The 55,054-nt window shown below is 46.7% G+C and carries 50 protein-coding genes (1 of these 50 running past the window's edge); 21 read left to right on the forward strand and 29 right to left on the reverse strand.

Annotated elements, in window-relative coordinates:
* Positions 1 to 2,560 carry the 5' portion of a response regulator gene (locus tag QUB63_RS10920; protein WP_332945081.1) on the reverse strand. Its footprint begins 950 nt before the window's first position, so the window shows 2,560 of its 3,510 coding nt (coding positions 1-2,560); the start codon lies at positions 2,558 to 2,560; the stop codon falls past the left edge of the window.
* Positions 2,561 to 3,068: 508 nt separating this feature from the next.
* Positions 3,069 to 3,479, reverse strand: coding sequence for a hypothetical protein (locus QUB63_RS10925; RefSeq protein ID WP_332945082.1), 411 nt, complete (start codon positions 3,477 to 3,479; stop codon positions 3,069 to 3,071).
* A 640-nt stretch (positions 3,480 to 4,119) separates the two neighbouring features.
* On the opposite strand from QUB63_RS10925, the gene QUB63_RS10930 reads away from it, so the two are divergent.
* Positions 4,120 to 4,755, forward strand: a complete 636-nt coding sequence (locus tag QUB63_RS10930) for a GNAT family N-acetyltransferase (RefSeq protein ID WP_332945083.1) — start codon at positions 4,120 to 4,122, stop codon at positions 4,753 to 4,755.
* An 82-nt stretch (positions 4,756 to 4,837) separates the two neighbouring features.
* Here QUB63_RS10930 and QUB63_RS10935 read toward each other — a convergent pair whose 3' ends face one another.
* The 4 genes from QUB63_RS10935 to groES all read right to left on the reverse strand — a co-directional run bounded on the left by QUB63_RS10935 (position 4,838) and on the right by groES (position 10,713).
* Complete coding sequence (locus QUB63_RS10935; protein ID WP_332945084.1) at positions 4,838 to 7,432, reverse strand: S8 family peptidase; 2,595 nt, start codon at positions 7,430 to 7,432, stop codon at positions 4,838 to 4,840.
* A 28-nt stretch (positions 7,433 to 7,460) separates the two neighbouring features.
* On the reverse strand, positions 7,461 to 8,462 hold the full coding sequence (locus QUB63_RS10940) for an ATP-binding protein (RefSeq protein WP_332945085.1): 1,002 nt from the start codon (positions 8,460 to 8,462) through the stop codon (positions 7,461 to 7,463).
* 154 nt (positions 8,463 to 8,616) lie between these two features.
* Positions 8,617 to 10,257: a chaperonin GroEL gene (gene groL, locus QUB63_RS10945; protein ID WP_332945087.1), complete on the reverse strand. Its 1,641-nt coding sequence runs from the start codon at positions 10,255 to 10,257 to the stop codon at positions 8,617 to 8,619.
* Positions 10,258 to 10,401: 144 nt separating this feature from the next.
* A complete protein-coding gene (groES, locus tag QUB63_RS10950) occupies positions 10,402 to 10,713 on the reverse strand; it encodes a co-chaperone GroES (RefSeq protein WP_332945088.1) in 312 nt (103 codons plus the stop codon).
* Between the two features lie 280 nt (positions 10,714 to 10,993).
* Between groES and QUB63_RS10955 the strand changes: the two genes are divergently transcribed.
* On the forward strand, positions 10,994 to 11,422 hold the full coding sequence (locus QUB63_RS10955) for a (2Fe-2S) ferredoxin domain-containing protein (protein WP_332945090.1): 429 nt from the start codon (positions 10,994 to 10,996) through the stop codon (positions 11,420 to 11,422).
* Positions 11,423 to 11,468: 46 nt separating this feature from the next.
* Here the strand turns inward: QUB63_RS10955 and QUB63_RS10960 are convergent, their stop codons facing one another.
* A complete protein-coding gene (locus QUB63_RS10960) occupies positions 11,469 to 11,651 on the reverse strand; it encodes a hypothetical protein (RefSeq protein ID WP_332945092.1) in 183 nt (60 codons plus the stop codon).
* A 411-nt stretch (positions 11,652 to 12,062) separates the two neighbouring features.
* Between QUB63_RS10960 and QUB63_RS10965 the strand changes: the two genes are divergently transcribed.
* From QUB63_RS10965 to QUB63_RS10990, 6 genes are all read left to right on the forward strand, one after another.
* The gene (locus QUB63_RS10965) at positions 12,063 to 12,710 is read left to right on the forward strand and encodes a response regulator transcription factor (RefSeq protein WP_332945093.1); all 648 of its coding nucleotides are present in this window, start codon (positions 12,063 to 12,065) and stop codon (positions 12,708 to 12,710) included.
* Between the two features lie 331 nt (positions 12,711 to 13,041).
* Positions 13,042 to 13,563, forward strand: coding sequence for a LabA-like NYN domain-containing protein (locus tag QUB63_RS10970; RefSeq protein WP_006633075.1), 522 nt, complete (start codon positions 13,042 to 13,044; stop codon positions 13,561 to 13,563).
* 231 nt (positions 13,564 to 13,794) lie between these two features.
* Positions 13,795 to 15,435, forward strand: a complete 1,641-nt coding sequence (locus QUB63_RS10975) for a 2-isopropylmalate synthase (RefSeq protein ID WP_332945096.1) — start codon at positions 13,795 to 13,797, stop codon at positions 15,433 to 15,435.
* A gap of 142 nt (positions 15,436 to 15,577) precedes the next feature.
* Positions 15,578 to 16,378, forward strand: a complete 801-nt coding sequence (locus tag QUB63_RS10980) for a class I SAM-dependent methyltransferase (protein ID WP_332945097.1) — start codon at positions 15,578 to 15,580, stop codon at positions 16,376 to 16,378.
* A 46-nt stretch (positions 16,379 to 16,424) separates the two neighbouring features.
* Positions 16,425 to 16,742 carry an antitoxin family protein gene (locus QUB63_RS10985; RefSeq protein WP_332945098.1) on the forward strand — a complete coding sequence of 106 codons (318 nt, stop codon included), beginning with the start codon at positions 16,425 to 16,427 and terminating at the stop codon, positions 16,740 to 16,742.
* On the forward strand, positions 16,736 to 17,206 hold the full coding sequence (locus tag QUB63_RS10990; protein ID WP_332945099.1) for a type II toxin-antitoxin system VapC family toxin: 471 nt from the start codon (positions 16,736 to 16,738) through the stop codon (positions 17,204 to 17,206). Before QUB63_RS10985 ends, QUB63_RS10990 begins: the two co-directional genes overlap by 7 nt.
* Before the next feature lie 89 nt (positions 17,207 to 17,295).
* On the opposite strand, the gene hisC is transcribed toward QUB63_RS10990, so the two are convergent.
* From hisC to QUB63_RS11010, 4 genes are all read right to left on the reverse strand, one after another.
* On the reverse strand, positions 17,296 to 18,342 hold the full coding sequence (gene hisC, locus QUB63_RS10995) for a histidinol-phosphate transaminase (protein WP_332945101.1): 1,047 nt from the start codon (positions 18,340 to 18,342) through the stop codon (positions 17,296 to 17,298).
* A 160-nt stretch (positions 18,343 to 18,502) separates the two neighbouring features.
* A complete protein-coding gene (locus QUB63_RS11000; RefSeq protein WP_332945102.1) occupies positions 18,503 to 19,216 on the reverse strand; it encodes a glycerophosphodiester phosphodiesterase in 714 nt (237 codons plus the stop codon).
* Positions 19,213 to 20,064, reverse strand: coding sequence for an alpha/beta fold hydrolase (locus QUB63_RS11005; RefSeq protein WP_332945103.1), 852 nt, complete (start codon positions 20,062 to 20,064; stop codon positions 19,213 to 19,215). The genes QUB63_RS11000 and QUB63_RS11005 overlap by 4 nt, the downstream gene beginning before the upstream one ends.
* Positions 20,065 to 20,536: 472 nt before the next feature.
* The gene (locus QUB63_RS11010; RefSeq protein ID WP_332945104.1) at positions 20,537 to 21,841 is read right to left on the reverse strand and encodes an esterase-like activity of phytase family protein; all 1,305 of its coding nucleotides are present in this window, start codon (positions 21,839 to 21,841) and stop codon (positions 20,537 to 20,539) included.
* 21 nt (positions 21,842 to 21,862) lie between these two features.
* Here QUB63_RS11010 and QUB63_RS11015 point away from each other — a divergent pair, with 21 nt between their 5' ends.
* Complete coding sequence (locus QUB63_RS11015) at positions 21,863 to 23,197, forward strand: tetratricopeptide repeat protein (RefSeq protein ID WP_332945105.1); 1,335 nt, start codon at positions 21,863 to 21,865, stop codon at positions 23,195 to 23,197.
* A 276-nt stretch (positions 23,198 to 23,473) separates the two neighbouring features.
* Positions 23,474 to 25,540, forward strand: coding sequence for an ABC transporter ATP-binding protein (locus QUB63_RS11020; RefSeq protein WP_332945219.1), 2,067 nt, complete (start codon positions 23,474 to 23,476; stop codon positions 25,538 to 25,540).
* Between the two features lie 155 nt (positions 25,541 to 25,695).
* Here the strand turns inward: QUB63_RS11020 and QUB63_RS11025 are convergent, their stop codons facing one another.
* The 9 genes from QUB63_RS11025 to QUB63_RS11065 form a co-directional block, all read right to left on the reverse strand.
* Positions 25,696 to 25,914 carry a hypothetical protein gene (locus tag QUB63_RS11025; RefSeq protein ID WP_332945106.1) on the reverse strand — a complete coding sequence of 73 codons (219 nt, stop codon included), beginning with the start codon at positions 25,912 to 25,914 and terminating at the stop codon, positions 25,696 to 25,698.
* Between the two features lie 27 nt (positions 25,915 to 25,941).
* The gene (locus tag QUB63_RS11030) at positions 25,942 to 27,159 is read right to left on the reverse strand and encodes a DNA double-strand break repair nuclease NurA (protein ID WP_332945107.1); all 1,218 of its coding nucleotides are present in this window, start codon (positions 27,157 to 27,159) and stop codon (positions 25,942 to 25,944) included.
* Positions 27,160 to 27,487: 328 nt separating this feature from the next.
* A complete protein-coding gene (locus QUB63_RS11035) occupies positions 27,488 to 28,282 on the reverse strand; it encodes an HAD family hydrolase (RefSeq protein WP_332945108.1) in 795 nt (264 codons plus the stop codon).
* A 40-nt stretch (positions 28,283 to 28,322) separates the two neighbouring features.
* Positions 28,323 to 28,529 (reverse strand): DUF928 domain-containing protein, encoded by a 207-nt coding sequence (locus QUB63_RS11040; protein WP_332945109.1) that lies wholly within the window; start codon positions 28,527 to 28,529, stop codon positions 28,323 to 28,325.
* A gap of 109 nt (positions 28,530 to 28,638) precedes the next feature.
* Entirely contained in the window at positions 28,639 to 29,856 is a 1,218-nt protein-coding gene (locus QUB63_RS11045) for an RNA-guided endonuclease InsQ/TnpB family protein (protein ID WP_332945110.1), read from the reverse strand.
* 203 nt (positions 29,857 to 30,059) lie between these two features.
* Positions 30,060 to 30,605 carry a DUF928 domain-containing protein gene (locus QUB63_RS11050; protein WP_332945112.1) on the reverse strand — a complete coding sequence of 182 codons (546 nt, stop codon included), beginning with the start codon at positions 30,603 to 30,605 and terminating at the stop codon, positions 30,060 to 30,062.
* A gap of 147 nt (positions 30,606 to 30,752) precedes the next feature.
* Complete coding sequence (locus tag QUB63_RS11055; RefSeq protein WP_332945113.1) at positions 30,753 to 31,487, reverse strand: DUF928 domain-containing protein; 735 nt, start codon at positions 31,485 to 31,487, stop codon at positions 30,753 to 30,755.
* A gap of 143 nt (positions 31,488 to 31,630) precedes the next feature.
* Positions 31,631 to 32,368, reverse strand: a complete 738-nt coding sequence (locus QUB63_RS11060; protein WP_332945114.1) for a DUF928 domain-containing protein — start codon at positions 32,366 to 32,368, stop codon at positions 31,631 to 31,633.
* A 140-nt stretch (positions 32,369 to 32,508) separates the two neighbouring features.
* Positions 32,509 to 33,249: a DUF928 domain-containing protein gene (locus QUB63_RS11065; protein WP_332945116.1), complete on the reverse strand. Its 741-nt coding sequence runs from the start codon at positions 33,247 to 33,249 to the stop codon at positions 32,509 to 32,511.
* Between the two features lie 390 nt (positions 33,250 to 33,639).
* On the opposite strand from QUB63_RS11065, the gene QUB63_RS11070 reads away from it, so the two are divergent.
* The 4 genes from QUB63_RS11070 (at position 33,640) to malQ (ending at position 39,053) form a co-directional block, all read left to right on the forward strand.
* On the forward strand, positions 33,640 to 35,379 hold the full coding sequence (locus QUB63_RS11070) for a CHASE2 domain-containing protein (protein ID WP_332945119.1): 1,740 nt from the start codon (positions 33,640 to 33,642) through the stop codon (positions 35,377 to 35,379).
* A 611-nt stretch (positions 35,380 to 35,990) separates the two neighbouring features.
* Positions 35,991 to 36,749: a MinD/ParA family ATP-binding protein gene (locus tag QUB63_RS11075; RefSeq protein ID WP_332945120.1), complete on the forward strand. Its 759-nt coding sequence runs from the start codon at positions 35,991 to 35,993 to the stop codon at positions 36,747 to 36,749.
* A 203-nt stretch (positions 36,750 to 36,952) separates the two neighbouring features.
* The gene (locus tag QUB63_RS11080) at positions 36,953 to 37,078 is read left to right on the forward strand and encodes a photosystem II protein Y (RefSeq protein WP_332945121.1); all 126 of its coding nucleotides are present in this window, start codon (positions 36,953 to 36,955) and stop codon (positions 37,076 to 37,078) included.
* Between the two features lie 466 nt (positions 37,079 to 37,544).
* Entirely contained in the window at positions 37,545 to 39,053 is a 1,509-nt protein-coding gene (gene malQ / locus QUB63_RS11085) for a 4-alpha-glucanotransferase (protein WP_332945122.1), read from the forward strand.
* Between the two features lie 236 nt (positions 39,054 to 39,289).
* Here malQ and QUB63_RS11090 read toward each other — a convergent pair whose 3' ends face one another.
* Both QUB63_RS11090 and QUB63_RS11095 read right to left on the reverse strand, forming a co-directional pair.
* Positions 39,290 to 40,168 (reverse strand): helix-turn-helix domain-containing protein, encoded by an 879-nt coding sequence (locus tag QUB63_RS11090; protein WP_332945123.1) that lies wholly within the window; start codon positions 40,166 to 40,168, stop codon positions 39,290 to 39,292.
* Positions 40,165 to 40,959 carry a pseudouridine synthase gene (locus QUB63_RS11095; RefSeq protein WP_332945220.1) on the reverse strand — a complete coding sequence of 265 codons (795 nt, stop codon included), beginning with the start codon at positions 40,957 to 40,959 and terminating at the stop codon, positions 40,165 to 40,167. Before QUB63_RS11095 ends, QUB63_RS11090 begins: the two co-directional genes overlap by 4 nt.
* Positions 40,960 to 41,554: 595 nt before the next feature.
* Here QUB63_RS11095 and QUB63_RS11100 point away from each other — a divergent pair.
* The gene (locus QUB63_RS11100; RefSeq protein WP_332945124.1) at positions 41,555 to 42,346 is read left to right on the forward strand and encodes an LmeA family phospholipid-binding protein; all 792 of its coding nucleotides are present in this window, start codon (positions 41,555 to 41,557) and stop codon (positions 42,344 to 42,346) included.
* 29 nt (positions 42,347 to 42,375) lie between these two features.
* Here the strand turns inward: QUB63_RS11100 and QUB63_RS11105 are convergent, their stop codons facing one another.
* From QUB63_RS11105 to QUB63_RS11115, 3 genes are all read right to left on the reverse strand, one after another.
* Positions 42,376 to 43,284 (reverse strand): phosphatidate cytidylyltransferase, encoded by a 909-nt coding sequence (locus QUB63_RS11105; RefSeq protein ID WP_332945125.1) that lies wholly within the window; start codon positions 43,282 to 43,284, stop codon positions 42,376 to 42,378.
* Positions 43,285 to 43,776: 492 nt separating this feature from the next.
* On the reverse strand, positions 43,777 to 44,370 hold the full coding sequence (cbiT, locus tag QUB63_RS11110) for a precorrin-6Y C5,15-methyltransferase subunit CbiT (protein WP_332945126.1): 594 nt from the start codon (positions 44,368 to 44,370) through the stop codon (positions 43,777 to 43,779).
* A gap of 99 nt (positions 44,371 to 44,469) precedes the next feature.
* Positions 44,470 to 46,068: an aminotransferase class I/II-fold pyridoxal phosphate-dependent enzyme gene (locus QUB63_RS11115; RefSeq protein WP_332945127.1), complete on the reverse strand. Its 1,599-nt coding sequence runs from the start codon at positions 46,066 to 46,068 to the stop codon at positions 44,470 to 44,472.
* Between the two features lie 368 nt (positions 46,069 to 46,436).
* Between QUB63_RS11115 and QUB63_RS11120 the strand changes: the two genes are divergently transcribed.
* The 3 genes from QUB63_RS11120 (at position 46,437) to QUB63_RS11130 (ending at position 48,432) form a co-directional block, all read left to right on the forward strand.
* Positions 46,437 to 46,685, forward strand: coding sequence for a gamma-aminobutyric acid A receptor, epsilon-like protein (locus tag QUB63_RS11120; protein WP_332945128.1), 249 nt, complete (start codon positions 46,437 to 46,439; stop codon positions 46,683 to 46,685).
* A 267-nt stretch (positions 46,686 to 46,952) separates the two neighbouring features.
* A complete protein-coding gene (gene ychF, locus QUB63_RS11125) occupies positions 46,953 to 48,044 on the forward strand; it encodes a redox-regulated ATPase YchF (RefSeq protein WP_332945129.1) in 1,092 nt (363 codons plus the stop codon).
* Positions 48,045 to 48,066: 22 nt separating this feature from the next.
* On the forward strand, positions 48,067 to 48,432 hold the full coding sequence (locus tag QUB63_RS11130; RefSeq protein WP_332945130.1) for a phage holin family protein: 366 nt from the start codon (positions 48,067 to 48,069) through the stop codon (positions 48,430 to 48,432).
* A gap of 143 nt (positions 48,433 to 48,575) precedes the next feature.
* Here QUB63_RS11130 and QUB63_RS11135 read toward each other — a convergent pair whose 3' ends face one another.
* The 3 genes from QUB63_RS11135 to QUB63_RS11145 all read right to left on the reverse strand — a co-directional run bounded on the left by QUB63_RS11135 (position 48,576) and on the right by QUB63_RS11145 (position 50,824).
* Entirely contained in the window at positions 48,576 to 49,010 is a 435-nt protein-coding gene (locus QUB63_RS11135) for an NUDIX hydrolase (protein WP_332945131.1), read from the reverse strand.
* Positions 49,011 to 49,276: 266 nt separating this feature from the next.
* Entirely contained in the window at positions 49,277 to 49,729 is a 453-nt protein-coding gene (locus QUB63_RS11140; RefSeq protein WP_332945132.1) for a DUF3531 family protein, read from the reverse strand.
* 78 nt (positions 49,730 to 49,807) lie between these two features.
* Positions 49,808 to 50,824: a Sll0314/Alr1548 family TPR repeat-containing protein gene (locus QUB63_RS11145; protein ID WP_332945133.1), complete on the reverse strand. Its 1,017-nt coding sequence runs from the start codon at positions 50,822 to 50,824 to the stop codon at positions 49,808 to 49,810.
* 511 nt (positions 50,825 to 51,335) lie between these two features.
* Here QUB63_RS11145 and QUB63_RS11150 point away from each other — a divergent pair.
* Both QUB63_RS11150 and rsmG read left to right on the forward strand, forming a co-directional pair.
* Positions 51,336 to 52,001 carry an ABC transporter ATP-binding protein gene (locus tag QUB63_RS11150; protein WP_332945134.1) on the forward strand — a complete coding sequence of 222 codons (666 nt, stop codon included), beginning with the start codon at positions 51,336 to 51,338 and terminating at the stop codon, positions 51,999 to 52,001.
* Between the two features lie 171 nt (positions 52,002 to 52,172).
* The gene (gene rsmG, locus QUB63_RS11155) at positions 52,173 to 52,916 is read left to right on the forward strand and encodes a 16S rRNA (guanine(527)-N(7))-methyltransferase RsmG (RefSeq protein WP_332945135.1); all 744 of its coding nucleotides are present in this window, start codon (positions 52,173 to 52,175) and stop codon (positions 52,914 to 52,916) included.
* 115 nt (positions 52,917 to 53,031) lie between these two features.
* Here rsmG and QUB63_RS11160 read toward each other — a convergent pair whose 3' ends face one another.
* The gene (locus QUB63_RS11160) at positions 53,032 to 54,936 is read right to left on the reverse strand and encodes an Ig-like domain-containing protein (RefSeq protein WP_332945221.1); all 1,905 of its coding nucleotides are present in this window, start codon (positions 54,934 to 54,936) and stop codon (positions 53,032 to 53,034) included.
* On the opposite strand from QUB63_RS11160, the gene QUB63_RS11165 reads away from it, so the two are divergent.
* Positions 54,842 to 55,054 (forward strand): hypothetical protein (locus tag QUB63_RS11165; protein WP_332945226.1); only part of this gene is annotated, 213 nt, incomplete at its 3' end. The two genes, QUB63_RS11160 and QUB63_RS11165, sit on opposite strands and share 95 nt — an antisense overlap.

Below are 55,054 nucleotides of genomic sequence, written 5' to 3' on the forward strand. Positions count from 1 at the left end.
CGGCAAATCCTTCTTGTCCGTTGCGGGCGAGCAATACTGCAAAGCCGGAATTCCGCAGAATTTCCGATACATAAAACCGCAAATCTGGATTGTCGTCAACCACCAAAACTGTGCCTACTGCTGTTTCTGAATTTATCGGTTCGAGAGCCTCAAAGTTATGATTTTCTGCCTCATCTTCCGACAAATCCGCCTCCACATCTGCCAGTTCCACCGCTGCTTTGGATGAGTGAAACTCCGCAGGTATTTCTAGTACCCGTTCCGGGGGCAAATGAGTCGAACCGAAGTGCAGCCAAACGGTAAAAGTAGTACCTTCGCCGTAAACTGAATCGACGGAAATTTGACCGCCGTGGAGTTCGACTAATTCTTTGACAAGTGCCAAACCTAAACCGCTGCCTTCGTAGGAACGGCTGGCCGAACCTTCGGCTTGGTGAAAGCGCTCGAACAAATAGGGAATTTGTTCGGTGCGAATGCCGATGCCGGTGTCTTTTACTTGCAACAAGCAGTGAGCGCCTGCCGGTTCAACTGTTAGGGTGATCGTTCCGCCTTCTGGGGTGAATTTGACAGCATTTGATAGCAGGTTGTAAATAACTTTGTCAAATCTTTCAATATCCAAATAAAGTAAAGGACATTCTTGCAGTTGGGTGATTAATTGCAGTCCTTTTTTCTCGCAGTAGGCGCGGAATGACTCTGCGGTAGAGTAACAGAAACCGACTAAATCGCAGGGGCGAAAACTCGGCTGCATCCGTCCAGCATCGAGCCGCTGCAAGTCCAGCAGTTGATTTACCAAGCGCAGGAGGCGGCGGGAATTGCGCAAGGCGATGATGGCTTGTTCGTAGGGTAAGTCTTCTTTGCGGCCGCAAGCTGATTCCAGAGGGCCGATAGTTAGTGTTAGAGGTGTGCGGAATTCGTGGGAGATATTTTGGAAAAATTCGGTTTTGAGCCGATCGGCTTCCAGGAGCCTTTCTGCCTGCTGTCTGGTAGTCTGGTAGAGGCGCGACTGCTGCACGGCCAGAGCCGCTTGAGTTGCCACTATTTGAGCCAGGTCAATGTCTGAGAGGTTCCAGCGCCGGGTGCTGCGATTTTGGCGCAGGGAAATGCTGCCGATGATTTTGCCTTCGGAGATTAAGGGAACGACTAACAGAGCCCGGGCTGGCGATCGAACTTGCAGTTCTGTAACATTTAAATCGGGGCGTTCGTGGAGGTCTTCAATCGCCACCGGCTCTTTTGATACCATAACTTGCAGCAGCACCGGATTGCCGCGGATCGGCACCAAAGACTGCGGCAGGGAAGGATGGGCAAAAACCCAGCCGCGAGCGTTCGCAGCAGCAGTCTCAGGGCCTGGAGGGTTCGCAACTACCTCTGGATTGTTGTTAAAACCCTGTTTTACAGCCACAGTATCCCTATTTGTGTCGTAGAGTCCCACGCACTGGACGTATTCATCATCTTCTGTCCACAGAGATAGGGCGCAGCCGTCAACTTGCAAAGCTTGGCCGAGTTGTTGAGTAATGGCTGCAAAAATATTTTGGGGGTCGAGGCTCGATCGAATTGCCGTAGTAATAGTATTGACTAAGGCCTCGCGCTTTGCCAGGGCCCGCACCTGTTCGTAAGCCCTCGCTTGAGAAAGCGCTAAAGCCGCTTGGTCGGCCACCGTAATTACCAACTGTACCTCGTGGTCTTGCCACTGGCGCGGTCGATCGAACTGGTGCAGCGCCAAGACGGCCATCAGTTCCATTTTGTAAAACAGCGGTACGATTAAGCTCGATCGAATATTTGCAGCTTGGTAAGACTGCTGTCGCTGCTGATTGTCCCAGTTTAAAACTCTCTCGTCTGTTTGAGCATCTTGAATCACCTCTACATCCAGAGTTTCCCAAACCAAATCCGGCAGCAAATCCGGGGAAAGTCCGGCGCTAGAAGCATGGAGTCTGGCTTCTGTATCGCCCCGCAACCCTTTAGTTTCCGCCTTCTGGTAAACGAACCACTCATCGGCCACCCGGCCGTCTTGAAACGGCCGCAGCAGACAGCAACTCACCTCAAACATCTGCCCGACGGTTTCCACAATTCTTTGCAGCATTTGCTGGTAATTGGGAGCCGATCGAATAGTATTGGTAACGGCATAAAGCAGCGATTCTTGCGAGAGAGCCCTGCGCAGTTCATTAGTGCGCGCTTTCAGGAGATTGTGAGTATCAACAGCTTGACTGACAAGAGTTTTGAGGTCTTCAGCATCCCAAGGCTTGGTAACGTATTTGAATACTTTGCCAGCGTTAATAGCTTCAACTAAATCTTCAACATCCGTATAGCCAGTTAAAATAATGCGGATCACGTCCGGGTATTGAGCCGCCGTCAGGCTGAGAAACTCCGTACCGCTCATTTTTGGCATTCGCTGGTCGGAGATAATCACGGCAACTTCTCCCTCTTTTGCCAAAATTTCCAGGGCGGCAGGGCCAGATTCGGCTCTGAGCACTTTATAGTCTCGGTGGAAGGTGCGGTAAAGCAAGTCGAGGTTATCCGGTTCGTCATCGACAACCAGAATTTTGAGCTTAGGATTTGATTGGGAATTCATGCACCGTTCTCCTGTGCCCCGGGGCAGTTCTATTTAATAAGTCTGATGAAAGGAAGAATTCGCGGGTTTCAATTGCACAAGTCATACCGTTTGCGATTTGCGATTTGCGATTTGCGATTTGCCATGGGGATGACTGATGACATAAGGGTTTGGAGTTTGCCTGCTGTGGCATTTTTTGAAACTCGCATCACAATAATTCGTGAATCTGAAGTTGTTGTGAGTGGGCTCCCGGCAACCATCAACCTTGATTTTTTATGTTTGGGTTTTCAATTCCGAATTCTTCGCTCGCCACAGTTGTCTGTCGTGCACCCCAATTTTATTATTTAATGATATTCACATAAACTCGTCTTGCGGGAAGTGTCCTTGACCCCTCACCAGCAGGCCGGAGAGGCAACACGAATCCGCTACTTTTAACTGCTGTCTGGATATCTCATAATACATAAGAATAACGGTCCTGATTGTTGTGATTTGATTGGCCTTTCTTTATGTGCTATTCTCGCTCCTATCCCTATTTTATTTGGGAGACCAAAAATGCCCGCAGCACGATACAATAGACAACCAACATCTTCGCCTGTGTTTTTCCCGCCCAGGGGACAGCAACTTTAACATCTTCGCCTGCAGATGCGGCTTTCCTCTCCGGCGCCGCGAGCCCCTGACTGATATTCGGGGGTGGCTGGCAGACAACACAGGCTAAGATGTGCGAGTGACGCAATTGTTGTACCATTTTAGTTAGACTTGCACTTTTTGGGCCGAGAGCGGCATTTTTTTGTGCCTCCTGCAGACCTTCTTGAAGCCAATTACTGCGGCGAAACACCGCAACCTCGAGCATCCATCTGTTAATCTTAGCTAGGGATGTACTTTGTGGAAACCCGCCAATTAGCTCGATCGAAGTTTTGAAGGTCTCGATCGCGCGCAGCACAGTATCTGGGCACAAGATCGCAGGACAATATCTAGCCCCCGGCGCAACAGGTAAGGCCGGTTCGCGAGGGGACGGGCTTGCTGATTGGCCAGCACTGCTGAAAGCTGGGTTGTCGGGATCAGGGGCAGGTGGTCAACATCCGACGCGCGATCGCGCCCGGTATTAGTCTGGCAGATAGTTGAGTTTTTCAATTACCGCTGGACAGATAAATTATATTCGATCGGGTATTTCCGCAAGCAGAGAGCGGTAGGTTGTCGGGAACCAGACGTTAAAACCTTTTTGATTGTTTTTAATAACTTTCCCGCTACCCACAAATCTAGTATTAGGGGATGGGTTTTCATTCGCAATAAATTTAGTCTAAAATGCTGAAGATTTCCAACTTACATCAGATCGTAATTAAAGTCAAGCACAAAAACAATGAGATTTAATCGAGTTCATAAACTATGCCGATAAGTTATACCATTGGAAATTTTAAATTTGAGATTTTAGATGAGGAATGACTGATGAATATCGTGGTTGGGAGCTTGTCTAAAGCTGCATTCTTTTTTTAAACTGGTATTACGTTATCACCAGAAGTTAAGTTTCTAAGATGGGCAGCTCAGAAACCAGCGTAGAAAAATTAATATAGTGGCCTGGAATTGTGAATCCTTCCTTTTTTTCCTCACCGTCTCACAAACAACAAACTCCCGGACTTTCTGGCTTTTCGATCCGGGTGGCTGTGTCGAACGACTTGACGCAGCTAGCCGATATTTTGGCCATGAGCTTTCACTCCCGCGAGGGGTTTGTAGAATGGGTGTATCCGGTGTTGCGTTTGGGCATTTACGAAGATTTAAAAAATCGACTGCGTTCTAAAGCAGAACATTACATTTGTCTGGTTGCTGAGTTAGTCTCGCGCGCTCCGGGAACGGAGAATTATCGGCCCGGAACTCATTCCATAGCAGGAACAATAGAAATGGCTCTGCGTTCTCGATTCCCTTGGCAAATCCCGAATTCTGACTATCCTTATTTGTCAAATTTAGCAGTTCACCCGGAGTACCGGCGGCAGGGAGTTGCTCAACAATTGCTCAGCAACTGCGAGGATACAGCCCGAGAATGGGGATTTTCGGAGATTTACCTCCACGTTTTGGAAAATAATCATGGGGCGCGACAATTGTACTATCAAGCCGGCTACCGCTTGCAACAGGTGGATTGGCATTGGACTTATTGGCTGTTAGGCCAGCCGCGCCGGCTGTTTTTACGCAAGCAGATTTCGTTGTCATCAACTCAGTATGGGTAGTGGTGCATAAGCGCCTGCTTTTCGCACGCTCAATCCTTATGGAGAAAGGCTTGTATCAATTGCATCATTGAAGAAAGCAGCACTACCCAATTTCTACCTCCTGCTTTACTTCTAGTTCAACTTGAGCCTCAACAAATGTAGTGTAAATAGGAATATTCGATGCTATTGCTTCAAAGCTAATAACAAGAGAATAGGGTGCTTCAGCGTCAGGATCATTGTTCCAACCTTCATGCCCAACTACTGCAATGCAGAATGCTTCTGTGAGTTCAAATGACTTGACAACAGTCCAATCCTTTTGAACAGTTCCCGCGCTTCTAGAGACACCATCAATTTTTCCATAGTTTTTGGCTCTTTTACCAATAGTCCACTGAAAAACGGTCTCTCCTTTTTCAGAATTCTCTGTAGCATCATACTCTTTTAAAATCCTAGCCAAAAATTTTTCGGGTTCTTCTTCCTTTTTGCTACAATCCCAATCGAGCCAAGTTGAAAGATATTTTCTGCGATTTCTACGAGTTCGACGCGGTTGTGCTTTGTAAGAGAGAGTCACTTCTACCAAAATCTCATGTTCTTCTCCCTGAGTCCGCAATTCTTCGGGCAATTTTACTTGATAAACATGAGCTTGTCTGGCTTTGATATGACGGTTTCCCCTTGTAATCAAAGTGATACGATTGGGAGAATTACCTAAAGCACGATCGAGATTTGGAATGCCATAACCAATTTGACGAATGACGTGCCGTTTATTCACATTATCTGCCATTGTCCACTCTGGCCATCTGGCCGATTGCACTATCAGCGCACGATGCAAAAGGCAACTCTCATCAGGTAACTCAGCAGCAATACACGCAGCAATATGACTTACTTTTGGTGCAGCAAATGATGTTCCAACTTTGTCAGCAGCAACGGCTGGCCCACCCTTCAAAGTCGATCGCACTAATTCAGGACAAACTTCTTTAGGATGAGTAAGATTAGGTGGTGTACCTTCATCTTTTACGAAATCTCCACCATATTCAACTACTTCGGGCTTAATAGTTTCCCAAATTCCTAATCCAGAGCATGAAAAAGCTGAGGGTTTATCCTTCTGTGATATGGAAGAAGAGGATAGTGTATGATAAGAAGCGAGAGAAATTGAGCCAACAGTTAAGGCTTGAAAACTTTGTGCAGGGTTAGCAATTCTACAATAATCTTCTAAAAGATAATCGGGACACAGCCGATTTGCAGCAAGATGCTCTTGGACAGATAATCTTGTAGGTCCTATTCTGCCATTTAAGGGTAAATTGCCTGTTGCCACAATCAACAGGATATCATTTTCCCATGTCAAATTATCAATTCCTGCCGCCCAAGCGCTCATATATTGGGTGCGACATGGAACAGGTCCAGTGATAGAATGGTTAAAAATTCTTGTTTTTGTTTTATTGTAATAAAATTCCACAATATCACCTAGTAAACTGGGTGGAAATAGCTGCGTAGGTAGTTGACAGTTAGCATCAAGAACTCTGGCATTTTGAATCCAGCAAACAGCTTTTGTCTTGCCAGTACGAGGTATTGTTATGGGGTAAATAACTGCACCAGCTACTCTCGTTCCATGTCCACCGTTGCTAACATAGTCAGAAGTTTTATTGGTTTCTCCAGGAACCCAAGACCTTGAGTTTTGTGAATCAATTGCTACCTTTAGAAGAGAATGTCTTTCTTGAATGCCACTATCTATAACGCACACCTTGGGAGCATTTGATTCCGGTGGTTCTAATTCAAAAGGAAGAGTTTCAACATTATCTAGACATGACGCCTGAATGATTTCAAAAAATTCATCTGCTTCGCTAACGTCGAAAATATAGGAAAAATTTACAACTAAATCTTTTAATCCTTTTCCGGAAATTTGAATACGACAAGAAAAACTATCTGACAACTCAGCAAAACGAGGAATTATCCCATCGACTATATTTAAAATTTCTCCCTGATGAAAGTTTACAAAATCTGTCAATTCCTCTTCTCTTCTCGATTTTAATTCGTCCCAATCTTGGTAGGTGATATCGCGTTTATTTATCCAATTACTTATTCGTTTAGCATATTTTTTGTCACTTTCATCTTTGTTGCGTTCTGGGTAAACAGGTAATTGTGACTTAGTGCCTACACAGGCAACTCCTACATCTACAATATATATTTGTTGATCTCTGATTTGCTCCCATTCATTAAGTAATTTTTGTGAGAGTATATAGTCAGGTCGCTTAATTCCATCTATAATCTCCCATATTCCTGGAACTTTACCACCACCTCGCTCAGCCTTAATAAAATTTTCTATTTTTTTTTGTAGTTCGCTAAAGTCTGTATCATCGGCAGAAGAACCAATAATATATCCATTTTCTAATTCAGCGATTACCTCAATGCCATATTTTCTGAGATCCTCTAAATCGAATGCAATAGGGTCAATCTGTAAAATGATAGGTATAGCTTTTTCCGGCCGTGGTGGCTTTTCCTCTTCCTCTCTTTTTTCTTGATTCTGTTGCCAATTTAAAATTAACGAGTCTAACGAAGTCTTTAATCTACTTCCATGTCCTTGCCGATTGCTAGCATTTGCTGATGTTATTGGATTTGGTTTTCCTCCTCCCATTGGAGTTGCAGCAACTCCTGATCTTGCAAGCCTCAGTTGAATATGTGGAAATCTATCAGAACGTTCAACCATTTAGTTCTACCCACACCAAAATTTAAGTTTATGTTACCTTGATTTCTTTAATCGCTTCTTCCAAATGTTCGTGAATGACTAGCTCCTCTCGCTCAAGAATTGCGCGTTTAGCAGCATCTTGTGCAGCCCTCACGGCTTGAGCAGCAGAAAAATCTCTCATCAGGTCAACGATGGCAGGCCAGTCGATCGAGCCTACTTCAATGGCAGATAGTGTTTCCTTTAAGATAAATTCTAACTCTTTTTCTCCCGGCTTGGGTACTTCAATCAAATCATCAAAGCGCCTCCAAAGTGCTGTATCAAGAGATTTATTCAGGTTAGTAGCTGCTACAAGAATACCCGATGTGGGTTCATATTCATCCAAAATTTGCAGAAATGTATTGACGACGCGCTTCATTTCTCCTACTTCCTGATAATCTTCTCTTGACTTAGCAATTGAGTCGCATTCATCAAGAAACAACAAGCAGGGATTTTTTGACGCATCCTCAAAAACAACTCTCAAGTTGCTCGCAGTTTCTCCTAAAAAAGATGATACCATTGCATCAAATCGAACCTTAAGAAGTGGTAAACCTGTATTCCAAGCTAAACGCTCTGCTCCCAGTGTTTTTCCACAGCCGGGGAGACCATACAAAAGAATTTTTTGCCTGTAGCGGAGTCCGTGATGAGCGAGCCTGTCTCTTGCTGCATACTCGCGCTCAATTCGCTGGAAACGTTTCTCAATCACTTCAGGCAGTACCATGTGATGCCGCAGTTTTTCTCTTGGTATGACAGTAACTAAAGGAAGATTAAATCGCTTACTGGTTGGCAGCTCACTTAGGGCTTGTAGGCTTTCTGGTACTGCCGAAGTAGATGAGCTTTTAGAGGTTGATTTCTCTTTCTGGCTCTTCTTGGTAATATTCTCTAATTGGTCTGCTAGCAGCGTGTGTCCCTTTTTGCGTTCTTCCTCGATAACTAGATACGTCAATTTGTCGATCGCCTCTGTATCGGAACTGGCGATCGCTTTAAATAGCCTTTTAAGAACTTCTGCTTTCATAGCGCCTCTCACTATAGTAGAGAGTACACTACTAATGATAACTTGATTTCTTAATCAACTCACAAAATCAATTAAATTAGGTGAGGGCGCAAGCCCCCACCTACTTTAGAGATGATTAGGTAGGGGCTTGCACCCTCACCTAGTCTACAGATGATTAATAATCGAAGTCGCCGCCGCCCATGCCGCCGCCAGCGCCAGCAGGAGCGCCGTCTTTGGGTTCAGGCTTGTCAACAACGATGCACTCGGTTGTCAGCACCATGCCCGCAATAGATGCGGCATTTTGCAGAGCAGAACGAGTTACCTTCGCAGGGTCAACGATACCAGCTTCAAACATATCGACAAACTCATTTGTCGCTGCGTTGAAACCGACGTTGAACGGCTTTTCTTTGACGCGCTCAGCAATCACAGCGCCATTCAAACCAGCGTTTTCAGCAATCCGCTTCAGGGGAGCAGCCAGAGCCCGTGCCACAATCAAAGCACCGGTCAATTCTTCGCCAGTCAGACTGCTATTGGCCCACTCTTCCAATTGAGGAGTCAGGTGAGCCAAAGTTGTACCGCCGCCGGGGACAATGCCTTCTTCGACAGCAGCTTTGGTGGCGTTGATCGCATCTTCAAGACGCAGTTTGCGATCCTTCATTTCGGTTTCGGTAGCTGCGCCGACTTTGATGACTGCGACGCCGCCAGCCAATTTGGCCAAACGTTCTTGCAGCTTTTCTTTGTCGTAGGAAGATTCGGTTTCGTCCATTTGACGGCGAATTTGTTCGCAGCGGGACTTGACGGCGGCTTCGTTACCTTCGGCAACAATTGTGGTGCTGTCTTTGGTGATGGTGATGCGGCGGGCTTTGCCGATCATGTCGAGCTTGGTGTTTTCCAGTTTCAAACCGGCGTCTTCGGTGATCAGTTGACCGCCGGTCAATACGGCGATATCTTCTAACATGGCTTTGCGCCGATCGCCAAAACCAGGTGCTTTCACAGCAGTCACGTTCAACACACCGCGCAGCTTGTTGACAACGAGAGTAGCTAAAGCTTCTTTCTCAATGTCTTCTGCGAGGATCAGCAGCGGGCGGCCGGAACGGGCTACTTGTTCGAGTACGGGTACCAAATCCTGTACCAGAGCAATTTTCTTGTCTGTCAGCAAGATGAAAGGTTCTTCTAGAATCGCTTCCATCCGTTCGGTGTCGGTGACGAAGTAGGGAGAAATGTAGCCTTTGTCAAAGCGCATCCCTTCGGTGATTTCCAATTCGGTGGTCATAGACTTCCCTTCTTCCAGGGAAATTACGCCTTCTTTGCCCACCTTGTCCATTGCGTTAGCAATCATTTGGCCGACTTCATCGTCGTTACCGGCAGAGATGGAGCCGACTTGGGCGATGGCTTTGGAATCTTCTACTTGTTTGGCGTGTTCGGCAATTTTTTCTACCAAAAACGTGGTTGCTTTGTCAACACCGCGCTTGAGGGCGATCGCGTTGGCGCCGGCTGCGACGTTCCGCAGGCCTTCTTTGACCATTGCGTGAGCCAAAACGGTAGCTGTTGTGGTACCGTCGCCTGCTGCGTCGTTGGTTTTGGAGGCGGCTTGACGGATCAAGGCAACGCCTGTATTTTCTACGTGGTCTTCTAGTTCGATTTCTTTGGCGATGGTTACGCCGTCATTGACGATTTGAGGAGCTCCGAATTTCTTTTCGAGAACTACGTTACGACCTTTGGGGCCGAGGGTAACGGCCACTGCTTCGGCCAGAATGTCCATACCGCGTTCGAGGGCGCGACGTGCATTTTCGTTATAGATGATGCGCTTAGCCATAGTTTTTGGGGATGAGAGGGTTTGAGATGAGAGGATTGGGGAGGGATGTTAGTCATTTGTCCCGTGTCATTAGTTGTTTGGCGGCGTTCGCTTTAAACTAATGACTGATGACTGATGACGGCCGGACTGATGACTAATGATTAATTAGTTAACGATCGCCAGAATGTCTTTTTCGGCAAGCAAGACGTATTCGTCGGTGCCGAGTTTGATGTCGGTGCCGGCGTACTTCGAGTAGAGAACTTTGTCGCCGACTTTGACTTCCATTTCAATGCGAGTGCCGTCGTCATTGCGCTTGCCGGGGCCCACTGCCGCGACTTCGCCTACTTGGGGCTTTTCCTTAGCTGTGTCGGGTAGAAGGATGCCGCCGGCGGTTTTTTCTTCGCTAGCGCTTACTTTCACGAACACGCGCTCGCCTAACGGTTTAACGGTAGAAACACTCAGTGATACTGCTGCCATAAATAAATCTCCAGATTACAGTTCTTAGTCATTGGGCCGTCCGCGGTCGCTCTGAAAGCAACAGCCGACTGCTGACAACTGACATATTAGCACTCTCGACTCCTGAGTGCTAATTTAGCTTTCTTCAGGGGCGATCGCAACTTATCTGTCTGTACGGGTTCCCGAACCGATGATGAGTGGGGGAGTGGGGGAGTGGGGAGTGGGGGAGTGGGGAGTGGGGGAGTGGGGGAGTTGTGATGACGAGCGATCGCCAAACAATTACTGTTGACGAATGAATAAGATGTCTGAAAATAACAACGATGAATCTTGCAGCCAAGGCTTGAGCGCTTGCGTCCAAAGCCTGGGAATCGATCGGATCGACCGACATATTTTTATCTGTGCCGACCAAACCGTGCCCAAGTGCTGCGATCGAGAAAGCAGTCTGGTGGCTTGGAATTACTTAAAAAAACGCTTGCAAGAATTGGGGTTGGACAAGCCAACTGCCGATCGGCCGAGCTGCAGTTTTCGGACTAAAGCTAACTGCCTGCGAGTGTGCGCGTCTGGCCCGATTATGGTAGTGTATCCAGACGGAGTGTGGTACCGCGAATGTAAGCCCCCCGTCATCGAGAGAATTATTCAAGAACATCTGCTCAACTCAAAGGTGGTTGAAGAATACGCTTTTTTAACTCATCCTTTGCCGCAGCAGGCGAAGGCCCCGCCAGACATTTAACTGTAGCGCTGTGAAAAGGTACAGCGCGATAAGTAAGGTGTTAGGTTTAAGGTTGTGAAGTTGAGAGGGTGAGGGCCGATCGCGCGATCGCACCTGTGGATCGAACAACTGTAGTTTCCGGTGTGTCTCTGGTAGTCCTGCTTGTCGCTGTGGTTTTTAGGAGGTGTATCGAAGCAGTTCGATCGCGCTCGGGCGACAGTTTGCCCAAAAGTTTCTCAGTAGCGGACATCAGGCAGTTTGCCAAACTACACTAGAAATAGTTAAATACGTAAGTAGGGAGTCTGCTTAAATTTCTCTATATCAGAAGTATCATTTAAAACCGGGGCATCAACCTGCAATTGAACCATCGAGATTAAATATTTAACTTGGGATCTCTAGCGGGAGTCTCCCATCAATCAAAGCAGATCGTGACGACGGGCGATCGTCCATTACAGGTTTTGGCTCCGTTCCAGGTCGCAAGACATTCACAAACGGGCGTCGATCACTGGTTGGGAAGCGGTAATACCCGCCCCGCTTTCCCCTCACCGCCATCCCTTCACCCCACCGCCGTCCTCCACCCCCAGCCTGGGTGGCAGGGGACTGAGGGAAAAAACAAAAGTGAAAACAAGGAATCGAGCGGGATACTCTAGCGGGAACAAACATGAAGGACAATAATTCAGGAGAGCAAAAACGGCTGATGCTGGTTGACGACGACCCGAACTTGATCTTGCTAGTCAAGGATTACTTGGAGTTTCGGGGTTACAACGTCATCACAGCAGAAAACGGCAGACACGCTCTAGAAAAACTCGAAGAAGAAGTCCCCGACTTGATCATCTGCGATGTGATGATGCCGGAAATGGACGGGTACACTTTAGTCAAACACATCAGAGAAGACCCCCGCACGAGCTGGATTCCGGTTCTTTTCTTGTCCGCAAAAGGTCAAAGTTCCGATCGAGTAAAAGGCTTGAGCACGGGGGCTGACGTTTATATAGTCAAGCCTTTTGAACCGGAAGAACTGGTAGCCCAAGTAGAATCTTCTCTGAAAGCAGCATCCCGCTTGATTCGCCACTCCAATCCAGGTATTGAGAGCGGCCCCAAAATTAAGGCGCGCCGCAATGTCGAATTGACTCCCACTGAGTTAAAGGTGGTACAGTTGCTAGCGCAGGGTATGGCAAACCGCCAGATCGCAGACGTGATGAATGTCAGCCAGCGGACTATAGAGAGCCACGTCAGCAATATGCTGGGCAAAACAGGTCTGCACAACCGGACAGAGCTAGCTCGCTGGGCTCTGGAAAGCAAAAAGGCTTGAGTCCAGGATCTCTGCTATGAAATCAGGGGAGCAAAAGATACTGCAATGCGCTGTATGCCTGCTTGGCCCTAGGGCGGTTGGCGCGGTAGTTTCAAGCCCCATTAACCTTGACGCGGTAGCCAAAGCATTGAGTTACTGGCCGTCGGGTTCGATCGGGCGGGTCATCGAATCCAAGCAGCCCTAAAAGAGCCCTCTGGCGGTAGAGGCGAAAATATGAAATACTGGGGGCATGGAGTTTTCTGAAGTTTAATCTATTGCCTCAGTTAGCTCCATATTGCTAAAATGTGATATTTAGATTAACTTCTTTCTACAATTATTAGGTCTAAGTTCTATGACAAACTTAATGAACCGCCTTTCTATTTTTGTGGACGGGAACAATATGTTCTACGCTCAACAAAAGAACGGTTGGTTTTTTGATCCTCGCAGGGTGCTCGAATATTTCAAAACTTCGCAGCCGAATGTCATCTTGATCAATGCTTTCTGGTATACGGGTCTCAAAGACCCCCAAGATCAAAGGGGATTTCGAGATGCTTTGATCAGTCTGGGTTACACGGTTCGCACGAAGATTCTTAAGGAATATTACGACGATGCTTCGGGCCGATATTCTCAAAAAGCTAATTTAGACATCGAGATTGTGGTTGATATGTTTAATACGGTGGATCAGTACGACCAAGTTGTGCTGTTTAGCGGGGATGGGGATTTTGAGCGGGCGATCGAGCTGCTGCGATCGAAAAATACTCATATTACTGTGGTATCCACCGAAGGAATGATTGCTAGAGAGTTACGAAATGCTACAGATAGGTATATCGACCTAAATGAAATTCGGGAACATATCGAGAAAATGGATTATTAGTCAGTTGACAGTTGACAGTTGACCGCTTGACAGGGAAGCAGTCCGATTTCATTAATCATTAGTCATTGGTCATCAGTTTGGCCGTCGGGCCGTCGGGCCGTCAGCAGTCAGGCGTTATGGGTTATTGATTATTAATTATTCGTTAGGGGCGCGAAACACAAGACTGGTGACTGGCACTAATTGCCCAGAAAAACGGACAAGTAAAAATCAGGAAAACACTTTTTTAGAGCTATGAAAACTAAACCAAGTCAAGACCGGATTATTATTTTCGATACGACTTTGCGGGACGGAGAACAATCTCCGGGCGCATCTCTGAATGTGGATGAAAAGCTAACTATTGCCCGCCAGTTAGCGAGATTGGGTGTAGACGTGATTGAAGCGGGTTTCCCTTTCACCAGCACGGGAGATTTTGAGGCTGTCCAAAAAATAGCCCGATCGGTTGGCACGGAAGATGGCCCGACAATTTGCGGTTTAGCACGGGCGAGAAAGCAGGATATTAAAACAGCGGCAGAGGCTCTGAAACCAGCAGCCAATGCGCGAATTCATACGTTTCTGGCTACGTCTGATATTCACTTGGAGCATAAGCTGAAAAAGACGCGGGCTGAGGTTCTGGAAATTGTGCCGGAAATGGTGGCTTACGCTAAGTCTTTTGTCGAGGATGTGGAGTTTTCGCCGGAAGATGCTTGTCGTTCGGAACCGGAGTTTTTGTATCAGGTTCTGGAACGGGCGATCGCCGCTGGTGCAACTACTGTTAATATTCCCGATACTGTAGGCTACACGACTCCGAGCGAGTTTGGGGCTTTGATTCGGGGAATTAAGGAAAATGTGCCGAATATCGATCGCGCAATTATTTCGGTTCACGGTCACAATGACTTAGGATTGGCTGTTGCTAACTTTTTGGAAGCTGTGAAAAATGGCGCCAGACAGTTAGAATGCACGATTAACGGGATTGGCGAACGGGCGGGAAATGCAGCTCTGGAAGAGTTGGTAATGGCGCTTTACGTGCGGCGCCAATATTATAATCCGTTCTTGGGCAGGGCTGCGGATTCTGAGGAACCGCTGACAAATATTGACTCGCGCCAAATTTACAAAACTTCGCGCTTGGTTTCCAATTTAACGGGGATGTTGGTACAGCCAAATAAGGCGATTGTGGGAGCAAATGCTTTCGCTCACGAGTCGGGAATTCACCAAGACGGAGTGCTCAAAAATAAGCGGACATACGAGATTATGGACGCTGAGTCGATCGGCTTAACAGAAAATCAAATCGTGCTGGGTAAATTGTCGGGGCGCCACGCTTTCCACACTCGCTTGAAAGAGTTGGGTTTTCAAATGGCCGACGATGAGCTAAATAAGGCTTTTGTTAAGTTCAAAGATTTAGCCGACAAGAAAAAAGAGATTACTGATTGGGATTTAGAGGCGATCGCCAACAACGAAGTCCACCAAGCACCGGAACTTTTCCGGTTAGAATTGGTGCAAGTTTCCTGCGGCGATAAATCTCGCCCGACAGCAACTGTCACTGTGCGGAATCCGGCGGGGGAAGAATTGACCGATGCTGCGATCGGCACTGGCCCCGTAGATGCGATTTACAGGGCAATCAACCGCGTGGTAAATGTACCGAACGAGTTGATCGAGTTTTCTGTACAATCGGTGACAGCGGGCATAGATGCGATCGGCGAAGTAACAATTCGCTTGCGCCACGAAGGCAAAGTATTTTCCGGTCATTCAGCAAATACCGACATTATTGTAGCATCCGCAGAAGCATACATCAGCGCCTTAAATCGGCTGTACGTGTCATTGCAGGCTAATCCTGAAAAATCCTCCGAACAGCCAACAGCGATCGGAAATCAAGTTGTTGCAAAAGCACAGCGCTGATAAATTGATTGTCAGCAATCTTTCCTAAAAAAAACCGCAGACGAACCCCGATCGAAGCAGATAAATCTCAATTAATCTGCGTTTATCCGCGTTCATCTGCGGTTTTAAAACAATTCTATGAAAATAACAAATCATTCAAAAAATGCAAGAAGAAACATTAAAAAAAGAGCGGCAATTCCACGATGCTTGGGCATCTACGATCGATATTGACGGCATTCGAGTCAATGATTACTTTGAAGCTTGCACCGCCCCAGAAAATAGATTTATCCTCAAACAAATGGGCGACATTACAGGCAAACGCCTCTTAGATTTAGGCTGCGGCGCGGGAGAAAACAGCGTTTATTTTGCTAAAAAAGGCGCGCATTGTGTAGCGGCGGACTATTCTCAGGGCATGGTAGATGTGGCGCTGAAATTGGCAGAGAAAAACGGCGTCAAAATAGAAGGTTGCACTGTCAATGCAATGGCGCTAGATTTCCCGGACAACAGTTTTGATATTGTTTACGCTTCCAATTTGCTGCACCATTTGCCGGAACCTGAAAAGGCAATTCGCGAAATGCAGCGCGTGCTGAAGCCTGGGGGCAAAGCTTGTTTTTGGGACCCGATGAAGCACAATCCTGTGATTAATGTTTACCGCAGAATGGCGACTGAGGTGCGGACGGAGGATGAAACTCCTTTGGATATTAATATTGTGAATTTTGTCAAGTCTTTGTTTTCGGAGACGGCTTACGATACGTTTTGGCTGACATCGCTTTGGATTTTTTTGCGCTTTTATTTGATAGAAAAAGTGCATCCCAATGAGGAGCGTTATTGGAAAAAGATTATCATTGAACAAGAGAGATTGAAACCGGAATACTCTCGGTTAGAAGAGTTGGATGGCTTTTTGAAAAAGTTGCCTTTGATGAAGCGCTTGGCTTGGAATTTGGCTGTGGTCGCAACGAAGTAATTAAAAGAAGTACAATAAGTCAAAGCATTTAATTAAGAGGCTAATTATGCCAGAAACTATTACTGCTATCTACGAAAACGGGGTTTTTCGTCCCCTGAGTCCTTTGTTATTGAATGATGGGGAAACTGTGCAAATCACAATTGTAGCGGAAGTTTCGCAGGAAGAAGTCAAGGGCGATCGCGAAAAGGCGATTAAGTTGATGGATGTACGAGGATTGGTGCGTTTGCCAAAGAAACAGGGTAAGCTCGATCGAGCAGAATTAGCACGCCGCGAACAGAAATGGCGCGAAATGATGAAACAAATGGAACCGCTACCAGGTAAGCCTCTGTCAGAAATCATTATCGAGGATCGTGGCCCGTGGTAAATGCTTATTTTTTCGATACTAGCGCTTTAGTCAAACGGTACGTGCCTGAAATAGGCAGTGACTGGATTTTATCGATTACCGATCCTGCTACAGATAACGATTTAGCTATTAGCCAGATTACTTGGGTGGAGTTACACAGCGCTTTTGCACGCCGTCTGCGGGATGGAAGTTTGTCTGCGGAGCGCTTTGATTTAATTGTGCAAAAAGTTAGGGAGGATTTTGAAAATGAATACCGAGTCATAGATGTCGATCCAACTGTGATAGAAACAGCCACCGAATTGGTGATGCAACATCCCCTGCGCGCTTATGATTCTGTGCAGTTAGCGTCGGCTTTGCGCTTTCAATCTACTACTCTCCTTTCGCAGCCAGAAACTCAACTAATTTTTGTTTCGGCGGACAACAGATTGCTGGATATTGCTCAGTCTGCAGGGTTGGCTATTGATAATCCTAATAATTATCCGTAATCAAGCTGTTTGTAGTGAGGAATGCAAGTCTGCATACCAATCAGAGGACTGAAGTCCTCACTACAAACCTATTTTACTGCGGTCGTTATTTATAGGATTTCCCTCATAGTTTTAACTAATATTTGATTTTGTGCTTCCGTACCTACACTAATCCGCAATTTGTCTTCTAATCGCGGCTGATTGAAGTATCGAATCAAGATTCCCCGTACTTTCAGTGTTTGATAAATCCTTTCTGCATCGCCGTTTGGCGGCCTAACTAACAAAAAGTTGGTTTGCGAGGGCCAAACGTCAAAGCCTAATTCCTTGAAGCTAACGGCTAGTTTTGCTCGCGAAGCCTTAATCTTTTCGGCGTTGGCTGTTTTGTGGTCTGAATCTGCGATCGCACCCGCCGCCACCGCATAAGCTAAAGCATCCACATTGTAGCTGTCTTTAACTTTATTTAACTCAGCCAACAGCGCCGGATTTGCGATCGCAAAACCCAACCTCAATCCTGCTAGCGAATAACCTTTGGAAAGCGTCCTCAAAACTATAACATTACCGTACTTTTTTGTCAATTCCAAAGCATTATTTTCTGCGAAATCTACATAAGCTTCATCAATGACAAGAATGCCCGATAACTCTTGAGCCAGTTTCTCCAAATCAGCAATAAATATCGCTGTTCCCGAGGGACTGTTTGGCGAAGCTACAAATGTCACAGCACCTCGGGCCGCTATTAGCAAATCCACGGGTAACTTGTAGTCATCGGGATAGGGAACCTCAACAAATTCTGCATCTTGAATTTGCGCCAAAGTGCGGTACAATACATAGGTAGGCGCGGGACAAACAACCTGTTTCCCAGCTTCGCCCACAGCGCGAACTATCAAATTTAATAAATCATCGCTGCCGTTACCTACCAAAATCCAATCGTCAGCAACTCCCAAAACTTCACTAGCAGCAATGCGGAAAATTTTGCCAGTTGGATCAGGATAGCGCCGCAGCATTTCTGGGTCTATTTCCTGAAGCACTTTTAAGGCTTTGGGAGAAGGCGGATAGGGATTTTCATTAGAATTTAGTTTAATAATTTTTGTGCCTAGCGGTGGCTGTTCCCCCGGCACGTAACCGGACATTTCGTGGATGCTTTGTCGAAAGTAGTTCATTGATTTGAGATAGTCGCCTGGTGAGGGCGGGTTTATAGATATTGTGGATGTGAATAAAAAATTGTTGGTGAAACCCGCCCCTACAGGTATTGATATTTATCTGCGTCCATCCGCGTACCCTTCGTCCAGGCGAAGCGCCTACATCTGCGGTTAAAAAAAATTATATCAAACAATTAGTGACAATCCGAGTTATACCCAAATCAATTAACTTTTGCATATCTTCTACATCGTCCACCGTCCAGGCCACAATGTCAACTCCCTGACTGCGGCTTGCTTCAATCAGTGCGGGGTTTTCCAGCAAAACGCGATACAGGCTGCTAATCAAATTATCCCCATAGGCGACAGCTTGAGACAATTGAGTGTTGTACGCTTCTAGATTAGCAACAATGTGTCCGATCGCCAAATTGCCATCTAGCCGCCGCACTTGTTCCAGAAATTTGTCGTTAAAGGAAGTAATAACGCATTTTTCTTTGATTCCTGCACCGTTCAAAGTATTGACAAACTCCGCGACTTCTGCATCCGACCATTCGCAGTGCGGCTTGACATCAAAGTAGAGAAATTTGTCAACATTTTTCAGGATAGCTAAGGCTTCTTTTAAAGTAGGAATTTTTTCCTGGGAAAATTCACCGCCAAACCATTTACCAGCATTGAGTGTCTGCAATTGTGACAGATTTGTTTCCCTGACTTTACCGGAAACTCCGGTGATTCTATCGAGTGTGGCGTCGTGGAAAATTACGGGCACGCTGTCGGCGGATAGTTGGATGTCAAATTCGATGGAATGAGCTCCACGGGCGATCGCCAGTTCAAAAGCTGCTAAAGTATTCTCGGGGGATCTCGCCGAAAATCCCCGATGTGCGATAATTTCTAAATTCACTGTTGTTGACCTTCTAAAAATTCTGCCAGAGTTTGATTAAAAGTATCCGGTTGAGTCAAAAAACACCAGTGATTCCCCGGTACTTTAGCAAGGGTAAGATTTTGCAAGTATGTTTTGTAGGGTTGCATTTGCCAATCCATGCGATTTACGCCTTTTTCCGGCTGTACGAACAAAGTTGGGATATAAATATTTTCCGTTAAACCGGCAACTTTCATCACTTCGGCAAAAATCTGATTTCTGGCGGGAATCACAAATTTACTTCCCCAACTTCCGTCTAATTTTTGTTCGATTTGGTTTTGGAATATCATTTGCTGCGCGTCACTCCAACCAGCGTATTCTCCCGATTGTGTGGCTGCTGCTTCTGCTTGGGATAAAGTTGCAAACGGGCCCATACATTTGAGACAGTCTAATTTGCGGTAAACCATTGGCAGGCTGAGTTTCATCACAGCGGGCAGCTTGGTGATGAAGATTGGGTCTACTAAAATCATACTGCAAAAGCGATCGGGATTTTGCCTCGCCCAAATCGGCGCTAGTTTTCCCGTCCAAGAATGTCCTAGAATGTGGGAGGAAGGCCAGTTGAGGTGTGCCATCAAAACTTCCAAATCTGCGATCGCACTTTCAAAAGTATAGCCTGTTTTCGGTTTGCTACTTTCTCCGTGACCGCGCATATCTGGCGCTACAATATGATAGCGGTTAGACAAGTAATTGCCCAAGCCCGTCCAGACGACTGCACTATCTGCTAAACCGTGCAACAGCAGCAAACGCGGAACTTTTTCCCCTGTTTGTGACTTCCATTCTAGGTAGGAAAGTTCGATGTCTGGTAATTTTAAGCTTTTGCGTGTAAACATATAGAAGAAGTTCGGCAACGGATTTTTTAACGGATTTAACTGACCTATTGGCACCATTTTCAATAATCCTGTAGGGGCGGGTTCACCAACAGCCTTCAAGCCTGCAAACAGGTTAAATAAACCCGCCCCCACCCCACTAAAAATCCCCAAGTGACGCCCCGTGCAAGATATCAGATGTAACGGATTTCAGCTAGAAAAGTAAGGGTTTCAGGAATTAATGAGGTGAGAAACCCGGTTTCTTGCCAACGACTTCGCTGTTAAACCTCAGACTCCGAGAAACCGGGTTTCTTTGAGAAAATTTGAGGTGAGAAACCCGGTTTCTTTCCAAATACTTTGGTAGCCAACCACAGACTCGGAGAAACCGGGTTTCTTTTACCAAAATTGAGGTGCCCAACCCGGTTTCTTGCCAAATACTTCGCTGGCAAACCTCAGACTCCGAGAAATCGGGTTTCTGATACCAAGCATCCTCACCCTAAAATTTCCCTTTTAAGCTAAACAAAAGAAACTGAGTTTTCTGCGCTTCATCAAAATTGTCATCGCTGACCAAAACTACACTTTGACTGCCGTCGGGCAACAGTGGCCCGAGAGTCATTCCCTCTAAATTGTACAGCGGAATTCCGAGTTCGCTTAAGTCTAGCAACAACTTTTTCTTAACAGGTTCGACCATTGTCACTTGCCCTTTAAAACTCTGGATTCTCGAAGTATCTGTAGCCGCCCCAAGCGCTACTTGATAAATCCTAGCACTGTATCCCGACAGCCCAAAAGAACGTTCTAAACTCAAAATATGACCGCCACCGACAGTTACTAATTCTGTTAAACCGTTCAAAACTGTCAGGGGAACTTGGTCTAAATTGTAAAGATTTTCCGATACTAATTGCGGCGTTTTATCGACGATTACATAATGTAAAAAACGCAGTTTACTTGCCTGTTCCGGGTCGAAATCTTGCATTAACGGCGCTTCCGTAGCTGCGAACAAACGAAACGGATCGAGACCGCCCGGACTAAAGGTTTCTGGGTCAATGCTTAAAGATTCAAAACCTAAATTTTCCCGCACTCCTTGCTGCTGCTTTTCATCGCTGGCATCGGGAATGTAGCGTTTGGGAATCGGCAAATTTCCCAGCAATTTCCCGGTTTTGAGGTCAAACTCTCCTACAAAAGGAGGGATGCCAGCATGAGTGACGCCTTCGCTGGCGACAAATACTGAATTGCGGGGAGAAAGGGCGATGCCTTCGGGATTGATGGAACCCCAAGAGAAGGTTTCACCGTCTGCTTTTTTGAGGGAGGTAACGCCTTCAACGGCAACTTTTTCCAGGCGAATATTTCCTGGTTCGTTCGATGTGAGGTCTAGTCGGAGACTGTAAAATCTGGCTTCTCCATTTTCGCTGTTGTCGTCGGAAAGAGCGTAAAAGCGATAAGCTTTAGAAGTGACGCCGCTAATACCTTTGGGGTCGTAGGTGATTCCCGACAAACCACCGACTGGTACTCCTTCAAAAGTGATTTTGGGCAATTCGTACTCGCCTAAAAAGTCCAGGGATATTTCAGGAAAAGAGCGGTCTCTAGCAACGGCAGGAGGGGGGGTGCAAGCTGTGCAAAGTGTTAATAAAATTAGGGCTAAGCTGCACAAGCGCAAAATGCGTTGGCGAAGCCCGCCCCTACGGGGGCTACGCCAACGAAGAGGATCGCCCAAAGCCTGTAAATCCCAATAATTGCTCAGTGCGGTAAGTTTTATTTTGTTGCTCTTGTTGAAAAGTTTGCTTTTGTGCCATCTTGGTGACATAATTTATACCGTTTTGTAAATATGCAAAACTTGATGTTTCGAGAAGGGATGCCGAATCGCGGCAACCACATTTTGAGAATGAGAAATTCTGTGCCAATTGGGTGCTTGCTTGGGTTGTGGCTGTGTGCTGGTTCTATTGCTAGCGCCCAAACTAATCCACCAGCCCTCGATCAATTTTCTCCTAATCCTCTAGAAATTACCACACCCGATCCCCTAAAACCAGCTACTGAATCTTTGAGCAGCACTCAGCGGGACGAACTGACAGCGGCTTTGGAACAGTTAAACTTAGAAGCCGCGGCTAAACTGCAAGCTGGAGATGGGGCTGGTGCTTTTGATATTTGGTTCCGAGAATTGCGGCTGCGCAGGTATCTTGGCCCGGCGACGGAAATTGCTGCTTTGAGTCGGGTGGGAAGTGTTGCTTGGAGTAGCAATAAAAACCTGGAACTTCAGCTTATTACCAAACGGCTGCAAGCAATTCACAAACAAGTTAAATCCCAAGTGCCGGTAAATACTGAGTTGCTCCCGGCTTTAGCTGCGGCTTTTGGGCAGGTGCGCGCTAAAGGCCCGACTGTAGAAGTTTACCAACAAATTCTCGAAAATGCGCGCCAAAATCAAGATATATTGGCTCAAGGTCAGATTTTAAAGGATCTCGCACTTATTCACATCAATTGGTTGAGTTACGATAAAGCTGCTCCCGTGTATGAGGAATTGGCAAGTTTAATTCAGGAAAACCGCGCTGTATTTGCTGCTAATGCTGCTGTACCAATTGCTGCTGTAACGGCGGGAAATGGCGCGCCGCCGCAGCCTGTAACTCCTCCCACTGAGGTAGATACTCTGAGACAGTTGGCCTATGTTTACCAGCAGTCGAAACAACCCCTAAAGGCGATCGCAGCCCGGGAAAAACTAGCATCAGTGTATCTCAACCTGCAAAACCCGGCTGCGATACCGCCGCTCAAAATTGCGATCGCCAACGATTACCAAACTATAGGTCAAATCAATTTAGCAGCTCAATACTATCAGGAAGCCTACAATTTAGCCCTCCCCATTCAACAGTACGCCCAAGCTAGCGAAGCTTTGGATAAATTAGCATTGCTTTACCGATCGCAAAAACAGCTAGAACCGACTTTGCGGATTTATCAAATGCAGTTGCTGTTGGAAGAACGGGCTTACAATTGGTACGGAGTGATGAATGCTTACGACAATCTCGGTCAAGTTTATCAGGAAATGAAGGCTTACGATAAAGCTTTGGAAGCTTATCAAAAAGGGTTGGAAGTGGCTAAAAGATTGGGACACCGACAACAGTATTTCGACAAGAAGATTATCAAGGTTAACAAGCAATTGCAAAAAACTTCGTAGTTGTCAGCAGACAATAATGCTAATTTGTGATGCGAGTAATTTAAACGCGATCGGGTGCGCATTGCGCACCCTACGAAGTATTAAATGTAAGGTGCGCATTGCGCACCCTACGAAGTATTAAATGCCGTAAATCTTGATAAATATTCGCAATTAGCTTGCTGCTGAGGCTTCCAAACAGCAAAAAGGATTTTCTCTCTTCTGAGGGCGATCGCCTAACTTAACTGATTCTATTTGTTACAATTATTAATTGGATGTATTGTACCATTTTTGCGATCGATGACGATTTCCTCACCAGTAGCAGACACCGAAAACCAACCCCGCCGCGATACAGACTGGCGGTTATTCATGAGGTTGGCATCTTACGCAACCCGCAGCAAACGCTTGCTGATTATTTCGATCGCACTATTAGTACCGCTAGCAGTCTCAGGAGCAATTCAACCGATTCTGATCGGACAGGCCATTTCGGTAATTCGAGCGGAACCTACCTATGAATTTTTGCGGGGATTGCCTTTATCTGCTGCATTAAATGTTTTGGCAGTATTGCTCATGCTAACTATAGCATTTAGATTGGCACTGCAATCAGTTCAAGGCTATTTAGTCACGAAAGTAGGGCAAATTATTACTACTGATATTAGAAATGATTTGTTCGCCCACGTCACATCGCTAGCAGTGAGATTTTTCGATCGCACTCCTGTAGGTAAATTGATGACTCGCCTCACCAGCGATGTGGAAGCTTTGGGAGAGGTTTTCTCGTCAGGGGCGATCGGGATTGTCAGCGATTTATTTTCAATTTTAGTGATTGCCATTTTCATGTTTACCATGCAGTGGCAACTAGCTTTAATGTTGGTGCTGATGATGATACCGATTACCGCCGTTATCGTTTATTTTCAGTACCAATATCGCCTCGCGAATTACACTACCAGAGAAGAACTTTCCGATCTCAACGCACAACTGCAAGAAAACCTGACTGGTATTGGCGTAGTGCAGCTATTCCGCCGCGAAAGATTCAACTCAGAATTGTTTAGCGTCACCAATAAACGCTACATTAAAGCAGTTGACACAACTATCTTTTACGACTCTGCGGTATCTGCGACATTAGAATGGATTGCTTTAGTGGCGATCGCAGCCGTTTTGTGGATGGGCGGTCAAAACGTTCTGCAGGGTACTCTTAACTTTGGTACTCTCTCGGCATTTATTTTATTTGCTCAGCGTCTGTTCGATCCGCTGCGGCAATTTGCCGAGAAATTTACTGCGATTCAAGCAGGATTTACCGCCGTCGAACGAATTAGCGATATTCTCAACGAGCCGATCGAAATTAAAGATCCAACTAGCGGGGAGAAGGAAGGAAGTTCGGCAACGGATTATGTAACGGATTTAACGGATTTAACGGATTTCAGGAAGAAGGAAGAAGGAAGAAGGAAGAGGGAAGAGGGAAGAAGGGAATATTATTCGCCATTGCTGATGGCCGGTCATCCAGAGGCACTTGCTTATAATTTATCTTCAAATGAGCCAGAATTGGTAGACAACAATCACACTCCTGTAACTTCTGAATATCGTCTATCAGCTAACAATCAAAAATCCCTAGTTTCCCATGCCGAATCAAAGCAAGCCGCATCAGGAGAAATCCAATTTGACAATGTGTGGTTTGCCTACAAAGAAAATGAATATGTTCTGCAAGACCTGAATTTTACCATCAAATCCGGCGAAAAAGTAGCATTAGTCGGCCCCACTGGTGCGGGCAAAAGTTCGATCATCCGTCTGCTGTGCCGCCTTTACGAGCCCACGCGAGGACGGATTCTGATCGATGGTATAGATATTCGCGATTTGCCTCAAGCAGAATTGCGGAGACACGTAGGTGTGATTATTCAAGATGGCTTTCTATTTGCTGGCGATGTGAAGAGCAATATTAGCTTGGGAGAAAGTTACTCGATTGAGGAGATTCAAGCCGCAGCAGAAAAGACGAATGTTGCCCGTTTAATTGAAGAGTTACCTCAAGGTTATGACACGCAATTGCGGGAGAGGGGAACCAATCTTTCGGGGGGACAAAAGCAGTTGTTAGCGTTTGCTCGCGCGGCTATTCGCAATCCCAGTATTTTAGTTTTGGACGAGGCGACTGCTAGTTTGGATGTGGGGACGGAAGCTTTGATTCAAGAGGCTTTGGAGCGTTTGATGGCGGACAGAACGGCGATAATCATTGCGCACAGGCTCTCGACTATCCGAAATGTCGATCGCATTTTAGTGCTCAAACGCGGGCAGTTAGTAGAGTCTGGCAGTCACGAAGAATTGTTGCAGCAAGAAGGTTTGTATGCCAGTTTGTACAAGTTGCAAATGCTGGGAAGTTAGACAGTTGACAGTTGACAGTTGACAGTTGACAGTTGACAGTTGACCGAAGGAAGTAAGGAGAAAGGAATATTTTTCCTAAAGTCGGCAGATTTGCGGTTTTAGATTTTAGATGAGAGAACAAATCTGAAATCTCAAATCTGAAATCTCAAATCGGATCACCGGCCAAAAATTATTTTCGAGAGGGTTTGTGGCAGGTGAGTGATGTGTTGAAAAAGCTGAGTTGGCCCGATCCCAAATAATAACTGCATCGCCAGCACAATTGCTGCTATAGCAATCGCTGTGCCGATGCTGGCTTTCAACACTTTAAACGCCCAATTAAACACCAGCCAAGATACAAGTAAGGAAGCTATTAAGATGATTAATTCTATGGGCATATAACATTTTTAACTCTAATTTTTAGTTCAAGCAATACTGCCGCGCTTCCGGGTTTCTTTATTAGAAATGCCGACATTTTTTAAACCTGCTTTAATCATTTGCTGCTCTAACAAAGCGAAAAAACTACTTCGATCGCCTCCGGTGACAACTGCTTGGTTGTGGGCTTCTGCTAGCGTTACTGGATAGCCGCCGCCTTTGTGTACTTGAGCCAGCATCATTCCTAAGGCTAAATCTAGCTGTCCTGCATCTTGTGCTACCCATTCCGGCACTTCTATTCTAGCAATTTCTGTACCGACGTGAACGTAACAGAAATAGACGGAATTAAGGCCGTACAAATCTAAAATTCGAGCTTGGGATTTCCACAACGGGCTTCTTTGTCCGGGGGACAGGATTGTTGCCCAGAAGACGGCATCTCGCAAGGGTTCAAATTCTTGACAAGGTGCTTTTGCGTCGAAAGCACTGGTGGCGGAAAATCCAACGTTGGGGCAGTTTGTCATGCAGTCTGGTACTTCGTGGGTGCAAGCTTGAAACCGCAAAAAAGATAAACTTTCGCTGCTGCGAGAAGCGCTCAAGTATCCTAATAGGGGAATTTTTACTACACGCAATTTGTCCCAAGCTTCTAAAATTGGCTGCAAAATTCGATCGCGCGCTTCGCTGGGTAACTGTTCCAAAAACCAATAAATCAGGGAACCGTCTACCATTGCCAAAGTTGGCGCGGGTAGTTGATTGTTGTTAAATTTTGCCCAATTGCAGCCCATTTCCGCGAGGGCGATGGCTTCGGAAACGCCGCGCCGGTATCCCATCCACTCTTCGGTTCTAATGCCCCACTGCCGCGAAGCATACAAGTCTTCTGGTTTGTAGAAAACTTCGGGCACGCTGTCTAAAACAGGGTGGCGGCTTTGGCCGTAGTGCAGCATGACTGTGCCGACATTTAGCAGGTAGCAGTAGGCTATTTCGTGATGGCTGGGCGAAATTTGCGATCCGTCTGTGGCGAAGACTGTGTGGGCGGCGGGGGGTGCGGTGATGTAGGTGCGATCGTCTAAGGGCTCGATCGGCGTGGCTGCATTGAATAAAGTGCGATCGCTCCAACTCTCTTGCAATTCTACCAAATTTTCCTGTCCCGCTGCCGCCTTGACCAGCAACTTCTGAGCCACTTCCAAACGCTGGCGAGCCGCCTGAGCTTCCACATTCAAATGTTGGCTCATTCCCTGCATTGCCTTGGCTGCTTTAGTTAAATCGAGCATTGGTTTTAATCCTCAGATTGGTTCGCAGCATCGGAATGCAAGTCCGAGCGAAAGAAGGACTTGCATTCCGATGCTGCGAACCTATTTTATTATGCTCGTCACCGACATGAAAAAGTTGATTTTTTTTGTCGATATCCTTGCTTTTTCGGGAAATTCCTGTTATATTTATCTTATAATGGGAATCTGTTCAAAAATATTATTTTTCCAACCATCCCATTATTTAAAAATACCATGTCAGTGCCGCAAAAGTCAACAAAAAAAGTGTAAAATTTTGGGATTTTTTTTGACTCTGCTAAGCGAAAAAACCTACCTCCCAACAAATCTAACATCAACATTCGTCGGGCAGCCAATCGGCAAAATCTCCGGCAAACTGCGACAGAGAAAGCAATTGAACTGGTGGATTTTGAGCCACAGATTCCCGTTCTGCCAAAGTATTGTAACCCCAATCAGCCAAAAATAACCTCACCTGAGATAAATCCGGCTGCTGCTTCACCGAGAGCAAAGTTTTTAATCGGTCTTCCACAAACCAAATAGTCGCATCTTTGCCAGATGCTGCCAAAAATTCCCGCAATATTTGGTGTTTCGGCTTGTTGTATTCCTTCCCAAAAATTAACTCCGACGGCATTTGTACGCCCGCTAGCTGCAAAAGTTCCCGCACAAAACGGCCTTCCTTGGTTGTGACGATCGCGACTTTCACCGAACTCTCCTGTAACGAGTGCAAGCGATCGGCTACTCCTGGATAAAAGCGGTGCAAAGACAGCCATCCAGCTAAATCCTCAGCAATCCAATTATCGCGCAGTCCGTCTAACATTGCGCCGACAGACTGGGCTTTTAAATTATTTTCGGTCAATAACAGGGGTACAATGTTTGGCCAGTCCAGCAAAATTTGCTCTTCGGTAATTCCTGTCAGCAGTGCGCGAATCAGCAGCGGCATTTCCCAGCCGGTTTCGATGGCTGGCCGCACTCGGTAGAAACTCAAAGCTAAATCTGGATCGGGGACTGTTTCGATTGGTTTCCAGATTTGACAGTAGCTGCGCCAAGCTGTTTGGAAATATTCGATTAGTCCGTCACAAATCACACCGTCAAAATCAAGGGCTAGAATTGTTGGAGAGTTATTAGTCATCAAGCGATTTTAGATTTGGGATTTGGGTGAATAGTCTCGATTAAAAAGACTGAACTAGCGGTTTATCGGCAATCGATTCTAGTTTTTGGGACTGCAACAATTGCGTCCACTCTGCTTTGAGACTCGGATCGTCAGGAGCTTTTCGCCGCATTTGGGCTAGAGTAGTCAGAGTGTCGTACCAAATCCCATTTTTAGCATAGGCGATCGCCTTGGCCATAGGGTCGGGATTTGCCAAATCCTTTGTCAACTACCCATCATCAAGCGGAGTACCGCTATGATGTGGGCTTGTATCAGAACTCCACCGCAATTGGGAAAACCTTTGCAGGATTTGGGCTTTGGTTTCACCGCTCGATACATCAGGGGATGCTGACAAGCTCAGGAGTGCTCATCCAGTCTTGCCGGACAAGCAACGCTCTCATTGCAATATTTCGCGCACCAACCTTTGCAGCGTGTAACTCATGACTACAACATTCGCATCGAAACAATAGTCCTTTGTTAGGTCTATTAGCATCCGAAGTATGTCCACATTTAGGGCAACTTTTCGATGTATAATGAGCCGGAACTTTAGTTGCTAACGAACCATTTAGATTGGCTTTGTAGTCGATATACCCGTGCAATTCGGCAAATGACCATTTAGCCTTATTTCTATTAGCTCTGCGCTGTTTTTTGCTAGCCTTCTTCCCAGACTTAGACTTAGTTCTATCTCGGATTCCGGTCAAGTTTTCTAGTCCAATCAGGCTGTTAGGCTTTGCAATTTCCTTGCTGATTTGGTGGTTCACATCAGCGATAAACCGTCTTTCTCTTCCAGATAAAGCGATTAGTCTTCGCTTTGCCGAACGAGTGCCTTTACGCTGAAGAGTTTGTCTAGCTTTGTGATAGCGGTTGGCTTTGTGTCTAGCGTCTTTTCCTGAGTAGAATTTAGACTTATTTTGTAAGTCCGTTTCTACTGCTAAGTAGCGCATACCCACATCGACACCAGAGACTCTGGTTATTTTTAGTGGGTTAATTTCAGGTACTTCTACTTCAATACTTACCATTAAGTAGTAGACCTTAGAAGAACGCTGATAGACAATTTTAGCGGCTCCAATTTTAGCGCCCTTGGTAATTAAATCTAGATGCTTGTTGTAGCCATCATACGGGACTACTATTCTACCTTGCAGCGTGATAATACTCACTTGCTGCTCGGTCTTAAAAGAGTAGTCCCGTTGATAGTTTAGGGTACAGGTTCGAGAAATGTATTTAGGGGGTTTATCTAGCCCTTTATACCGCCTCTTTGTGTAACCTTTAGCGATAGCATCGTTAGATTGTTTTACCTTAGACCAAAGGGTCTTATAGGTGGCAGATACTTGTCTGGGGACATTGCAAGCCATTTGCGCTCCAAGCCCAAATTGAACTCGCAATTCATTGTAGACAGCCTTCTGCAACTTAGCGCCATTACTGGTTCTACCCGCTTCAAAAGCGACTTGTGAAGTATAGTTCAGAGCATCCCGGTAAGCTAAAGCAGTCTGAGACACCAAGGCTTTTTGCTCGGTGGTCAGGTTTAGTTTCAGCTTGGCGGTGATCACTTGGGGCATTGTCACGCGCGTACTCTGATATTATTGTATCTCGTGAAGATAGTAAAAACAAGGGGTAGGATCAGGAATCTGTTCGTTCTTCGACCACCCCTGCCCTTCCAACATATAAAGATTGTCGGTTTCGGTCAGGGGTGGATCTCTTCACTCACGCGCATTCCTCCCGACGCTCACCTTGATCGGTAGAGCGCGGGACTCCTGCTGTCTTAGTTGAGAGTTTCCTGCGGTTCAATGCGCTCCACGAACCCTTTAACAAAATAATCATTAGAGCGATCGGCAGGATCGCAAGCCACCGAAAACGACCACTGATATCGCTTGTTAACCTCAATAGATGTTTGGCGAGATCCTTTTTTAGGAATACTGACCTCAACTATCCCGGGTTGGTCAACTTTGAAAGTAGTTGTGTAAACATCGGTTTCTTTGTCATTGTCAGCTCGCAAAGTAAACTCGACTTGAGTTGAATGGGGAGAGACATAGGCAAAGAATGTTGGCGACTCTGCTACCGTTAAACCGATATTACTTGGAGGCATTAAAAAAATAATAGATAAATCCGCCGGACAGGGGGAGCCGCCGGCACTCGTTCCTCGTTGTCGGTTGTCGGGGGCGTCTACATCTGGAGGTTTGAAATTAATATTCTGACTCAGCAGAGTAGGCGGAGACTGGGCCTGCATCGGTGGCAGCAAACTAGCGAGAGTAAGTGCGATCGCAAATACGGCGATCGCCAGTGCAGCCCCATGTACAAAACGTTTCATTTTTTAACCGCATAGAAGAAAGGTTGGGGCTGGCATTTTTACTCATCGCTAAGAGTTTGAATCAAGCGCAGGCGATCGGCTTAATTTATCAATCTTCAGATAATAGGAAGAAGGACAAGAGAAAGCCTCGTCGAGCAATAGGGAGGCTTAAAAAGACTGAACTAGGGGTTGATCGGCGATCGATTCTAGTTTTTGGGACTGCAACAATTGCGTCCACTCGGCCTTGATCCCCGCATCATCGGGTGCGCGGCTGCGCATTTGGGCTAGAGTAGCAAGAGTCTCGTACCAAATGCCATTTTTAGCATAAGCAATTAGCTTCGCCCTCGGGTCGGGATTTGCTAAATCGCTCTTGAGAGTTCCCTGCGGTTCAATTCGCTGCATCCATCCTTTAACAATATAATCTCCCGATCGCTCCTGAGGATCGCAAGCCAGTGCAAACGACCACACATATCGCTTACCAACCTCAATATTTTTTGTCTTGCCTTTGTCAGACAGGCTAACTCCCACAATTCCGGCTTTGTCAATTTTTAAACTAGATTCGTAGACTACTTCGGATTCATCTTCGTTTAGCAAAACAAACTCTACTTGAGCCGCCGGTTGAGAAACATATACAAAAAATGTTGGCGACTCTGTTAGCGTTAAGCCAATATTGCTTTCAGGTATTAAGGGAGTAATAGATAAACCCTCGCCCAACTGACAGCCTCGATGCGTTCCCCCTTGCCGGTTATCGGGGGCTGTGACCTCTGGGGGTGTGAAATTAACATTCTGATTCTGGAGAATTGGTGCAGGTACGGCCTGCATCGGTGGGAGCAAACTGGGGAGAGTAACGGAAATCGCAAATACAGCGATCGCCAGTGCAGCCTTATTTAGAAAACGTTTCATTTTTTTACCGCATACAAAAAAATTTGGGTTGGCATTTTTACTCCTCGCTAGGAGTTTGAATCAAGCGCGGGCTATCGGCTTAATTTGTCAATTTTCAGATCCTAGGAATAAGGACAAGACAAAACCTTGAGAAATAGGGAGGCTTAAAAAGACTGAACTAGCGGTTGAGCGGCAACTGATTGTAGTCCTTGGGACTCCAACAATTGCGTCCACTCGGCCCTGAGACTCGCATCATCGGGTGTTCTTCGCCGCATTTGGGCTAGAGTAGCAACAGTGTCGTACCAAATCCCATTTTTAGCATAAGCGATCGCCTTAGCCATAGGGTCGGGATTTGTCAAATCCTTCTTGAGAGTTTCCTGCGGTTCAATTCGCTGCACGAACCCTGACACAAAATAATTCCCCGAGGAATCGTCATTGCAAGCCACCGAAAATGACCACTGATATGGCTGGTTAACCTGAATAGGTTTTTGGCGAGATCCTGTTTCAGGAATACTGACCTCAACTATCCCTGGTTTGTCAACTTTGAAAGTAGTTTTATAAACCTCGGTTCCTTTTCCATCTTCAGCTTGCAAAATAAACTCGACTTGAGTCGAATTGGCAGAAACGTAAGCAAAGAATGTTGGCGACTCTGCTAGGGTTAAACCAACCTTTTTTTCAGGTATTAAAGGAATAATAGATAAATCCTTCGGACAAGCAGGGCCTCGATGGGCCCCCGGTATCCGGTTGCCGGGGGCTGTGACATCTGGAGGTTTGAAATTAACATTCTGACTCAGGAGAATTGGTGCAGGCACAGCCTGCATCGGTGGGAGTAAATTGGGGAGAGTAACGGAGATCGCAAATACAGCTATTGCAATCGCAGCCAAATATATAAAACGTTTCATTTTTTCACCAACTTGTAGAGATATTATCGATCGCGTCTCTAATGTTAGCCCGGAGTGTTCACCCCGGGCGCGATCGGGTAAATTTGTCAATTTTCAGAGCGCCACCGGCGGGCGGAAAAAACTTCTAGCAATAGGGAGCTTTAAAGAGGTCCAACCAGCGGTTGAGCTGCGACTGATTCCAGTCCTTGGGACTGCAACAATTGCGTCCACTTGGCCCTGAGCCTCGCATCCCACGGTGTCTGGCGGCGCAATTCGGCTAAAGTAGCGAGAGTTTCGTACCAAATCCCATTTTGGGCGTAAACGTTGAGCCTAGTTATCGGGTCGGGATTTGCTAAATCGCTGTTGAGAGTTGCCTGGGGTGCTATGCGCTGCACGAACCCTTTAACCACTGAATCTGCCGATCGATCGTCGGGTTCGCAAATCATCGAAAACGACCACACGTATCGCTTGCCAACTTCCAGGGATTTGTGGTTGTCGCCCGTAGCAGGGATGCTAATTCCCACAATCCCGGATTCCTCAACTTTAAATGTTTTTTCGTAAATTACTTTGTCCTCGTTTTCATTCAGCAAAGTAAACTCTATATCTGCCGAGGTTTGAGGAACGTAGACAAAAATTGTGGGAGACTCTGTGAGGGTTAAACCGATCTTAGTTGGAGGCACCAAAGGAGTAATAGATAAACCCGCCGGACAAAGCTTGCTGCCGCGATGTGTCGCTCCTTGTCGGTTCCCGGGGGCTGTGACATCGGGAGGCTGGAAATTAACATTCTGACTCAGCACCATCGGCTGGGATTGTGCCCGCACTCCCGATGGCGAACTGGGGACGGTAGCTGCGATCGCAGCGGAGGCGAGCGCAAGTATAGCCCCATGTATAAAACGTTTCATTTTTTTGTACCTTTCATTATAATGTTGCAAACACAGGCATCCCCTGGTGGCGACAAATATTTTTGAGCGTCGAGTCGAGCGCGCAGATACACAATTGGAACCTTGACATATCAATAACATTAATTTATGCGATCGGCAAGTGGATTTTCAGGACGGCAAATCCAGCGAGCGAGGTTGCGACTGCGATTGCAGGCACATTCCCTCGCGACCGACAGTAAAATTTTGTTACAAAGCGGTCGGAGTTTCCGGGTGCTCTAAGATGGAGGAAGTCTCGTGTAGGTGGCTGCAAGCACAATAACTGCTGTTCGGTGAAACCCGTCAAAATTTTATATTGCGGTAATGAGTAAAATATCTAACAAAATTCGATCGGCAGCGACTCAATTGAGTCAAATGTATAAACCATCACTCTTATTTGCTAGGTCTGTATTAATTGCCAGCGCGGCAGTAACATTCTCCTTGATGGGGGCCCGACACCTAGGAATACTCGAGCCATTAGAAATCAGCGCTTACGACCAAATGGTGAGGTGGCGTCCCGATGAAAAGCCAGACTCGCGCTTGCTAGTTGTGGGGATTACCGAAGGAGACATTCAGAAACTGAAACAGTGGCCAATATCCGATCGCAAAATAGCTGAAATATTACAAAAACTGGACAAAATGCAGCCGGCAGTCATCGGTTTAGACATACTGCGAGACGTACCTTTAGGAGACGGGCGCAAGGAATTAAGTAAAGTTTTACAAAAAAGCGATCGAATTATCGGGGTATGTTTAGTCACCAACGGGGGCCCGGACAATCCCGGTTCTCCGCCGCCGCCGGGAATACCAGAAAACCGCGTGGGATTTGCCGACTTCGGAGTCGATCCGGGCGGCATACTGCGCAAGGCTTTATTATTTATGAAACCGCCGAAAATTCAGGGTAGATCCTCCACCCAAAAACATCTGTGTAATGACAGTTCTCAAGTTTTAGCTTCCTTCAACCTCCAGCTAGCACTCCGCTACCTGCAAGGGCAAAAAATCTTTCCCAAACTGGCGCCCGATCAATCTTTATGGCTGGGAAAAAGCCAATTAAAACAACTAAAAAGCAATGACGGAGGATATACAAATGCCGATGTCAGGGGATATCAAATACTAATTAACTATCGTTCCCGGCGGCAAGTCGCAAACCAAGTCACAATTGCGGATGTTTTAGAAGGTAAAATCGACCCAAATTTAGTGAAAGATAAAATAGTTCTCATCGGTTACACCACAGAAACCGTGAGAGATTTCTTTTATACTCCTTACAGTGCGCGACAGCAAAACAACCAGTTTATGCCGGGTATCGTGGTACACGGACAAGTAATTAGCCAAATTTTGAGTGCTGTTTTAGACAAGAGACCTCAGTTTTGGTTTTGGCCGGAATGGATAGAAATCCTGTGGATTTCGGGATGGTCAATTGTGGGAGGAACAGTGGCGTCGCGGATGGCTCACCCCGCACGGTTGGCGCTGACATTCGGAGCGATGCTGTCCGGGTGTTTTGCTTGTGGCTTTGGGATTTTTCTGCAGTCCGGGTGGGTGCCTGTGGCAGCGCCAGCCTTAGCATTAATCCTAACTGGCGGCAGCATTGTATCAGCAGACAGATTTAATAAATCAGGATATGGTAAGGTAATTAGCGATCGAGTAAAACAAGTCTTCAAAATAGAAATAGACCAAGCCCAAAAAGAACAGGAAGTCGCAGAAATTATACAATCTGATTTCTTTAGAGACTTGCAGCGAAAGACAGAGCAACTGAGGAATAGCAAAACAGAAATCTCAGAAAAAGCACCTTCAAAGCCCCAAGAAATAACGGACGGTGCCGCAGAGCTTCCCAAGGCCGAAAGTGAGACAGACGACTACTTGGCTCAGTTGCAGGAAACAGTCAAAAAGCAGAAGCAGCGCGCCGCCGCGACTGCATCGGAAAGCGGCTCAAAAACCGAGATCGCGATCGATGCCGGCATGGGTGCTAGTTCAACCGAAACCAAACCAGAGGAGGAGTTCAGCGATTTGCAAGCCAAAGCAAAACAGATGCGGCAGCGCCGGATCGAAGAAAAGAGGCTCAAAGATGAAAAGATGGATAATTTAGCAGACAAGGAGGATTTGGGGGAAAAGGAAGAATGACAGACAACTCGACGGCATCTGGAATTGTATCATAATTGACGATCGCAGTTTCTTACCCTGATAGTCTGAGCAGAACATACAGTCAAATATGACTTACATTCGGTTTGTAGGCTGTTACGGCTACTGGGCGAACTACTGGGCCCTCTCTCTAGACGAATAAGGTTGTTGAGATTGCTTTTAGTTGTAGACTACTGTCTTGTACGCCTCTGATTAATTCCTTAGTTTATAGAATCTGATGGATTGCAGACTTCGCAGCTAACCAGGGTTCACACCTATAGAGGACAGACATCATCAACCTGTCTATATAAAAGTCAAGCATCTCAAGAACTTCAAAGTCAATAAATGACTAGACTTAAATAGGGCTTGCTGAAAAAGTGTACGTAGTGGAAAAACGAGGGTACACAGCTTGAAAAATATTAGGTTTATTGCTAAATTCCCAAATGCAAGCCAGAGACGAACAACCAAGGTGCAAGGGTTTTGAGCCTCTATAATCCTATAACTTGCACGCTTTGTAGAGCCAAAAAAACTTGAACCCCTTATCTGGTCGGATTTCTACTTTTATTCAGCAAGCCCTAAATAGATAATTGTTCAATCTTTGCAATACGCATATCATGTCCAAAATCATCTCTGTCCACTCTTACCGGGGCGGAACTGGCAAATCTAACACTACTGCAAATCTGGCATCTATTATCGCTCGCGGCGGAAATAGGGTCGCCATTGTGGACACAGACATTCAATCGCCCGGGATTCACGTGCTGTTCGGTTTCAGCGAGAGCAACATGGATCGCTGCCTGAACGATTACCTGTGGGGCAGGTGTCCCATCTCGGATACTGCCTACAATGTGAATTCGCTGCTGCCAAAATTAGCCACTAACGGCAGCCTCTACCTGATTCCTTCGAGCATTAAAGCAGGGGAGATAGCGCGAGTTTTGCGGGAAGGCTACGACGTGGGGCTGCTTACCGACGGCTTTCAAGAACTGATCGACGTTCTGAACTTAGACTACCTATTTATCGACACGCACCCGGGGCTCAACGAAGAAACCCTGCTCAGCATTACCATTTCCGACATTCTGCTGCTGATTTTGCGCCCGGATCAGCAAGATTTTCAGGGAACGGCTGTCACGGTAGATGTGGCGCGCAAATTGGAAGTTCCCAAGATTTTGATGACGATCAACAAAGCTCCAGAATCCTTGGATTTCGAGGATTTGAAGCAGCAAGTAGAGAGTATTTACAACATCCCAGTTGCAGGGGTGCTGCCCCACAGCGACAAGATGATGCTGCTCGCCAGCAAGGGGGTGTTTGCCCTGCACTTCCCTAAGGACCCTCTAACTAAGGTGGTGGAAGGGATTGCGAAACAGATTGTGGGATAATTGGTGTAGCGGGAACCTCACGACCTCACGGCAGCCAGTTGCGAGATCAATTCCTGCGGAGCGATGTTCTGCAAGCGCGATGGCGAGTGCTGTGGAGGAACTTTTTCGGCGACAATATTTGCTTGAGGAGTCAGGAGAATGGCGACAAAATGAGATACAAATAGATTATGAGAATTTGTTAAAAAACTTTAGGAGGAGAACTCATGGATTTTGACTGGCGCATACTAATAGTATTGAGTCCCGTCTTGTTGGCGGGCGGCTGGGCTGCGTACAACGTCGGCGCTATAGCTCTCAAACAAGTGGAGAAGTTGTTGAACAAGGAAACTTAAACTCAGCATCTTCACCCGTAATTTCGCAGCCGACTGTTTCTGGAGATACAAAAACAGCCGGCTGATTTTTGCGTTGGCTCTCAGGAGAGCGATGGCGATGTTTGGCCATCGAGGGCAATTTACGACTCCAGACAGATAGGGCGAAAGCCAAAGAAAAGTTATAAAGAAACGATTGCGCAGAAACCGGGTGCGATCGACCAAAATATTTACTAGCAAGCGCTCCAGGGTAATAGAACCCAATTGGCTACATTGGAGCAAGCGCCTGGGGGGGCTTGATGTTTTCCGATCGGCTCAGCAGTCGTGATGAGATGGCGATACAAATATTTAGCAAGCACGTTCCCGCAGAAAATATGAGACAATCGCAAAAGTATTTGCCCTGAAAATCTCCCTAAAAACTGCGAAGTTTAACCATTAGGGAATATCGGTCAAATTGTCAATGTTTAACTCCTATATCTTGAGATAGATTATGCTTTTTCCCCGAGCTAGCGGCATTCTACTCCACCCGACATCTTTTCCCAGCCGATTTGGCGTTGGGGACATGGGAATAGAAGCATATCGCTTTATTGACTTTTTAGTAGAGAGCGACCAGCAATACTGGCAGATATTGCCGCTGGGCCCAACAGGATACGGCAATTCTCCTTATTCGTGCTATTCAGCAATGGCGGGAAATCCGCTGCTGATCAACCCAGAACTGCTGCGGGACGAGCAATTGCTCGCAGATGAAGACTTCGCTAATTTGCCAGAATTTCCGCTCGATTATGTAGACTTCGAGCGGGCGATAGCCCTGAAAGTGCCTTTGCTCAAAAAAGCTTGCGAAAACTTCAAAACCAAAGCATCGCCGATCCAGCAAAAAGAATTCTCAGCTTTTTGCGAAAGCAAAGAGAGTTGGCTGGAAGATTACGCCTTATTTATGGCACTAAAAGACAACTTTGGCGGTGTTAGCTGGAACAATTGGGAACCAGAAATTGCCCGTCGAGAACCAGAGTCGCTAGAGAAGTGGCGCCAGCAGCTAAATGCTGAGATTTATTACTACAAATACGTCCAGTTTGAGTTTTTTCGCCAGTGGACGGAGTTGAAACGCTATGCCAACCTGCGGGACATTAAAATTATTGGCGACATTCCGATTTATGTAGCTCACGACAGCGCGGATGTGTGGTCTCATCCAGAAACATTCTGCTTGGATGAAGCCACCGGAGAAGCAGCTTTAATGGCCGGAGTTCCCCCTGATTACTTCAGCAGTACAGGTCAATTGTGGGGCAACCCCGTCTACAATTGGGAGAAGTTGCAAGAAAATAATTTTGAGTGGTGGGTGCAGCGTTTTGAAGCGATTTTCGCTTATGTAGACGTGACTCGGATCGACCACTTTCGAGGATTTGAGGCTTACTGGGCGGTGAAGCGCGGGCAAGAAACTGCGATGTACGGAGAGTGGATTAAAGCGCCGGGAACAGCTTTGTTGGATGTAATTAACGAAAAGTTTGGCAACTTGCCGATTATCGCTGAGGATTTAGGGGTAATTACTCCCGAAGTGGAAGCTTTGCGCGATCGCTTCGAGTTTCCGGGAATGAAGATTTTGCAGTTTGCTTTCAACTCTGGCCCGGGCGAGCCTTTTTTGCCTTTCAACTACGATCGCAACTGCGTAGTCTACACCGGCACTCACGACAACGACACGACTGTGGGATGGTTCAATCAACTGCAACACTACGAAAGAGATGAGGTTTATCGTTATTTGGGCTGCATCGATCCCCAAGGAATTCACTGGTCTTTAATCCGCATGGGTTGGATGTCTGTTGCTAATTTGGCAATTGTGCCGTATCAAGATTTGTTGGGTTTGGGTACAGACGCGCGGATGAATTTTCCGGGGAAAGCAGAGGGAAATTGGGGCTGGCGGTATCGGCCTGAAGCTTTGAATTGGGAAGTGCGCGATCGGCTCAAAACCATGACTTACATCTGCGGGCGCGCTCCCCATAAAAATTGATAATGGGTAATCGGTAATCGCTAATGGGTAATCGGTAATCGGTAATCGGTAATGATGTCATGTCCGGTCAATTACCCGTAAGAGAAACGGTTTGTAGTGAGGACTTTAGTCCTCACTACAAACTAATCTTATTGTGGTGGTTCTCTTCGGACATGATATGAGTCAATAAAGACGGACATTCTCATTAAAAACTGTGGACTCCCAGCCATTACCAATTACCAATTACAAATTAACAATTAACCTTGATTCTTGGGCTTGGCTGAAGGTTTGAGTTCGTCTGCTTTAAAAACAACTTGTTTGGCAACTCCAGGCTCTCCGAGTAGTTCGGATTGTCCGTTATTAACAGCAATCATTACCCCACCGGCGTTACCAGCTACAACTACCAATTTTTTATCAGCCTGCCACGTGCGTACTGTCCCCATTGGCAAAGTTCCCTCAAACTCTGGTTTGCCATCAACTTCAATCTGCATCCAGGATTCGGCCTTAAAAGTGATGCTAACCATCACTGGTTTATTGCCAGATTTATCTAAACTTTGACCAGTTCTTGCGGCTTCCACAGCATCGTAACTATCCGGTTTCTGATTTTTTGAGGCGGTGCTCTGGGCAAATAAACGAGCTTGTTCTTGCTGCGCAAGCGCTAGTTCTTTGGTTTGGGCACCGTTTTTTGCTGTCAGAGAACCGCCCATCAACTGAGATAAGCCATTGACGGAACAGATAATTAGAAATGTGTAAAAGATGTACAGGTGCATCGGTCGCAACTGAGGCCCATCCTGCCAGGATAGCTTGGTTCTCGATCGCGGCGGCGGTTCGATCGGGAAAAAGTCAGCAAACTGAGCTCCGTCCAAACCCATTGCTTCGGCGTAGCGCTTAATCAAACCCTGAGTGTAGACTGGTTCGGGAAGTTGGTCGAGTTGACCGTCTTCGATGGCTTGCAGCAGATTCCGCCGAATCATGGTTACCACGGCTACTTTGTCCAAAGAAATCGATTGCTGTTCGCGGTACTGTCGGAGTTGAGATCCTATTTCCGCTAGCTTCTTCTGAGGTAGTTCTGGTTCTTGGGAGTGCAGTTTCTGCTTTGTTGTTTTGAAGAATAAAAACAATAAATTCTTTGTCATATGCTGTGCTCCTGGAGATTTACTGGCACGCTTATTGATGTTAGGTTGACTAGATTCCATAAATAAATAATTTCTGAATCTTCTAGGGGTCGGTAGCAGCCCGGTGGCAATATTGGCCCTGCGGGCGGCTGCAATTGAATCGGGCCAATGGCTGTGCGGTGCAGGCGCACCACGGGATATCCCAACTGTTCGGCGGTTCGCCGAATCTGTCGGTTTCTCCCTTCTGATAGAATGACTTCTAACAGAGTTTGGTCTCGCGCGCGATCGAGAACTCTAACTTTCGCCGGCAAACTTTTTCTACCGGACAAGATAATGCCCTGACGCCACGCTTGGAGTATGGGTTCCGGGGGATCGCCGAGCACCCAAACCTGATAAGTTTTGGCGATCGAGTGACGCGGATGGGTCAAACAAAATGTCAGCTTACCATCATTGGTGAGCAAGAGGGCGCCGGTGGAATCTGCATCTAAGCGTCCTACGGGGTGGATGCCTTGACCTGACCGCAGTTTGGGCGGCAGCAGGTCGAGAACTGTCGATCGGGCCGCAGGGTCGCTGCAAGTAGAAACTACGCCTGCGGGTTTGTTGAGCAACAGATAGACACAAGCGGGTCGATCCGTTGGTTTCACCGGGACTCCATCGACTTCGATGAAATCGCGATCGGGATTTGCTTTTTCTCCTAAACGAACAATATTGCCATTAACTCGGACTCGTCCAGCTACAATCATCTGTTCTGCAAGACGGCGAGAGGCAATGCCCCACTGGGCGAGGATTTTTTGCAGCCTTTCATCAGACATGACGGGAGTGTGGAAAGCCCCAACACGCGAGCGGTGGGGGAGGAAAGACGACACGGTTAATTGATTAACCGATGCTACCAATGCTCAATTCCTGGTTGGGAATAAATTACAATGCTGAGCAATCATTACAGGACGCCCGGCCCGGTGCCGATTGTCCTTGTGGCATGACCCTGAATGTTGTGCAAAAACTACGAGGAAAAGACTCGCGGCAGGCCTGTACCTGCACCGTTGGTTTGTTGCTGGTTTGATATGTGTGGGTCTGACCCGACCATGAACCAACACTACCATAAAACCGGTACTGGTGGTTAATTTTATACGCTCGATCGCGAAATTTACCTCGGGATCGCACAACTAGCGAACTCATGAGAGAGTCAGAGGGCCCAAAGGGTGAGAATTTTGCTGCTTCAGGCATTGCTGATGCCTGAAAACTGCTTCGGGAGTGATTTAGGAGTTGCGCTCATCAACCCGGTTCTAACGGAAAATCAGAGGTTGACGGCGATATCTCTGTGCAGAAACCGGGTTTGTGAGGTCGGATGCGCCAGTCCTAGTTAAATTTTTGTGTTTGAATGTTAAGGTTTGTATTTGGAAATTGTTTATGACTGTCGATCGCAACTCTCTTTTATTTGACAATATAGCTGGCGCTGCTGGCTCTGGTGAGACTGCTAATCTCGGCCTTGAAGCGGGGACACCGCCGCCGAGTCAAGGCAGCCGGATCGCGAGCTCGGTGCTGTCTCCAGCGGTGCAGTTGTTGCTGCGATCGCAAGTTCAGCAGGTTGACGAGTTGAAGGTGAAAATTGAGGGGAGCGATCGACAAATCTTCAGCGGTGCGATCCCCAAAGTAACAGCAGCCGCTCGCGGTGCCGTGTATAAAGGATTACACCTAACAGAAGTTGCCATAGAGGGCTGCGGCATTCGCATCAACCTCGGTCAAGCTCTCAAAGGCAAACCCCTGCGCCTCCTCGAATCGGTTCCCGTGGCAGGCGTTTTGAGGCTCTCTCAAGCGGATTTGAATGCGTCGCTGAAAGCGCCTTTGCTGGCTGATGCTTTGAGTGAATTTTTGCGGCCAATGCTGCCGCTGACAGATGGGGAAAAGTCGCTGAAGTTGCAAAATTCGCAGATAAAAATTGAGGCGGCGAAGTTGACACTTTCGGCGACTATTTTGCGCGCTGGCGGTACGCAAATTCCTTTGGTATTGCGGACTGGTTTGCGGATTGCCAGCGGTCGCGAATTGATGTTTGAAGCACCGGAAATCGAAATCGATCGAGAATTAAAGAGCAGTGATTTCAATGGTTTTAACATTGATTTCGGGCCGGAAGTCGAGATTGAGGAGTTAATTTTGAGTTTGGGGGAGATTGTTTGTCGGGGATCAATTAGAGTTTTGCCTTAGTTGAATCTCGCCCCAGTCACTTCGGCTTGTCAAAAGAAAGACTCGATCGCGGGCAATAGCAAAGTCACAAAATAGTAGACTAAGGGTGCGGTAAAAACATAACTGTCGGTGCGATCGAGAATGCCGCCGTGACCCGGAATCAACTGTCCCGAATCCTTAACGCCGGCGTCTCGCTTCATCATCGACTCAGTTAAATCTCCCAACAGGCTAGCAACACCAATCAACAGACCAAAAGCACACCCAGTATACGGCCACCCCGGCCATTGCAAATACCAAGACCCGGCGGCGGCCACGGCGATGCTGCCGCAAACTCCAAATACGGCACCTTCAACGGTTTTTTTGGGGCTGATGTGGGACAGGCTAGTGCGGCCGAAGAATTTGCCGACAAAATAAGCGCCAATGTCAGCGGCCCAGATGCAGAGGAAAGCCAGCAGCAGCGAAGTCAATCCTAAAGATATGTTGCTGGAACTTGTCCAAGACTCAGACGAGTAAATGTTAACTGGCAAATTGCTTGCTACTACTTGCGAAAATTGGGTTGTAGCCAGATTGGCCGGATCGAGTCCGACTCGCAGCCGTACCCAATAGCTAGGCAAATAACCGCCGTAGAACAATCCTAAAATTGAGGAGGCAATATCGGCGATCGTCGATAATTTAGGTTGGAATAACAGGTAGAAACAGATTAAGGTTCCGGCTAGGGGGAACATGGCATCTACGAGTTGCGGTGCTAGGGCGGCAGTAATTAGCAGGCCTTGACTGACAACTAAGGTAGTTTTGGCAGCGGGTGCAATGCCTTTAGCCCGGGCTAATTGAAAATATTCCAATTGACCGAGGTAGACGATGGCTCCAAAGCCGAGGGTGAAGTACCATCCCCCCATAATAATCATTCCCAAAGCAAGGACGATCGCAACTATTCCACTGAGGATACGAGGCCAAGGCATAAAATGAATTTCTCACAGGAGACGGCGGGTCAGTCGATTTTAGATTTTAGATTTTAGATTTTAGATTTTAGATTTAGTCCACAGATGAATCTGGGGGTTGGAACTATGGTCTAAAATTTTGTTTTTTGGGCGGGAGCGGTCGATTTGGGATGCAAGGATGCAAGGATGGTTAAGGTGCAGGTTCGTCCTCCCATCCCCAACCGGCGATCCAAAATTTCAACTCAGACGATCGCTCCAGCTAAGGTCGCCCTTATTCTAAGTATGAACGTTAAGCGAACGTAAAAAAGGTTAAGAATTACATTTAGTGTGTGATTCTCAGTGATACAGCCTCCGGACCCACATCACCATCTTTGATTTGGTCTAGGAGTCTGTCAGTCTAATGACAGATGACAGATGATAGATTACTAATGAGTAATCACTGCTGACAAGCCAACGACCGGCTCTTCGGGCAAGCTGTCAACTGTCAATTGTCAACTGTCAACTGACCAATGACTAATCCAGCTTTTCGCCGCTGAGAATAAAGATGGGATTGACGGCGGCAAAGGTTTGACTCAAGCCCCGAGTCTCCAAGCGGTTGACGGCGGACTGGACTACTTCGATGTTGCGGACTTGCAACTCGGCGAAGCTTTCGGAAAGGGCGTAAAGATTTTCTAAATTCGATGCTGTAGCCACAACTCGACCGCGCGGCTGCAAGTACCGCCAGACTTCTTGGAGAATGGCTTTAATCGGGCGCCCTCCTTCGATGCAGACTCGGTGGGGGGGTTGAGGCAGATTTTGGAGGCATTCCGGGGCACTGCCTTCTATGACTTCTACGTTTTTGATCTCGAATCGATCGCAATTTCGGCGAATCAAGCTTGCTACTTCTTCGTCCCTTTCCACGGCGATAATCCGACCTTTGGGACACAGCAAACCTGTTTCTACGGCAATAGTACCCGTACCTGCACCGATATCCCACACCACCGAGTCTGCTTGCAGCCGCAGGTGGGAGATTAACAGCAGCCGGACTTCTCGCTTACTCATGGGAATTCCCGGTAAACGTTCAAATAAGTCATCCGGGATGCCTGGAGTGACGTAGGGCCAAAGCATAGTTATATTTTTGATTTTTGATTTTTGATTGAAGCAAGACGGCAGTTGGAACTCGCGGAAGAAGTAGAAATTCTCCCCATTTCCCCCAAGCCTTCATATTTACTGTCGCACAACCTTGAGAGTTTGGAGGCTTCTATCGCTGCAACCTGTGATTTTTCCGCCGGCGACAAGGATTTGTTGCAGGTAGTCAACGGCTGCTGGGGTAATGATTTCACCGGGCATCAGGACTGGTATTCCTGGGGGATAGGGACAGATGAGTTCGGCGCACAGGCGATCGACTGCTTTGTCTGCAGGTACTGTTTCCGCTGGAAAAAAGAAAGCCTCGCGGGGGGAGAGGAGAGGGGGAGAGGGGGAGAGTGGGAGATTGGGAGATTGGGCAAATCTTCCATCGGACATCGGACTTCTTCTCTCTTCCTTCTTCTTTCTTCCTTCTTCCTTCTTCCTTCTATCCTTTACATCCGTTACATCCGTTACAGAATCCGTTGCCGAACTTCCTTCTTCCTGACATCCGTTACAGAATCCGTTGCCGAACTTCCTTCTTCCTTCTAAAACAGTACAAGCTTTAACTAAATTGTCAATATCTGATTCTGTATTTCCCAAGCTGATAATAAATGTTAGATGTTGCGGCATTGGTAGTTCTGCGGTGACTGCGAACTCCGAGTGTAGAATTTCATCAGCCGCAAATCCAGTAATTCCTAAATCCGATACTTTTACTGTTAGCCTCGTTCTGTCTAATGCTGCAAAACCGGGCGTATTTAAGGGTTCTAAAACTGACAATCCGGGAATTTGACTGATGTGCGATCGCGCTTTTTCTGCTAATAGTAAAGTTTGCGCCATTAACTCTTTGCCGTTGAGTGCGATTTGTTGGCGGGCGGCGTCTAATGATGCTAACAATAAGTAGCTGGGACTGGTGGATTGTACTAGCTGCAATGCTCTATTTAGTTTTTGGATATCTATACGATCGCCCTTGACGTGCAGCATCGATGCTTGTGTCATTGCACCGAGGGTTTTGTGGATTGATTGTACTGTTAAATCGGCGCCGGCTGATAGTGCTGGTTCTGGCAAGTTGGGATGGAAGTTAAAGTGCGCGCCGTGGGCTTCGTCTACTAATAACGGTATGTTGTATTGATGGGTAATTTGGGCGATCGCCCGCAAATCCCCGCAGACGCCGTGATAGGTTGGGTAGACGACCATTACTGCTTTCGCGTCGGGATGTTGTTTTAGGGCTGCTGCTGCGGCTTCTGGGGTGATGCTGTTGGCAATATCCCAAGTGCGATCGTACTCGGGATTGAGAAAAATCGGGATTGCACCGGATAAAATTAGGCCTGAAATCGCTGAGGAGTGGATATTTCGAGGCAAGATTATTTTATCGCCTCTGCCGCAAGTCGCTACAATGGCGGCGATAATTCCGCAAGTCGAACCGTTTGCTAAAAAGCGAGTTGAGTCTGCTCCAAATGCTTGGGCGGCTAAGTCTTGAGCTGCTGCAATTGCACCTTCTGGGTTGAAGAGATTGTCTAATTCTGGCAATTCCGGCAAATCCGAGCGAAATACTGCGGCACCGAACAAGTCAACTAACGGTTGAGAAATGCCTTGTCCGCGTTTGTGTCCGGGGGCGTAGAATGGGGCGTGATCGTGATTTGTGCGATCGCGCAGGGCATCTAATAGGGGTGTTTGTTGTTGAGAGTTTGCTGGAAACACTTATACGATTTTAGATTTTAGATTTTAGATTGGGGATGACTCACTGGATCTGCGTTGGGATCTTCCCTAATACTCAAGGCCTAATTTTAGGCGGGCATAACAGTGAATTATCGCTATTTAGATAGATGTGTTAGCCGCTGTTTTGATTTTAATATAAGAGACTCGTTCATAAATATTTGATTGAGAGTTCAACCGCAGATAAAGGCAGATAGACGCAGATAGACGCAGATAAATTTAAGGTATTTTTCAATTTTGTCAACTCTAATTAACCAATACCACAAATCGGGTGTTTTTGTTTTAAAAGATAGCTGGAAGTGGTGACAAATTGTTTTTGAGACATCTGTATTACTAGCGAGCGAAAGACTAACATGATTTATCCCACTCCCGATCCGTTTCCAGGCCCGCAGATTCCCGGTACTGAACCGGGGCTGCCGCAGATTCCTTCATCGCCACCGGTGCCTGGCCCCGTACCGGAACCGATTCCCGGCCTCGTACCGGAACCGGTACCTGCGCCAATTCCGCAGCCAATTCCCGAACCGGTGCCGGAAACTGTACCTTCTCCGATTCCTCAAACAGTGCCGGAGCCTATTCCTCAGACAATCCCTGAACCTATCTAAATTATGTTTTAGTCCAAAGGGAAGTTTAACAGAATTTGTGAGGTCGATCGCCCAAACCGAGTTTCTGGCAAGTCCCGTATTTGTGGATAAATAAGGGACAGGGACAGGTTTTGGGCGATCGCTTTTTTGTCTGACAAGTTATGAACCGTTGAGCCATCTACCTCAAGTTAGACATTTAGCCGAACACAGGCTTGAAGTTTGAGGCGGCTTGTCCGATATATTGCTGATACTTATGATATTTTGAAACAGTGATATTTCTAAATAGCTATGCTTACCGCCGGAATTGTCGGACTGCCTAATGTTGGCAAATCTACTCTGTTTAATGCTTTGGTGGCTAATGCCAAGGCGACTGCTGCTAATTTTCCTTTTTGTACGATCGAGCCAAACACGGGTATTGTGGCAGTACCCGACGAACGGTTGAAGGTGCTGAGCAATATTGGCAATTCAGCGCAAACTGTGCCGACGCGGATGGAGTTTGTCGATATTGCAGGTTTGGTGAAGGGTGCCAGTCAGGGGGAAGGGCTGGGAAATCAGTTTTTGTCTCACATTCGGGCTGTAGATGCGATCGTCCACGTTGTCCGCTGTTTTGACAATGATGATATCATCCACGTTTCGGGTTCTGTCGATCCTCAGCGAGATATTGACATTATTAATCTCGAACTAATTTTAGCAGATTTAGCTCAAATTGAACGCCGGCTCGATCGCACTCGCAAACAAGCCCGCAACAACAAGGAAGCTCAAGCAGAAGTGAACGTGCTGGAAAAGTTGGTTGGGGTTTTGAATGCAGAAAAACCCGTGCGCCAGAGCAGTTTAACTGACGAAGAAGCTGAATTAGTTAAAGGTTTAGAATTGTTAACCAACAAGCCGATTATCTATGCGGCTAACGTGTCTGAGGACGATTTGGGAACCGGAAATAACTATGTCGAACAAGTCCGGGAAATAGCAGAAGCAGAAAATGCTAAGGTTGTCATAGTTTCGGCGCAAGTTGAGTCAGAATTGGTGGAGCTACCAGAAGAAGAACGGGCGGATTTCTTAGAATCTCTGGGGGTGACAGAAGGTGGCTTAAAATCTTTGATTCGAGCGACTTACGAATTATTGGGTTTGCGGACTTATTTCACTAGCGGGCCGAAGGAAACTCGCGCTTGGACGATTACCGCGGGAATGTTAGCGCCGCAAGCTGCGGGGGTGATTCACTCTGATTTTGAGCGGGGTTTCATCCGGGCCGAAACTGTAGCTTATGAAGATTTGGTGGCTACCGGTGCGATGAATGCAGCTAAGGAAAAAGGCTTAGTTCGCAGTGAAGGAAAAGAGTATGTTGTACAAGAGGGGGATGTGCTGTTGTTCCGATTTAATGTTTAGCCTTTTTTAAGGAGATAAGCAAATGGATATCGTTTCGCTGGCAATTGCTTGGTTGGTAACATCTGTGAGCTTTTTTATTATTTCCAAGTTGCCCATCGGGGTAGACATTGATACTTTTGGAAAAGCAATGATTTCGGCAGCAGTTTTTGGATTGCTGAATGCTTTACTGCGGCCGGTTTTTATGTTGTTTACTTTTCCAGCTTTGTTGATAACTTTTGGTTTGTTTATGATTGTTATCAACGCTGCTATCTTTGGATTGGCGGCTTGGCTAGTCGAAGGGTTTCGCTTGCGCTGGGGAATTTGGAGTGCCTTGCTGGGTGCTTTAGCCCTCGGTTTCATTAACTCTTTGCTCTATCAGGTGTTGAGTACGCTGCCCAGAGTAAGGTAGAGAAAGGTAACGCGGGGGCGGGTTTATCGATCCTGTTAACTGTGGCAAGTATTTCGGGTGAAACCTGCCCCTACTGCAAATTTTTTGAGTAAAAATTGCCTGTCTGAGGTATTTGTTTGTTGGTATTGGGATCGGTTTAATTATCAGCTTTCGCAATAGTCGAGAAAACTTTCGGGAACTAGGCGTAATTCGCCCGATCGAAATCGGTCAACAGGCATCCAGAATGCGGTAAATTTCCAGTTACCATCTACAAAATCCAGACTCTCCAATTCATAGAATTTGGAGTCAACAAAATCGCACTGGTAGAGTTGTATTAATTCGTGTCCGGCTTGGCCATTAAAAATAAAGAAGTTTTCCAAACAAGCCAAATATTTGATATTTGTTAACTCGGCTTGAATTTCTTCTTGAAATTCTCTTTGCAAAGCGTCGCGACTGTGTTCCCCGAATTCTACGCCCCCGCCCAGAGCTCGGTACAATGTGCCTTGTTTTACCGGATCTTTGAATTGGGAAACGAAAATGCGATCGCCCGCTCGAATTAATCCTAAAACAATTACACGAATTTTAGGTGATTTTTGCATAATTATACCATTTCTCAAAAAGCTTGCAACAACAGAAGTATTGGGCACAGTGAAACTCCGGGTTATTTCCTGTGCCCTGTTTGTCAGGTGGGGCTCTATGAGATTGTCGCTCTTGCTTGAGGATTGTCGATGGCGATGCACCCTAGGGCTGCGGTTTCCTCTTCTTTGCATCAAAGATTTATGCAACTCAAGCCTACACATGACCAATCACTAATGACTAATGACCAATGACCAATGACCAATGACTCATGACTAATGACTCATGACTAATTATCAGCAACAAAAGCCTCTCGACTGCGACTGTTTTCCACGGGCCAGTTTTTATTTTCCCCGCCAATAATTAGTTCTTCAATAGTCACAAATTCTTTGCTGAGTTGCTGGAAAACATTAATTAAAACATCGATGGCGATAGCGTCGCTAGTGCCCAAATCGAACCAGCAGCGAGCCCAAGAACCTTGATACTCCATTTCTCCCATATTGTGCATCAAAGCCATCATGCTTTGGTCGGCTAGATTAACATCGTAATCCATGTCACTAATATCTAAGCCTTCATCTTGAACTTGCAAATTTTCAGCATTAAATCCTCCCAGTTTTCCCAGGAAAAACCAAGAGTCAAACACTTCTTCTACATACTGTTTTTCGCCGTTTGAAGGCACATTGCTGAATTTTAGCCAAATCCAGAGGTCAAAGGGGTTAAATTCGCGAAACTGTACTTGCATCAAGTTTTACTCTTGTTAATAACAACCGCCAAGATGGTACTGTCAACTGTCAACTGTCAACTGTCAACTGTCAACTGTTTAGAGTGGTGGTAAAGCCGTCGGCCCCCAGATTCCATCTCCATCTCTAATTTTATCGCGCATCGGGTCGCAGTCGCGAGATTTGCTGTCGAGATTGTTGCGGGTTTTGCACTGCTGAAAGAAGATTTCGGCTACTAAACTGCGCGGTAGTAGGTCGGGTTTTGCTAAGGCGGCGTCGAAGTTTTTTCGGGCTTCTTCAAGTATGGTTTTGTTGTTGGATTGAGTCTTGGCTTGAGCAAATAAGACTTGTGCTTTGAGATAAAGAATTTCGGGGTTGGTGGGTGTTTCTGCGAGTGCTTTGTTGGCAAATTCTAAAGCGCGATCGTACTTTTTCAAGTCTCGATAGCCTACGGCCATGCCGCGATAAGCTAAGTAGCGGGGCGAGGCTTTTTGTTCGAGTCTTTGGATTGCTTCGCTGGGGTTGGAAAAGGGCAGGTTTTTGGCTAGCATTAAATCCATGTAGCCTTTGAGCAGGTTGAGTTCGGGGTCGTTGGGAGCTATTTTTTCGGCGGCGTCTAGGTATTGAAATACTACTCGCAGTTTGTTGAGTGCTTGGGGCGCGCCTTTGGCTGTTCCTTCTTTGGCTATGCTATTTGCTCCTTCTAGAAAGTGACCGACTGCTGTGTAAATGTTGCCGCGCAATGGGTTTGTTTTGGTCAATTTTTCGCCGAGTTCGCGGGTTTTTTGCGCGTAGGTATTCATCGAGTTGAAGTCCTGCTCGATGTAGGATAATGAGGCTGCCATTGCATAGGCTAGCGGTTCGTTTGGTTCGGCTGATAGTGCTTGTTGAACTTGTGTTTTTGCTTGTTTGTAGTTTCCTTGCTGAAACATTGTTTTGAAGGCGGTTTCGGTGTTGGGCCCGATCGCCTGCGGGTTGTTGGCGCGAAAGGGATCGCCCGCTACTGCTGAGTTAATGCAGATGCCCAGGGCGATCGCCGCTGCAAGTACGATCGCCCGCACTGTCTGTTTAGAACTTAACATTTGCTTGCCCAGCCATGCTAAAGGGTTTTTCGTCATTGTCAATTCTCTGAGTGTAATATAGTGTAAACTAGAAACTCATGAGTTATAGAAGAGAAATGGAAGTCGTCCCAGGGAAGAAGTCCGAGGCAAGAAGAAAGAGGGAAGAAGGAACAATAGCAACGGTTTCAGGAATTAAGAACGTCCTCATCGTCGGGCGCGGTTGCTATAAATTCTCAGACTCTCGGCCGGCGATCAAAAAAAGAGTAAAATTTGCTTGATTTTTTCCGGCTCTTGCGGTATATTTTAATAATGGGAGTGTGAGTTTTCATATATAAATGGACAGATTTCCATTATTAGAATATACCATGAAACAAGTTAAAAATCAAACGCCAAAGCTCGAAAAAAAAGGAAATTTTTGTAAAGATTTATGTAAAATAATTTTGGGCGATCGGCACCAGCCAAAAACAACCTTAACTATTAATAGCACAACCAGAAGCTGAGGGATACACGATTACCAATTACCAATTCCCCATGACCAATTCCCAATTACCAATTCCCAATTACGTTAATGCTTTATCTAAAAAACTTAGTCTATCATCCTACAGCCTGTCCGAATGCTATTCTGAAAAACATCAACTTAGAACTGCCATCGCAGCAAATGGGGCTGATTGTCGGCCGCAGCGGTTCCGGCAAAAGTACGCTATTAGAAATATTAGCAGGTTTAGCAGAAAAAACTAGCGGCGACATCCGCTGGCGCGAACAAGAATTAACACCGGAACACTTGCAACAGTTAGGAGGCTTAGTGTTCCAGTTTCCAGAAAGGCATTTTTGCGGAGGCACAATTTTAGAAGAATTGCGACTGGGACATCCCGAATTGGGACAAGAACAAATTAACTCAGCAATGGCAGAAGTGGGACTCGGACATTTGCCGCTGCGCGCTTCCCCCCACGCTTTGAGCGGCGGACAACAGCGCCGGGTGGCCTTGGCTGTGCAGCTAATCCGCCAACCGCATTTGCTGCTTTTGGACGAACCGACGGCGGGTTTGGATTGGTCGATGCGCCGACAGTTGGTAAGCTTGTTGGGTAAGTTGAAAAATCACTGGACTTTGTTGATTGTTACTCACGATGCTAGCGATTTATTGAGCGTGGCCGATAAGTTTTGGACTTTAGACCACGGGAATTTGCAGGAGGTCGATCGCGCTAAATTAGAAGCTAAGGAAACGAGTTGCGTTTAGATTTATCGGTTTTTTTTGGGGTTTCTCGGCGAAGAGAATTCGCAACTACACAAACGATGTCCATGCCAAGCGGACTGAAGAAATGAGTCAATTGGGGGCGAATAGAATTCGCGTCTATATAAAGGATGTCCATGCCAAGCGGACTGAAGAAATGAGTGGAAATAGCATCTGATGAATGAGAATGAAATGCCCGTGTTGCCCGAGATGAATGAGTTGTGGCAAAAAACGCTGAATTGGCAGCCGGATGAGTCGCAGCAGCAACAATTTCAGCGGCTTTATGAGTTAATTGTTGAGGGCAATCGTTCCTTGAATTTAACTCGAATTACTGAGCCGATCGAGTTTTGGGAAAAACATCTGTGGGATTCTCTGCGGGGAATTGCGAGACTGCTGGGAGTTAATCACAATTTGGCGGAAAATGACGATTTTCCCGCCGAGTCCCCGTTCAAAGCGATCGATATCGGGACTGGTGGGGGTTTTCCGGGGTTGCCGATCGCGATCGCCCTACCGGATTTATCTGTCACCTTGCTCGATTCTACTCGCAAGAAAATTACTTTCTTGGACACGGTTTTGCCGTCTTTAGGGATAAAAAATGCTGCGACTTTGCTGGGCAGATCCGATGAAATTGCCCGACAACCGCAGCACAGACAAGCTTACGATCTCGCATTTCTTAGGGCAGTTGGAGCAGCTTCTCTGTGCGCTAAATACGCGCTGCCTTTCCTCAAAAATGGCGGTTTGGCTGTACTTTATCGGGGAAATTGGACGCTGGAGGAAGAGGCCCAGTTGCAAAGTGCGATCGAGCATTTGGGCGGCACAGTCGAGTCAGTCGAAGCATTCACCACGCCGACGAGTCAGGGCGCGCGCCACTGCGTTTACTTGCGGAAAACTGTACAGCAATTAGAGCGCCCCAATCGCTAGCTAGAGTTAATATCATGTCCGCTGTCACTACCTAATCGGTTTGAGCGTGAGGACTTCAGTCTTCGGATGGATGCGGACTAAAGTCCGAACGATCAAACTGTATATGATTGCCTGGTTAAATGACAATCTGGAAGTCGCTAGCTGTCAGGGACGGTGCACCGTCAATTTGGGCAAATAGCACTCCTGTTCCTAAACCAACTGCTGCCCCATTCTGGTTGAAGAATAACTTGCCGGTGGCGCGACTGTAAACAATTAGCCCATCGCTGGTTTCGGCGGCTAAATCGCTATTTACAAAGGCAATATTCGCCGAAGTAATTGTTCCGAATGATGTTTGAGATAAGAGGATTTGGTCGCTACCGATCGCAAAATCAGCAATGATATCTTTCCCAAAATCAGCAGCATTAAAAGCACTGTTCGATCGGAACAAAAACCGATCGTTACCAGCACCTCCAGTTAACAGGTCATCGCCTGCATTGCCTGCAAGTTGGTCGTCGCCGCCGCCGCCATTCAGCGTATCGTTGCCGTCACCGCCGGAAACATTGTCAGCACCTACACCACCCTGAAATGTGTCGTCGCCACCTCCCATGTCCACAAGAGAATTGGCGTAGATTCCCAACAAGGTAATGACATCATTGCCATCAGAATTTGAATTGGTAGGTTCATCGCCTTTGAGATCGATCGCAAAGTCGTTGTTGTTCAGGGTGACGGTGATGCTGTCGTTACCAATGCCACCAATAATTTTGCCGTCGGTAGGCGGTATATAGTTGGGATTTGTGTTGTTGTCCGAGGGGGCAGCAAAGGTAATGTTGATGGTATCATTGCCTGTACCGCCGTAAACCTCTTGAACGCCGTCGGGGTCGGTGATACTGTCGTCGCCTGCACCTCCGAAAATGCGATCGAAATTGCCCAAACCGCCGTTGATTGAATCGTTGCCACCCTGGCCATCTATGAAATCGTCCCCGCCGTTGCCATTGATGATGTCGTTGCTTTGGGTGCCCGCGAGTGTATCTGCATCGGGAGTACCGTTCAGAATAGATGGGATAATCGCTTTAACAGTCACCTCAACTTTGGTAACATCCGAACCACCGCGACCATCTTCGATTTGATAATGAAAAATATCGTCTCCGCTAAAATTGGCATTCGGGGTATAGGTAATGAAATCATCTTTGAGATTGTCCGGCGTACCGTTGTCGTTGACTGCTGCTTTCCCGTTGAATGCAGGCTTGAAAATACTCAGTTTCAGGGGGTCGCCATCGGGGTCTGTGTCGTCATCCAAGACGTGAATATCGACTGAACTGTTAGCATTGACAGTCGCAGCATCGCCGGAGGCTACAGGCGATTGATTAGTGTCGATCGTCACCTCAACTTTGGTAACATCCGAACCGCCCCGACCATCATCTATTTGATACTGAAAAATCTCGTCTCCGCTAACATTAGCATCCGGAGTATAGGTAAAGAAATCATCCTTGGGATTGTCTGGCGTACCGTTGTGATTAATAACTACTTTTCCCTTGCTTGGAGGTTGGAAAATACTCAGTTTTAAGGGGTCGCCATCGGGGTCGCTGTCGTCATCCAGGACATAAATATCGACTGAACTGTTAGCATTAACGGTCGCACTGTCGCCGGATGCTACGGGCGATCGATTAGTGTCGATCGTCACCTCAACTTTGGTAACATCCGAACCGCCCCGACCATCTTCGATTTGGTACTGAAAAATATCGTATTGATACTGAAAAATACCATCTCCGCTAACATGGGCAGCCGGAGTATAGGTAATGAAATCATCGTTGAAATTGTCTGGCGTACCGTTGTCATTGACAACTGCTTTCCCGAGACTTGGAGGCTTGAAAATACTCAGTTTCAGCGGGTCGCCATCGGGGTCGCTGTCGTCATCCAAGACGTTAATATCGACTGAATTGTTAACTTTGACAGTCGCGGCATCGCCGGATGCTACGGGCGATCGATTGGTGCCCTCAGAAGGTATCGGAGATGGTGTCGGAAATGTGATTGGAGTCAGTATCGGAGGTGCTGTCGGCAATGTGATTGGAGTCGGTATCGTCGGTATCGGAGGTGCTGTCGGCAATGTGATTGGAGTCGGTATCGTCGGTATCGGAGGTGCTGTCGGCAATGTGATTGGA

This window comes from Microcoleus sp. ARI1-B5, from assembly GCF_036705795.1.
GTDB lineage: Bacteria > Cyanobacteriota > Cyanobacteriia > Cyanobacteriales > Microcoleaceae > Microcoleus.

Excerpts from the sequence above, each read along its gene's own strand:
- QUB63_RS10935 (WP_332945084.1), bottom strand. The coding sequence starts at position 7,432 with ATGGTTGAACGTTCTGATAGATTTCCACATATTCAACTGAGGCTTGCA.
- QUB63_RS10940 (WP_332945085.1), bottom strand. The coding sequence starts at position 8,462 with ATGAAAGCAGAAGTTCTTAAAAGGCTATTTAAAGCGATCGCCAGTTCC.
- groL (WP_332945087.1), bottom strand. The coding sequence starts at position 10,257 with ATGGCTAAGCGCATCATCTATAACGAAAATGCACGTCGCGCCCTCGAA.
- groES (WP_332945088.1), bottom strand. The coding sequence starts at position 10,713 with ATGGCAGCAGTATCACTGAGTGTTTCTACCGTTAAACCGTTAGGCGAG.
- QUB63_RS10955 (WP_332945090.1), top strand. The coding sequence starts at position 10,994 with ATGTCTGAAAATAACAACGATGAATCTTGCAGCCAAGGCTTGAGCGCT.
- QUB63_RS10960 (WP_332945092.1), bottom strand. The coding sequence starts at position 11,651 with ATGTCCGCTACTGAGAAACTTTTGGGCAAACTGTCGCCCGAGCGCGAT.
- QUB63_RS10965 (WP_332945093.1), top strand. The coding sequence starts at position 12,063 with ATGAAGGACAATAATTCAGGAGAGCAAAAACGGCTGATGCTGGTTGAC.
- QUB63_RS10970 (WP_006633075.1), top strand. The coding sequence starts at position 13,042 with ATGACAAACTTAATGAACCGCCTTTCTATTTTTGTGGACGGGAACAAT.
- QUB63_RS10975 (WP_332945096.1), top strand. The coding sequence starts at position 13,795 with ATGAAAACTAAACCAAGTCAAGACCGGATTATTATTTTCGATACGACT.
- QUB63_RS10980 (WP_332945097.1), top strand. The coding sequence starts at position 15,578 with ATGCAAGAAGAAACATTAAAAAAAGAGCGGCAATTCCACGATGCTTGG.
- QUB63_RS10985 (WP_332945098.1), top strand. The coding sequence starts at position 16,425 with ATGCCAGAAACTATTACTGCTATCTACGAAAACGGGGTTTTTCGTCCC.
- hisC (WP_332945101.1), bottom strand. The coding sequence starts at position 18,342 with ATGAACTACTTTCGACAAAGCATCCACGAAATGTCCGGTTACGTGCCG.
- QUB63_RS11005 (WP_332945103.1), bottom strand. The coding sequence starts at position 20,064 with ATGTTTACACGCAAAAGCTTAAAATTACCAGACATCGAACTTTCCTAC.
- QUB63_RS11010 (WP_332945104.1), bottom strand. The coding sequence starts at position 21,841 with ATGTCACCAAGATGGCACAAAAGCAAACTTTTCAACAAGAGCAACAAA.
- QUB63_RS11015 (WP_332945105.1), top strand. The coding sequence starts at position 21,863 with ATGCAAAACTTGATGTTTCGAGAAGGGATGCCGAATCGCGGCAACCAC.
- QUB63_RS11020 (WP_332945219.1), top strand. The coding sequence starts at position 23,474 with ATGACGATTTCCTCACCAGTAGCAGACACCGAAAACCAACCCCGCCGC.
- QUB63_RS11025 (WP_332945106.1), bottom strand. The coding sequence starts at position 25,914 with ATGCCCATAGAATTAATCATCTTAATAGCTTCCTTACTTGTATCTTGG.
- QUB63_RS11030 (WP_332945107.1), bottom strand. The coding sequence starts at position 27,159 with ATGCTCGATTTAACTAAAGCAGCCAAGGCAATGCAGGGAATGAGCCAA.
- QUB63_RS11035 (WP_332945108.1), bottom strand. The coding sequence starts at position 28,282 with ATGACTAATAACTCTCCAACAATTCTAGCCCTTGATTTTGACGGTGTG.
- QUB63_RS11045 (WP_332945110.1), bottom strand. The coding sequence starts at position 29,856 with ATGCCCCAAGTGATCACCGCCAAGCTGAAACTAAACCTGACCACCGAG.
- QUB63_RS11050 (WP_332945112.1), bottom strand. The coding sequence starts at position 30,605 with ATGAAACGTTTTGTACATGGGGCTGCACTGGCGATCGCCGTATTTGCG.
- QUB63_RS11055 (WP_332945113.1), bottom strand. The coding sequence starts at position 31,487 with ATGAAACGTTTTCTAAATAAGGCTGCACTGGCGATCGCTGTATTTGCG.
- QUB63_RS11060 (WP_332945114.1), bottom strand. The coding sequence starts at position 32,368 with ATGAAACGTTTTATATATTTGGCTGCGATTGCAATAGCTGTATTTGCG.
- QUB63_RS11065 (WP_332945116.1), bottom strand. The coding sequence starts at position 33,249 with ATGAAACGTTTTATACATGGGGCTATACTTGCGCTCGCCTCCGCTGCG.
- QUB63_RS11070 (WP_332945119.1), top strand. The coding sequence starts at position 33,640 with ATGTATAAACCATCACTCTTATTTGCTAGGTCTGTATTAATTGCCAGC.
- QUB63_RS11075 (WP_332945120.1), top strand. The coding sequence starts at position 35,991 with ATGTCCAAAATCATCTCTGTCCACTCTTACCGGGGCGGAACTGGCAAA.
- QUB63_RS11080 (WP_332945121.1), top strand. The coding sequence starts at position 36,953 with ATGGATTTTGACTGGCGCATACTAATAGTATTGAGTCCCGTCTTGTTG.
- malQ (WP_332945122.1), top strand. The coding sequence starts at position 37,545 with ATGCTTTTTCCCCGAGCTAGCGGCATTCTACTCCACCCGACATCTTTT.
- QUB63_RS11090 (WP_332945123.1), bottom strand. The coding sequence starts at position 40,168 with ATGACAAAGAATTTATTGTTTTTATTCTTCAAAACAACAAAGCAGAAA.
- QUB63_RS11095 (WP_332945220.1), bottom strand. The coding sequence starts at position 40,959 with ATGTCTGATGAAAGGCTGCAAAAAATCCTCGCCCAGTGGGGCATTGCC.
- QUB63_RS11100 (WP_332945124.1), top strand. The coding sequence starts at position 41,555 with ATGACTGTCGATCGCAACTCTCTTTTATTTGACAATATAGCTGGCGCT.
- QUB63_RS11105 (WP_332945125.1), bottom strand. The coding sequence starts at position 43,284 with ATGCCTTGGCCTCGTATCCTCAGTGGAATAGTTGCGATCGTCCTTGCT.
- cbiT (WP_332945126.1), bottom strand. The coding sequence starts at position 44,370 with ATGCTTTGGCCCTACGTCACTCCAGGCATCCCGGATGACTTATTTGAA.
- QUB63_RS11120 (WP_332945128.1), top strand. The coding sequence starts at position 46,437 with ATGATTTATCCCACTCCCGATCCGTTTCCAGGCCCGCAGATTCCCGGT.
- ychF (WP_332945129.1), top strand. The coding sequence starts at position 46,953 with ATGCTTACCGCCGGAATTGTCGGACTGCCTAATGTTGGCAAATCTACT.
- QUB63_RS11130 (WP_332945130.1), top strand. The coding sequence starts at position 48,067 with ATGGATATCGTTTCGCTGGCAATTGCTTGGTTGGTAACATCTGTGAGC.
- QUB63_RS11135 (WP_332945131.1), bottom strand. The coding sequence starts at position 49,010 with ATGCAAAAATCACCTAAAATTCGTGTAATTGTTTTAGGATTAATTCGA.
- QUB63_RS11140 (WP_332945132.1), bottom strand. The coding sequence starts at position 49,729 with ATGCAAGTACAGTTTCGCGAATTTAACCCCTTTGACCTCTGGATTTGG.
- QUB63_RS11145 (WP_332945133.1), bottom strand. The coding sequence starts at position 50,824 with ATGACGAAAAACCCTTTAGCATGGCTGGGCAAGCAAATGTTAAGTTCT.
- QUB63_RS11150 (WP_332945134.1), top strand. The coding sequence starts at position 51,336 with ATGCTTTATCTAAAAAACTTAGTCTATCATCCTACAGCCTGTCCGAAT.
- rsmG (WP_332945135.1), top strand. The coding sequence starts at position 52,173 with ATGAATGAGAATGAAATGCCCGTGTTGCCCGAGATGAATGAGTTGTGG.